Origin of the sequence: Alteromonas antoniana (assembly GCF_019249295.1) — a bacterium.
GTDB lineage: Bacteria > Pseudomonadota > Gammaproteobacteria > Enterobacterales > Alteromonadaceae > Alteromonas > Alteromonas antoniana.
Map to the genome: position 1 here is coordinate 1 of NZ_JAESDH010000032.1, position 44,408 is coordinate 44,408.

Consider the following 44,408-nt stretch of genomic DNA (forward strand, 5'->3'; position numbering starts at 1 on the left):
CAGCCTGCCGTCGTCTTCGAGCAGTTACGTAAGGCAGCTTAATTTAGCGAGTGGTGCACTTCGGAGTTGAATTCGCGATTACCAGACAGTGACTTAACTTACCTGCCTGTCTACAAAAACCTATTAGGTGCTCGGTTCAGTGCCTATCAAAATGCAAGCAATCTTGATAAAAGAAATGACTCTCTTAATTCTATCGAAGAGCTTGCGTTGATAGGCTGGTGGGAGGTCGATTTATTACGTTCGACCGTTTACTGGAGCCCGCAGACAAAAGCGATTCACGAGGTTCCTGATGATTATGTCCCTGACTTGGAAACTGCTATAGCGTTTTATAAAGAGGAAATCGACAGAGATAAGATTTCCGAGGCTGTTCAGATGGGAATTAACGAGGGTAAGACATGGAATCTTGAGGTAAGGCTAATAACGCCTGAAGGTAAAGAAAAATGGGTAGCTGCGCTAGGATGTCCTGAATTTATACAAGGCAAATGTGTGCGTCTCTTCGGCGCGTTTCAGGACATTAACCAGAAAGTCCTTTCAAAGGCGTCTTTGAAAGAAAAAACAAGCGCCTTCAGGAAAGTGTCGAAGCAAGAAATAATTTGTTATCTCGTTTAAGCCATGAATTACGAACTCCTATAAATGGAATATACGGGATGCTGCAAACATCTGATATATCTACACCCAAATCGATTCTAAAGGAAAGGTTGGATATAGCGCGTAAAAATGCCTTGCAACTTACGGCCCTGATAGATGGCATATCAGATTTTAACGCCTTGCTTGAAAACGATTTTACGCTTTTAAACGAGAACATTTCTCTTACTGAGGTATTTACTGATATCTGTCATTCATTTCAGTCATCCTTTACTGAGAAAGGATTGAAGCTGAACGTCAAATTAGACTTGTCTGCAGATAGCGTTCTCGCTGATAGAAGCAAAATAAGTCAGATAGTAGGTCATTTATTAGATAATGCGTTGAAGTTTACCCCGTCGGGTTATACAGATGTATTGATCAAAAGTAGGCAGGAAAAAGGCTTTGTTATCGTTGAAGGGCACATAAAAGACTCCGGAATTGGCATTTCACAACACGATATGACACATCTCTTTTCGCCATTCTCACAGTCAACAAGCATGATGAACCTTATTAATCCGGGTAAAGGTCTTGGACTCGCGCGAGTTAGCAAACTTTGCAGTGCAATGGATGGGCGTTGCTATGCTGAAAGTGAATATGGTCAAGGTAGTCAGTTCAACTTTTTTCTAAAATTGAAAAAAGGAAAGTGCGTTTCGCAGTATGAGCCTATCTTTCAGCCCGACTTCAGCAAGCTTAGGGTCTTAGTCGTTGATGATGTTGAAACAAATCGACTTGTCGCAGAGGTCATGTTGAACGAAATAGGCGTAGAACCAGATCATGCAGTTAATGGGTTGGCGGCCGTTGAAGCATGCCAGGCTAATCAGTATGACGTCGTTTTCATGGATTGTCATATGCCAATTATGGATGGGTTTCAATCCGCTCAGCAAATTAAGTGCGAGTTTGAAGATAATGTTACTGTCGTTGCGATGACGGCGGATACCACTCCTGACACGCGGCTGAAATGTTTTGAGTCAGGGATGTCGGACGTTGTTACAAAACCGTTTACCATCGATGCTTTGGCAAATATTTTGACATTAGCGGCAAGTAACAAAAGAATGACCGCCAGTATTTAGTTAGCGTAACTCTAATAAATTTTTCTACTGCATGTTTGTGAGTATCACAACTTTCCTGACAGTGAATCCTGACGGTGTTTTAGTCACCGGCCAGGATCTCACATGTAGCGCGGTTTTTACCCGCCCTCTTCGATAAATACATTAGCCGATCTGCTGAATTATATAGATTCTGCTCTTGCAAATCCTTTAAAGTGTCACTCACGACGATACCAATCGAGACAGTCACAAAAATTTTATTCTCACAGAACTCAACAGGCGTGTTGCTGACGTCTTCTATAAGCCTGTCTCCTACTGTTTTAGCCTGAGAATATTCTGAAACGCAAAAGGCAAAAACAAATTCTTCCCCGCCATAGCGACACAAAGAATCTTCAAGCCTGAACGTGTTGTTCATGGCTTGTGCAATACTTTTCAAGACATGGTCGCCCGCAAGGTGACCATGAAGGTCATTAACCTTTTTAAAGTCATCTATATCTAACAATCCGAATGCTATTTTTTCACTTCTTCGTGAAGCAGATTTAATTAATTTATTCAGTTGTACCGAAAAAAGTCGTCGATTTGGTAGCTGTGTTAGCGGGTCGAAATATGCCATCTTCTGAAGCTTTTCATTTGCCGCTCTCAATGAGCGAGCTCGCTCTTTTACTTTTTTTTCGAGACTGTATTTTAACGCTTTTAGATCATTGTTACGGTTTTCTAACTGTTCTTGCTGAAACTTAATCTGTGAAATATCGCGCTCAATTGCAGCGAAATGGGTAACGGTACCGTTTTTACTTTTTAGCGGAATTATATTCATCTGAATCCAATAAGGGCGGCCAGATTTATCATAGTTCAATAGCGTTTTACTTATTGATTTTCTGCATTTCAAAGCTTCCCTTATTTCTGCTTTTACATTTTTGTCAGTTAGAGATCCTTGTAAAATTCTAGGTGTTTCTCCGATAACTTCTTCTTTAGTGTACCCTGTTTGCTGTTCGAACGCTTTGTTCACATAAACAATGCGAGGCCCCTCAGGATAATCGATATCTTCTGCTTCAGTCACGATAATCATATCAGTGGCGTTTTCGAGTATATCTTCGGCTGAAAACGGTTTTATAGACTCGGTTATGTCGGAAAATGTAATAACCACAAAACGATTTGGTGTGTTCGGCCTGCCCTCCATATATCCGTTTACCATAAACCAATTCAGGCATTGTCCTTGTTTATCCAATATGCCTAAAATTTCGTTTTCTATCCTTCCCGAAGAGGAAAGGACTCTGTTCACCGGGTATTCTTCTACGTCCAAGGGTAATCCTTGTTCGTTAACAAAGGTCCAGCTTGGGTCAAACGCATCTTTTCCTATCATCTGCTCATAGCCTAGTTTCAACAATTTTAATGCTGCTGGGTTTGCATAGACTATTGATGTATCTGCCCGATGAATAACGATACCTATGTGTGCATGCTCCAGAACTTTACGTATGTCAAGCTGTTCTATTTCGACCATGGCAGCGATTCCATATTGTTATAACGGGAGTGAAGGAGCTGGATAGGCTATTATTAAATGTAGCAGGCTTTTGTTATTTCGCCTCGGCGCTAAAAATGTTCAGAGGACTAACTTGCGCCCACAAGAATGAAACTGACGCAAATCAGCCACATATTGACGGATGCGATATTGTGCGTAAGGTTAATGAAGGTATGTATTAATAGTCGTTGCCCGCTGGGCACTTTCAGGTAATTGTTGTCGGGAGCTTTATGACAGATGAAACAAACAGATCTATCACACAGAGTCTCCTGGAAGACATAGTTTCCGGAATACCCAGTCCCGCGTTTGTCAGTGATCATAAGTTTAACTTTATCTGTGTAAACAAGCGATGTGTTGATGCATTTAATGATTGTTTTGGTGCGGTCAATCAGAATCCTGTTAAAAAATACCTGATCAATAGTCATTCACGCGTAGCGGCAGAAACCGAATTTACCTTCACATTGCCCTCAAACTGCAATAAACGTGCAGTTTCTATCTCTATCAATAAAAAGGTAATACAGGGAGAAACATTTTTCCTTGGAGCAATTGTAAATATGTCAGAACTGGTGATATCCAGTATGCATGTGAACGACACTGTGAACGCATTCAGAAGCTTGCCGGAAATGCTTCATTCGATTAACGACAAGGGAAAGCTCATCTTTGTGAGTGATAAATGGTTACAGGTTCTTGGTTACACCGAAGGTGAGGTTCTCGGGCGTCCCTCTGCCGACTTTCTTACAGCGGAGTCGAAAGAAAAAGCGGCGCGTATCTTACCCGAATTCTTTCGGACCGGAGTGTGTGAAGATGTGTCATACCAAATGGTTTGTAAAAACGGGGATGCTATTGATGTTTTACTTTCAGCATCGCTAACAAAAGACATGTCTGAAAATGGCCCTTTTAGCGTAGCCATAATCAAAAACGTCACTGACAGCGTCAGAGCGAAAACATTACTAAAAGAGAGAAGTAAGAGACTTGAACATGTAATTGAGGGAACCAGCGCGGGAACATGGGAGTGGAATATTCAGACCGGAGAGACCAGGTTCAATGAAAGGTGGGCTGAAATAGTGGGGTATCAGCTTCATGAGCTTGAGCCTACAACTATAGATACATGGATGTCTCTTGCACACCCTGATGACCTCAGTGAGTCAGGAAAGCTTCTCGAAGAACATTTTAGCGGCCAGACGTCTTCCTACGAATATCAGGCGAGAATGAAACATAAAAATGGACATTGGGTGTGGGTGATAGACAGAGGAAAAGTGCTGACCTGGACTGATGCAGGTGAACCAGAATGGATGTTTGGGACGCATATGGATATAACTTGGCAAGTCGAGCAAAAGTTGGCCCTTAAGAAGAGTGAAGCTTTTCTTAGGCGAGCCGGGGAAGTCGCTGGACTGGGCAGTTGGGAATACAATGTAAAAGACAATATTCTAATTTGGTCAGAGCAAACCAGAACACTTCATGAAGTGGAGCCTGAATATCAGCCGGAAGCCACTAAAGCGATTGAATTCTATGCACCAGAAGCGCGCCCCGTAATTAAAGGGTTAGTTGAAAAAGCTGTCGAAGAGCATAAGGGATGGGACATAGAGCTGCCTTTTATTACTGCAAAAGGTAGAGCGATTTGGGTACATTCAGTAGGAGAGCCTGAGTTAGACAACGGTGAAGTTGTAAGCATTGTAGGAACATTCAGAGATGTAACGGCCTCTGTAAGAATTAAACAAGAGCTTAAGGAGAAGAGGGAAGAAGCAGAGCAGGCCTTGGCGGAGCGTAGTAAACTTTTTGCAAAAGTCAGCCACGAACTGCGAACGCCACTGAATGGTATTACAGGTATGCTGGGCGCTAGTATAGATGAGCGCGATGAACAGAGACGCAAAGATAAACTCAGACTAGCTATGCGAAGTGCTGATGTATTGCTCAGTGTAATTAACGAATCCCTGGATTATTCGAAGATCAGTCACGGAGAATTGCACTTAGAGCCAAGTGATTTTGATTTGAAACTGGTACTTGACGATGTGGCAGCGCTTTATCAGGAGTCCTGTGTAAAAAAACATCTCTGCTTTCAAAGTAATCTGAATGTTGAGCCTGATTTGTGGGTGCATTTCGATGCTACCAGGCTGAGTCAGATAATCTCTAATTTATTGAACAACGCAGTGAAATTTACACACCAAGGAAAAGTTGAGTTAGTAGCCAATGCAAAGAAGTCTGGTAACCAAGTAAGCCTCCTAATAAAAGTTGCTGATACGGGTATTGGAATGGATACTCATATGCAACAAAAGCTCTTCACCCCCTTTTCTCAGGCTGCGCCAGGAACTTCCAGTAAGTATGGCGGGACGGGGCTGGGTCTTTCCATCGTCAAGGAACTGATCAGCGCAATGCAAGGTGATATATCAGTGAATAGCGAGGAAGGTGTTGGAACGAGTTTCTGCGTAAAGCTCACCATTCCAGTCAGTCAAAAACCGGAGCAATGCAAATCAGAGCAAGCTCAGTCGATAGACTTCTCAGGTATAACGGTGCTTGTTGTTGATGATAATGAGATCAATCGCCTTGTCATGGAATCTTTGTTGGAATCGCTAAACTTAAAACCCGATTTCGCTATCGATGGGCGAGATGCTATAGAAAAATGCAAACTGAAGGACTATGACATAGTATTTATGGATTGCATTATGCCTGAAATTGATGGACTTCAGGCAACGCGCGAGATACGGAGCTCCATTACAGGCTATAGCGATATCCCCATCGTTGCTCTCACTGCTAATACCGCTGAAGATGACCAACGCGCTTGTAAGGAGGCCGGTATGAATGACTTTTTATCTAAACCAGTTCAATTAGCAAGCGTTCGAAAAGTATTCACCTCTTTTTTTCAAGCGATGGAATAAACAGATTATGCGGGCCGAGCCAGTTCTTAACGAATACAGTGGCAGAGATGTCAGCGAAAAGTAAAAAGATTGAAGTATGTCTAGAAATTTTGACCTTACTTGAGAACCAATTTCTTACCTTAAGTCAGCGCTTAGCTAGTGTCCTGAGAGACGTTGAAAGCGACCTGAGAATACTCTCTATATCACCTTACTCGGCGGATAGTGAGTTGAAAGCCAGGCTAACACGTTTGTCAAAAAACGTGCTAAACAATTATCAGGATTGCGCGAAAATCCATTCGCAAACAATCATGGACTGTAAGCTTATTTTTCAAAACGTCCAGCAAGCGGCTGCTTTTAGCGGCGATATTAAAGGTCTAGACCTGGCATCGGAAAGTCGCAGCGCAATGCACCAATTTAACGAGTTAAATATGGTGATCGACAGCGTAAAAACAAAACAAATTAAACGAAGTTCAGCTATTAATACGAAGTTGTTCTTACTGGTAAATTTTACGCCAGGCTCAAAGCACTATTTTGACGCCGTCGAGAGTTTGATTGAGATGATAGGCGAGTACAAATTGGAAGCTGCTGAAGGTTTGTTTTGTATTAAGCGTTTGACTATCACCCTTAAAACAAGCTTAACGCAACTGGATGATTAAGTCTTCTGGGTACGGGATAGGATAAATTGGATTAGTCATAATTTGAACTGGCGCCCCAATAAATAGAGTGAAATTAAATCTGTTAGTATCTTGTGTTCGTAAAGCGGAGGTTGGCTCATCAACTACTTGATGGCGTCAAAACGCTAAATTCGGACATTCCCACGACTGATTACAACCTTCAGCTTCCGGGGTTGGTAAGCCTCCAGCAATCTGGACATCCTAAAGCTACTGATAATACTGTCTTTCATTTTCAACTGGAGACAGTCTTCTCACTGATTAAAAATAAATCCAATACTAGGGCTTTTGCGCGATGTGCCACTCGCTTACGCACAAGCGTTGGTAGATAACAGCCCCGCCTGGTTGCCGCACGAAAAACCGCGTTTTCGAATGATTATGCTACACTCAACGTTCAAAAATTATGCAATAAGGATATTCCATGTACCGCCATTGTTTTACCTTGCTTGTATGTTTATTCCTGATTTCATCCTGTAGTTCACATTCTAAACCGCCCAATCCGGCAGCAGAAACCATCTCCGCAAACCAGCAACTCGATAACTTTCTTGACCAACAATGGCAACAAATGATGCAAAACTATCCCGAGTATGCCTCTTATCTGGGCATTGGGGATGATGCCATGAATAGTCGCTGGACAGACAGCAGCCTGAGCGCCATAAACCAGCATCACGAGCAGTTTAAGGCCGCATTGGCAACGCTGCACGCTATCGATCGCAGCCAGTTGTCGGATGCCCAGAAAACTAATTACGACTTAATGCAATGGCAACTTGAAATGGAAATCAATGCCTTCCAATTCAAGACTTATCTTATCCCTCTCGACCAGTCTGGTGGAGTACAAACACTCGACGATTTCGCCAATTTTGTTCCTCTTAATACACTGAAAGACTACGAAAACTGGCTGGCCAGACTCAGAGCTTTGCCCAACTTGCTTGAGCAAACGCGTACTTTAATGGAAGCCGGTATTGCAGCTGAAATCATGCCATCGTCAGATACCATGGCGCGGATCCCCGCACAACTGCAACGGCATATTGTAGAGGATCCGGTCGACAGCCTGTTTTATACAGCTTTTAAGTCGATGCCCGACTCTATTTCTACTGTGCAGCAACAAGCTTTGCAACGCCAGGCTAAACGCCTTATCGGCGAAGAGATCATTCCTGAATACCGTGAATTCACCACGTTTTTTGAGAACGAATACTTACCGGCATGCCGCGAGCATGTGGGGGTATGGTCATTACCAAACGGCAAGGAATATTATCAGCACCTTATTGGTTACTTCACTACTACCGAGATGACACCTGATGAAATTCATGAACTTGGCAAACGAGAAGTCGCGCGCAACCGTGCCGAAATGCACAAGATTATTGACGAAGTCGGGTTCGATGGCGATTTTGATGAGTTTGTAACGTTTTTGCGCACCGATCCACAGTTTTACTACGATACTCCCGAAGAACTGTTCAATGCCTATCTTGCCACCAGCAAACGGCTCGATCCTGAGCTAACCAAGCTGTTTGGCAAGTTGCCACGTGCGCCGTATGGGCTTAAACCGATTCCAGATAACGTAGCGCCGGATTCAACTACTGCTTATTACAATCCGCCGTCGGCCGATGGCCTGCGCCCGGGTTACTATTATGTGAACCTGTACAAACCAGAAACCCGCCCTAAATACGAGATTGAAGTGCTCAGTGTACATGAGGCCGTTCCCGGCCATCACTTGCAACTGGCCTTGCAAGCCGAGCTGGGTGAACTGCCCATGTTCCGCCGCTTCCTAGGCTTTACCGTTTTTATTGAGGGCTGGGGCTTGTACAGCGAGCGCTTAGGATATGACATGGACCTGTATCAGGATCCTTATTCGAAATTTGGCCAACTTACTTATGATATGTGGCGCTCGGTACGCTTAGTGGTTGATACCGGTTTACATTACAAAGGCTGGACTCGCCAACAGGCTATAGACTATTTCAAGGCAAATGCCGCTAAGTCTGAACAAGATATTATTAATGAAATCGATCGCTATATTTCCTGGCCGGGCCAGGCCCTGGCCTACAAAATTGGACAGCTGAAAATGCTCGAACTGCGCGAAAAAGCCAAAGCACAGTTAGGCGACAAGTTTGATATTCGCGCGTTTCACGACACCATGCTGGGATCGGGTTCGGTTCCCTTGAATGTGCTCGAAGCCAATATTGATACCTGGATAGCAGAGCAGATGTAGGCGAGGCTTTAGCCTTGCCGTTGGTTGGCGGAATGAATTCCGCCCTACAGACGTTGCCTGATGCTTTTGCTTTCGCTGGCAATAATGGTTAATCTTTGAGCTCTCACTCTGCAGTGTCAGCAAGGACGACCGCACTTGACCTTTTTCACCGAATTACGACGCCGTAACGTCATCAAAGTGGCCAGTGTGTATCTGGTGACCTGTTGGTTGATCATTCAGGTGGTCGCCGTCATTGCGCCCGCTTTGCATATACCCACGGTTTTCGCCACCATGGTCACCATTGTATTGATGATCGGCTTTCCCTTTGCGTGTATTTTCGCCTGGGCATTCGAGCTCACACCACAGGGACTTAAACTAACCGGTGAAGTCGATGCAAACGAGTCAATTAGCAACCAGACCGGTTCGGCCATTAATAAAGCGCTAGTTGGTGCGTTGGTACTCGCAGTTGGCTTTATTGCTGTCGATAAACTCTATCTGGAGTCAGTCGCGGATGATAAAGCCCACTCTATTGCGGTATTGCCGTTTGAAGATATGAGTCCTGACCGCTCTCAGGAGTATTTTGGAGATGGTATTGCCGAAGAAATTCTGAATTCACTGGCCCGAACCAACGCCATGACTGTAATCTCGCGTACGTCGTCTTTTCGCTATAAGGGCAGTGAGCACGACATTCGAAAAATAGGCGCAGAGCTTAACGTAAACTACGTATTGGAAGGCAGCGTCCGCAAAGACAAAGACCAATTACGCATTACCGCGCAATTAATTGAAGTGGAATCAGGCGCGCACATCTGGTCACAAACCTATGATCGCGAGCTCACCAGCATTTTCGCCGTACAAGACGAACTCACCTATGCCATCACGCAAGCGCTACAGCTCAATTTGTTACCCGATGACATGTCAACAACGGTGGGAATGACCAACAACCCTGAGGCCTACGAATTGTTTGTAGAAGCCCGCGAGCTCAGTTATCAACGCAACAGCACAACCACTCGCAAGGCCATTGCCCTGTTTGATCAGGCATTGGCATTAGATCCGGATTTTCACCTTGCCCGGGCACAACTCTATGCAACCTATATGATTGCGGCTGAATACGGTGGCATTCAAGCAGAGGAGATCGAAGAAAAAGCGACGCAACTATTCTGGCAATTACAGGCTGCGCCTGACTTTCCACTCAAGTGGCTGGTGATATCACAGCAAGCACAAATTGAAAATCAAGTTGATACTTATTTGCGCTTAATAACCAAAGCCTACGAGGCAGCGCCAAACGATCCGTTAATACAGAATGTATACTTATTGAACGTGCAGGATATTGATACCAGCATCAGTGAACGGGAACATGTACTCAAGACCAATCCCGCCAGTGAGATTAACAGGGTCAATTTGCACGAACTCTATTTAGTCAACAAACAGTTCGATAGAGCCAGCGCCCTGCGTAAAGATTCAAAGCGAGTGTTTGGCGAAACACTGAATGTATTGTGGATGGATGTGCAATACCTTTATGCGGCTAAACGCGATATTCAGGCAACCATAAATACAATCAAAGGCTTTAGCGGCGAAACATCCAGCTCAATCAGAGCGCTGGAAGTGAGTTCTCTATTGTATGGTAATCAAATTGACGCCGCACTGGCGACACTTAATGACTACTTGCAAGAATATCCAGAGGATATTGAGCTCTATTCGTACAGCTACGCAAGTCTGCTTCATTTGCAGCAAAAAGGCGTATTGAATGAGTCTCAAGCGGTCGTATTCGAGAAGTTGCCGATACCCGCAGAAACACGCGAACTGGGGGGTATTTTTTATCAGCTTCTGCTTGGCAACCCCCTACCCTATGAGCATAAATACAACCCGGCCAACTTAACCCGTGAACAACAAACGGAATTAGTCAACAGCAATATGCTGAGCCTGTATTATCTGGCCATCAAAAAGCGCCAGGGCAATGAGTCAGCCTGGATGACGGCGGTCATACCCAACATCTTATTTTTCAACGCAACCTGTAAAAACAATGTGGTTCATGCCACGGCAAGCTGGTGTGAAATATACTTTTACCTTACAGACCAAACAGATAGCAGTGAGCGTCTGGTTGATCAATCTGACGCGGTTGAATATTGGAACCTTTATGACTCGGGTAATGAAGCCTTTTTGTTAACCTCACCCGCCTATTACACAATGCATGACTCCTCCGACTCAAATGCGCAGTTGCAAGCGCTACTGAGTACCAGCATTGAGCAGACCAATCCAGAAATTATTACCCGCAAAGGATTGGACTGACCGTACCCTATAGGCGGGGCTTTAGCCTCGCTTGAGGCTGCAAACTGGAATGCACCGTTACCTTCGACATGCGTTAACAGTATTTTGGCGATCCCAATCGTGTCCTTTTGCATCATAGTTATCCATGTCTTTCCAAAACGTCGCAAAGTTATTGGAGAATGTTTCCATCTTTTTGGCATTAAATCGCTTTTTGGCTTCAGCATACATACACGTACAAAAGCGCTCATTACCCCTTGGGTTCATTTTATAAAAAAACGCTACACAAGCCTCTTTGAACGTTTTGGTATTCACTACCGCATACACAGAATCTGACTCTTGCTCTGCATTTGCAATAACAACACCGGCGTCCTGAACGGATTCATCGTTGTTAGCCGCGCGTAGGAGGTTTTCTTTCATTTGAAACATAGATGCGCTATTGCATGGCATCTGATTTATAAGTTTGATAGGTTCAAAAAGTTGCATCTCCCAGAGGGCTTCTGTCAGCGATTGATCTAAACTTTTGGTTTCTAAGTTTTTCAACAAATTCATATGTAGCTCAAAAGAGTCGAAAAACGATGTAAGCTTTAAATCGTCTTGATATTGTTGAAAAGCATCGGTGAATCTGGGGTCGATTAGTATCTCAACTTCATCCCAGATTGACGCAGACTCGATCCCATAGTCTTTCCTGACTTCTATTGTGGTATACGTTACTTTATCTACTTTACCAGGCAGCATGCTTTTGCAAGATGCAGAATACTCGCCCACAAAGTCTACATAGAACTGCTTAAAATCCACTCGCTGATTCAGCCCTGACAAGTCACCATCAAACACTTTCTGATACAAATTCGAATTCGCAAATGACTGCCAAAACTGATCAGATTTATACACTATACCTTTGCGGCGTTTTGCCAACTCGTGTTGTACCTTACGTTCGGCGTCCTGCTTGGATAACAACGCCATCGTGGCCAAATAGTCGATCGCAGGCTGGTAGTTTTTATCTGCCGCCTTTTTAATCCAGAACTTCGCTTTATTGGTGTTCTTCTCTACACCAATACCATTGGCAATCATATACCCATACCTGTACTCGATTTCTGGTTTTTGACTGATTACAGCGCCTTCCATAAAATAAGCTGCCGCTTTGGGGTTGTAGGCCAGTCGATCGCCAGCTAATAACATCTGTGCATTCTTGTATTTTTCGTCAGGGTCTCGCGGGAACATGTAGGGCTGCAAAAAACGGCGATCATCCTCTATCACCTTTCCGTCAAGCTTCCATTGCGTGGCTAGTGAACTGTTTGCCCAATAGTACCTTTTACCGTTTAAAAAACCGCTGACGACAATAGCTTTCGTTTCGGGGCACCAGGTGAGATAGTTTTTGCGAACAGCACTGAGCACTTCTGCCAGTTGCTTGTGCGGGGGTTGGAAAACCGTTTTATTATCTGCACTAACGTAAAGGTTCATGGCAGGAAAACAGTCAAAGTTTTTGTCGTAGTAAACTTGTATACCGTAGCTGTCCCACTTCCCCTCTTCAAAGGCGTGTCCTGCAATACTGGGAAAGACAATACTAAACTGAACAAAAAGCCCTACCAGGGCATTGAGAAGCAATAGAGAGGCATTACGTTTTATCATGTACTTAGTCCTTTAAGTGACGGGCTTTCCGAATTGTCTTAGTAAATTTGTCGGCGCTCAAACCGCGCTGTATATTATTTAAACACACCATTGTCACATTTTCTATTTCATAGGACTTTGGTGGCGATTTGTGAATTGAATATTCCAATCTAAGGAGTGGTGCTAGTTTGGTAATCTTGTGGGCACTTTTGCAACGCAAGGGCATCAACAGCACCAGTTGTTCATAATTTTTCTTGGCGTTTTGAAAGGAGGGGCTGCGCCCCTCAAAAGTAAATGCTTATCTTTTTTCCTGCTTTAATCCAAATGAGTTAAATGCGAAGCTAACAATGTAAGCCAAAACAATCATTGCGATCCCATTCATCGTATCCGAAGGATAGATTCGACATTCATCAAATACTGACAGTTTGTCGAGCACCAGGATGACGAATAGTACATCTCCGATGTTCATAAAAAGCTTAGCCAGGTAGAGGAATGCAACTTGTTTATCTGCTCTAATATATTTCTCCCTTTGTTGTTACCTGTTTTTAGGTAAGCTCGATGCAGGGGAAAAATCAGAGCAAAAAAAAGGGAGGCACGAAGTGCCTCCCCCTTTCACTGTCATTTCACCTGATTTTGGTCGCCGCTTGCTCAAAAACTCACGCATTCGGAGTCTTTAAGCTGCACTATCCTGTTTAGTGACTCTTCAAGACCGGCTCAGGAACAAAGACGTCTCTTCATTTCATCAAAGCCACATGGCACATGCAGGTATTGCCATAGGTGCTGCATTGCAAAGAAAGCGACTTCAGCAGAGCAAAATCAATTACTCACCTTTACATAGGTAACCACTAGGGAAACTTTTTGTCAGGGATAAGAAAAAAGCGGGCAGTGCCCGCTTTTCAATGTTATTCAAGTATAGAGAGCAAGTATCTCTCAAGTGCATCAAAGTAGTCTTTTGGCTCTATCAAAAATGCCTGGGTAAATTCATCGCTAAAACGCTGACAGAATCCAGATATTTCATTGATGTACAAAAGCAACATGAGGTTCATGTCCTCACCCTCAATATACTTTTCTACATCCAGCTCAACTTCGTCCTGAATGGCTCGTGACACAGACAGGCCGAGTGCGTTTCCAGAACGTCCTCTATGCAGATAAATGTATCTGTTATACGATAAGTTAAGCTCTCCATCCACATTGTGAACTTCTGCCAGCAACAATACCGTAGAATCATCTTCCCATATGCTCTTGCTTGCTCGCTGATATACCCGTACTAATTTGTTTTGTCCCATAGCTTATCTCCTTTTGTGGTCTGGAGATAGGTAGGCCCGTTTCCGGGAGAATTAGTCCGGTAGCAACAAAGTAAAAAGAAAATCTGGTTTTAGGCCTTTCTTCTGGTTAAGTAGAGCACGCCAACAATGAGAACAACTGTGGGGATAAGAAACCACAATGGAGAATTAGCATCCATGAGAGCACCTTCGTGTAAGCTTTCGACTCTTAAAACATTAATGATCGCGAGCCATTTGTCAAAGATAGTAGTCTGAGAGGCTTTACTTTAAGGAGCTATTTAGGCAGCATTTGGGGTCAGTTGGCGTTTTCGGGGGACGAAATAGCGGAACCTGATCCACCGCGCCAGCCTTTATCCCATATGGGACGCAGCTTGTCTAAAAGCGCTATCTCCAATCAAGCATTGGAGCGATTGAGAATCGGCGTGATTCGGACAAGTCATACTTATTCACTATAAGCCCTTGTTATAGATGGCATTTAATTTAAAACAGTCAGAAATTAACCGAAGAAAAGTTACACGACTTTCGGCGCTTTACCGACTATGGGTATATCAAGAGTGCCATTTGAGGGAATCAAAAAGGCAATTGAGAATGCGCATTATACGGTAAGCAAAAGAGAAAAGAAAAAAGGCAATAGCTACCTGGCAAGTCTCAGGAATAAGTCAAAGAGGGATTTACGTTCTACACCCAGGTCCTTTTGTGCAATAACAGTAAACAGAGAAATGAGGAAAAAGCCCAATCTGCATTGCATCACGCCCCGCTTGGTTGATTGGAGCTACGCCAAACTAGCTGAGCCCCCTTCCCACAGTTTAAAAAACACCCAATTACTGACTGTGTTTATCTCAACCTGGTGTATTATTTATACCAGTCATCGTTTCTCCCCATCAGACGTGAAACTTGTCGGCGAGAGACTACTGTAACTAAACAGTTTTTAATGAAGTAGTTTTCTGTTTACAACCATTATTTGAGACTTCAAAAGGGATTTACTGATGGTTAGCAGGTTCGCTTTACTTGTTCTAATACTACTTTTCATGATGCAGGTAAGCGGGTGCAAGTCGACCATCCCCATTTCATCAAATCCGAATAATGCCAAGAATCACTCCGGCACCGGTGAACCATTAAAAATAGCGAGAAATCAGCTGCTACTTGAGAAGGATAGCAAATTCTTTAAAACATTCAGCGGGCTCTTAGGAGGCAAAAAACAATCCGGTTATTCTGACTACCAAATTGGAACACTCCTGCTGTCCGCTAATTCAATTGAGTTAGACGAATCGGTCAAGCTTTCTCCTTACTACCTTTACTTAGTGATAACTGAAGTAGGCTCAAACCGAAAACAGATTGAAAGTGCAATCTTGTCATTCAGGGAAAACTTCGAATCGTACGATTACCTAAATGATTTCGGGTCCATACCCGATAAAACGATTCCGTTTATAGCGCCGGTAGAAAATGAAAATAAACAACTTTCAATTGAGAACTATTCTGTAACCATGGCAAGGAAGCTACAAAAACGCTATCTGACAGCGCTTCATGATGCAAAAGCCAGCTTAGCGATTTATGGCTCAAAACAGGAGTTGTTTTCAAACACTGAGGTCGAACCAAACAACGTTTTCGTTATCACTCTTGATGCTTATACGCCAGATGAGATAGCAAACGTCATAAATAAAATTCGCCATGAAATGACTATTCTCGATCAACCACCCACCATGCGTTTATTCCCTGGAGCCCGAGCTTCAGAGAAAAAGCTAGAAAGTTCAGATGATCCAACGGTAGCCTCGACAAAGATTAATCATGATGAACGATTTAAAGCCATTCGGGAAAATGAGATTTCGCTAATAGCAAGACAAGCATTTAACGCGATTAGCTATTGGTTAAGTGGAAACTGATATGGATTTTCTGGAGCGCATAATAAAACTTGTCAGTGTAAGAATGCTGCTTTCCTGCCTGATAATAACGGGAATAATCACCTGGTATTTTTCAACGACGCCAGCCGGTGCAAGCGCGCGTTTGTTTTCAGGAATTTTTATTTGCCTGATAGGTCTTCTATTACTTTTCAAGTTTTTGATGCAAAAATTGTTTCTGCCTACGCTAAAGAAATTTCGCGAACGCAATGGTAGACAGCCTTGAAAGTTTGTTCACTGCCAAAAAGTATATAATAACAATGGCTATGCACTTTGCTTCTGCACTAAAAATTGGCCACCAGCATTTTCGGCAGATGGCCACAGCACCTTATCAATAAGCGTTACCCTATAACTTCGAATTCTCTTGTCTGAACTTCAGACTCAGTAGGTAACGCCGTCATTGCGCCCATTTTCTCGCACACCGTTGCACTTACCTTTTGTGCAAACATTACAGCGTCAGTTAGCTCGCTAAATGTCATTGTCTCCACAGATTCAAATGATGCGAGTCGGTATAGCATCGCTCCGATGAACGCATCACCTGCACCGGTTGTGTCGATTGCATTAATCTTAAACGCAGAGATGACTTTGGTATTCTGTCTGGATGAAAGGTAACAGCCTTTACTTCCCATAGTTACGAATATGACACTGGCTCCCAGCTTATGTATAGCATCGCAACCAGCATCCAGACTCACCTCATCGGTCAGAAGCTGCAGTTCCTCTTCGCTTACTTTTACCACGTCAGCCAGTTTGAAAAAGGCATTGCATTTTGCCTTGAAGATTTCCAGCCTGTTTTTCCAGAGATCAACCCGATAGTTAGGGTCAAAGCATACGAGACATTGGTTGTCTCGGCAGTGTTCGGCCATTGAAAAATAAGCGTCTTGCAGGCTGCCTTCCAGAAATGCGGTCGCTGAACCAAAATGAAAAATAGCGTGTGGAAATGTCTTGCTTACATCCTGCTCGGGAAAAGCAAATTCAGCATCAGCGCCGCGGTTAAAAATGAATTCTCGCTCTCCGTCTTCTTGTAAGGTAACGAAGGCGAGCGTAGTCGGCTCATTTACTTTCTGAATGCCGCTCACACCGACATGATACGTCTTCAGCGTATCAATCAAATAGTCACCAAAAGCATCATCGCCGACGGCTCCTAAAAATTCAGCACGCCCCCCTAGCCTGCCAATACATGCTGAAACATTTGCGGGCGCCCCGCCTGGTTTTCTCAAATACACTTCTTTGTCAGCTGTATTCTCTCCCACATCAGTACAAACGAAGTCGATTAGCGCCTCACCAATACAAATCACTTTTTTGCTCATCATTTCTCGCTTTTAAACATAAAAAGCAGACCGCACTAAAGCGGCCTGCTTCTGATTAACAGTTACTGATTTTCGACAAATCTTTGTAGATCAACTACGGAAACAGATTGATCTCGCGTATAGACACCAACTGGCCGCTGCTCAAGATCATATAGACGGAAACTGAGTGCCCGGAAGTCATTGATATACGCCGTTCCAAGACCGGTTTCCGGATCTAACCACACATCAATTTTCACACCTGCAGCAACATCCATCGGCGCAGCTACCTGCGCATCCAGACTCCCAGAGCTCACTTCTTCACCGTCACTCACAGCAGGTAAATCTGAAGCTCTGAACTGGTCAGCGATTAGGTAAGGTAGTGCGGTATCGGAACCATCATCAGCATGCTGATCTATCAATCTGATAACAGCAGTCTGGCCAATAAACTCGCTGACATCCCAGGTCGCCCACTCCAGCAAGAACTTATCTTCCGCGGTCTTTTCTGCATCAACGCCTGACTGGCTGCGCACAACCTCGCCATTTACAACCAGCACGACTGCTGTCGCACTTGGACTATCAAACGGGTTAGAGCCACCGCCGATTAAGAAGTTGATATACGGTTTAGTAATCTCAAAGGATGGACTATCTGCGCTACCTGTTGCACTAAAGCCAACCCAGCCAAGCGCAGTTCCGTCTTCTTCAAACCCGTCGCCAAAACTTGAAAACACCCTTTCACCGACATTATTAGCGACGTCACCGCCCCACCAGCCCCCGTCCAGTTTCACAAAGTCGCCTGTTATGTTGGTGAATTCATGACCCGCCAGCGTATTGTATTGACCACAGCAGAATTCGAATCCGGCGATGTTTTGCTCAGGCTCTTCGGTTCGGGAAAAAAGCGGCTCACCTTCCAGCGCCGGAGTCGGAGTAACACTTGCCCCTCCCGTTGGAGGCGTATCACCAAAGTAAAACGATGCCTGATTACTGTTGGTGTCAAACTCAAGTCTGGCTACCTGCTCACCTTCTGCATCAGTTGGAAAATACAACCCGAATCTACCGCCAGATGTTTCACTTTCTACGGTCATGGATAAACGGTTCTTTTCGCTTAATGAGTCCAATGTAAAGGCAGACGATGACATCATTGATATTGGAGAAACACCGGATACCGAACCTTCCTGACTCTGGATGTCGGTGCTGACTGCCTCAGCAAACTCCGTTTTATAAGAATCCGGGATCTTCACTGCCAACTCGCCAGTGGCGGTTTGCTGAAGCTGATGAATGGCCAAATCTCCGCCGAAGGTACCTACCCCTGCATTGGTTCTGGTAATCTTGTGCGGGATCCAGCCAAACATTAATGTTGTATCTCCAGAAGAAGCAGTTCGCCCGGCATAATAGAACTTGCCATCGAGAGATTGGTAGTTCGCCAACTCCCACCCTGCACTCGTCTGATGCAGATACTTAATATCTCTTTCGCCGTCATTTTGATCTGAGAACACCATGAACTGATTGTCACCAAAATCGATCCAGTCTGGTACTTCAAGATTCAGAGGCGTATTCATCGTGAACAAGGGTTCCTGCGCAGCCCAGGTAACCAGATTGTCGGAGGTATACAGACCAATTGCAGCTTGTTCGTTGTAGCGGGTAGTAATGAGCATCCAGTAATTACCGGTATCTTCATTCCAGAATACTTTCGGATCCCGAAAGTCAAAATCGCTGTACCCGTTATTTCCTGTGAAGGTGTCCTCAGGCACTTTGGTAAAATCTGTCAACGTGTTGTCGGTAGCCACGGCATGCATTACCGCCTCAACCGGATTGAAGTCGGCGTTATGGCCGGTAAAGAAAATATGTGTCTGACCGTCAGCGTCTTCTATAACACTGCCTGAGCCTGTCCACTGGTCCTGCGTAGTGCTGTCTCCCGTGGCTTCGAGCACCCGTTGCGGAAAGCTACCATGCTGAAGGTCACTCGTTTTCGTGAGATACCAGTCATGGAATGCCGTGTCGATTAAATAGTAAATGTAGAATTCACCATCCCGAAAATACGGATTTGGATCAGCCATGACCAGAGGCAGAGTCACGTTATGGCCTTCGGGCATACTGACAAAATCATTCTTACTGGGCTCTACAGCGGCATAATCAGCCAGTCTTACTTCGTCCAGCATGATAAACGCCAGACTCCCGTCATCTTCCCCTTCATGTCGATCGATAATTTCCAGCACTGCGGTCTCACCTTGCAGCGCGCTGACGTCCCAGGAATACCAGTCAACTTGTGACTCCAGACCATTGCCAACAGCCTGGCGCACTATTTTGCCGTTTACACGCAGTACTACTGCAGTTGCATTATCACTGGTAACGTCGTTGGTACCACCGCCTACCAAAAAGTTTAAAAATTTGTGGGTAATTTCAAACGGTGGTGAGCTCAGCGTGCCAGTTGCTTCATCGCCAATCCATCCCAGGCCTGTGCCATCTGCAGAAAAACCGTCTCCCCGACTGGTGAAGATCCGCTCACCCTGATGATTAACAATGTCTGCTGCCCACCAGCCGCCATCGAGTTTATCCATGTCTCCCGTGGCCCGGAAGTCGTGATTCGCGTAGGTATTAAATTGCCCACAACAAAACTCAAACCCAGCGATGTTTTGACCAGGTTCGGAAACCCGGCTAAATGCAGACACGCCTTCAACTTCAGGCTCGACTGAAATATTCACCGGCGCCAACATTTTATTGCTCGCGTCAGGAACCGCGGCCGCCTCATCGGATATTCTGAACTCGTCCGCCAGCAAATATGGCAAAGACGTATCAGAGTTGTCATCGGCGTGATGATCGACAAAGCGGATTTTCGCAGTCATTCCATCATAATCTTTAACATCCCAAGTGACCCATTGCATACTCATAGCAGTATCGTCACCAGTTGCCTGAAGCACTATTTCATCATCAATAACCAGCGCCAACGCCGTGGTATTAGGCTCACCTACGCCGTTACTGCCACCACCCACCAGAAAGTTGATAAAGCGCTCGGTTATTTCAAAAGGGAGACTTTCCATCGTGCCGACTGCGCCAAAGCCAATCCAGCCCAGCGCATCATCATCACGACTAAATCCATCGCCAAAGCTGGAGAAAACACGCTCTCCAATAACGCCTGCTACGTCGGCTCCCCACCAGCCTCCATCTAGCTTTTCAAAGTCGCCGGTTACTGCTTCAAAGCCATGTTCGGCGTAGGTATTGAACTGCCCACAGCAAAATTCAAAGCCGGAAAGAACCTGTTCACTATCTTCAGGATTACTAAAAAGTGGTTGACCGGAAACCTCCGGATTATCTGTAAGAATGATATCTTCATCTGGCGCTTGCTCTTCAGGTGCATTTCCTCCACCGATGACGTCAGACGGGCTTTGCCCCTCCTGTAAAATGATTAAATCCGCATCAACTTTATTTTTATTCGTCTCATCATCTGAGCAAGCTGACAATGACGCACACATCAACAGCGTAATGCCCGATAGTTTCCACCCCATTTGATAGGGTTTTGATGTTTTCATGGTTTTCCTCCATAGCCTCCAGACAGGCTATGTCCGTTTACTTTTCATTGGGTATGCCAAAACACTACAACCTTTTTCGGCATGCTTTTTTGGGCGTCCCACCCAAATAAACAACGTTGTCTTTTTGTAATGCTAGTGTTCCCTGAACAGAAATTCAACAAGTTTTTTACATTTTTGTTTGTGGCGGAGAAAACTTCAGCGTTGTTATCAGCTTATGGCAAAAAGTGACAAAAGTGTGTAGCGTTAGAGGATTGATATTGAGCACTACATTCGGAAATCATCTGGCATGGTGACAATTAAGGACGTGGCAGCACATGCTGGCGTCGCATTTAAAACAGTTTCCCGGGTAGTAAATAACGATCCTACCGTTAAACCCAAGAACAGGGAAAAAGTACTTAAAGCCATTGAAGAACTGGGGTACCGCCCGAATCGTGCGGCCCAGATGACCCGACGCAAAAAATCAGGGGTTGTTGGCTTTATTGCTGATGAGTTGCTAAGGGTACCCTACACATTTGATCTTATCAGAGGTGCACAGGACCTGGCCTGGAAGCACAACAAAGAGCTCATGGTTCTTAACGTGAATGTCGATAAATACAGCGTTGAAGGTGCCGTGAACCATCTGTTTGAGCATCGTGCAGAAGGCATTATTTACGCGGCCATGTACCATCGGGAAGTGACGCTTCCCGCTCAGTTTTCAGAAGTACCAACTGTCTTAGCGAATTGTTATGACAGTAGCAATGATTACCCCTCTATCGTTCCCGATGAAAAAGAGGCGGCACGTGAAATCACAACCAGTATGCTGCGCAAGGGCTACAAACGCATTGCCTTTTTGAACCTCAATGAAAATATCATTGCAGCGAAACTACGAAAACAAGGTGTTGAACAAGCGTTTGCAGATGCCGGTGTCTCGCCGGACAACCTGATTATAGAGTCCGTTATCGTTGGTGACGAAAATGAAGAGCGCTCGGTAACGCGCAAGCGCGCAGCGGAATTAATAAAAAACTTCAAACCTGATGCCATACTTTGTGGTCAGGATCCCATGGCCGTGGAAGTCTACTTTGTTGTTCAGGCACTGGGGCTTCAGGTAGGAAAGGACATCGGCATAGGTAGCTTCGATGACTGGGATATCATTCCGTCACTCGTACAACCCGGCTTGACCACCATGGCGCTCCCTCATTACGAAATGGGCCAGTGGGCATTTAATTACCTGCTTGAGGAACGCACGGATAAGGTGAAAGAATCTGCGCGATTTACGCTAGTCAGCCGCCAGTCATTTTAGCCGCTTCCTGATTTGTTGATGAAGCTCGGTTCTCCAACAGCCAGAAAGAAATGATGAGATTCACGGTTACCACGCTTCCCAGTAACAGATATGAGTCGGCAAATCCAAGTTCATCGTAAAGCTCTCCCACCGGCGACGACAATAACGTTGTCACGACCTGAGTGAATACGTGGAAGCCGATGAGGTAAATTGTTGCCGATAGCCTTGCGTCAAAACTCATTACAATGTACTTGAATATCGCCACCAGAAGAATGGGCAATTCCAATGCATGCAGCAACTTCACCAATGAAATAGACACGGGATCTTCAACCAGACCTGAGGCCAACATACGAATAGCCATTATAGCCCCACTTAAAAGCAGCCCTTGCTTTGGCCCTATACGATTGACGATATAAGGGGCAACAAACATCATTCCGGCTTCAATAAATACCTGGAGCGAGTTCAGATAACCGTAATACCTGTTCCCCTCTTCTGGCGAAGGAAACAGCGAGGCGAAGTAAATAGGAAATTGCTGGTCGTAAATTTGATAAAGACAGGACACGCCCATGACATATACGCTTAAACGCCAGAATTTACGCTGGCGAAAAAGCGATATTACGTCCGTTAAGCCAACCTTGCCGCTTCCGCCAGAGGGCCGTTTCGTCGGTTTGGGTAGCCAGAACAAACACAGGATAAATGCCACGCCGGTTGCACTGGCAAGTGCAAAATTGAGCTTGGGATCGACGTTAAACAGCCCTCCTGCGATGAAGGTCGCGCATGCCCACCCCAGGGATCCCCATAGCCTGGCTTTACCAAACTCTACATCATGTTGCCGACCAAGCCTCTCAATGAAAGCTTCAAGCGTTCCCACTGCCGCGCCAAACGTTAAAGCACTGTAAGCTGCGCCAACAATAGCACCGAGCAGAAAGAATGATTCCAGTAAGGGTTGGTAAACATAGATAAAGAATGGGCCTACGCCAGCCATGAGGATACCCAGTATAAACAGAAGCTGTTTATTGGTACCCAGCCGGTCCTGAAGGACCCCATATATCGGCATTATTAACAGGGCAGCCATGGCATTGGTCGCGAATACAACCCCTGTCTCTTTCCCTGTCAGTCCCAGAGTTTGGTTTAACCACAAAGGAAAAAGCGAGTAACAAAACGACCAGGTCAGGAAAAACGTAAAGAACGTGATTGCTGATGACCAGTATGCTGAGTTTGACTGCCACTTCATAATAATATCCCGGGCTTACGTTACTTAATCAGCTGACCACACGGACCCCAAACGCTCAACAGATACCTGATGCAGTGGTTGGCTTTCTGGTCCTACCCGCATCGTATCGTAGACCGACTCAGGAAACACCAGTGATGTCATAACCGTCGTCCCATTATCAATAAACAGCTCAAGTGACGAACGGTCAATAACAACGATGACATTAAACGGTTCACTCGTTGTCGTGAGCACACCCTCTTGTACATCACCAAACTGCTCACTGAATGACGTTTCTCCAGATTCACTGCGGTCCAGCAGAACTACCGACTTTTGCTGATCGATTTTAATGTCAACGAACTCACCGTTTTCGTTTTCAAAGCGAACCGAAACAGGTGACGTCGTTTTGCTCTGAACCTCGAAAGAGTAGCGAAGCGCTGACTCTCTACCCGTGTTATCTGCGGCTGGTAGGCTGATTGTTTTTCCTGAAGCCAGTGTTGAAGATTCTGCAGAGGCTTCAACTAAACTATCAACCTCATCCACTAGCTTGCTTCGTACTCGAAGCCCTTCAGCGGTAGTAACAAGATGCAACGAACGAGGTAATGTCATAGCACTACGCCATTTTTCTGTTGGTACCTCATTGGCATAGAGCCAGTTGCTCATCCATCCCATGAAAACATGACGTTTTTCTTCACTATCTGGCGTGTTAAAGAAAGTCACACCGGCGTAGTTGTCAGTGCCGTGATCCAGCCATACTGCGGGCTCAACTCGATTCGTTGCCGGTGCTTTTGCAAAAACAATATCATCGATATAGGTATGTCCCCAGCTTCCTGACTCAGTATCAATAATTTTCAAAAAGGCAGATTCCCCCTGCCATTGACTGACATCCCAGCTTGCATAGTGAAGTGTTTCGCGATTAAGCCCCGTCTCTGTTTTCACCACATCGCCATCAACAACAAGCTGGACGCCAACCCGATCCGGATGATGGCCGCCGCCGATTCTGAAGTTGATATAAGGTTCTGAGATGATGAACGTTTCAGAGGTAAGTGTTCCTGTGGCGCGATCTTCGTCAGCGAAACTGTTTATGAGAAACTCACCAGAATAACCTGTCGGGGGAGGTTGCGTGGCATGCCCTCCATCAGTTGGGGCATTGGCAAAGGCATTGCCCTCTGACGTCCACTTGTCCGCACCATCTTCAAAGTCATCGAAAACCTTGCCTTCCGGAAAAGTTGCTACAGTAGGCGCGAGTTCGCTCTGCCACTCAGAGTCCAAAACAAACTCTTTACCATTGAAATCGCCCACAAAGTATTGTGTTGCCGACCCGCCGTTGGGCCCACCCGGTGAGATACTGACTAACAATACATACCGAGAGTCGTTAGTCCCTTCCACAGGCATTAACAGTAGTTCCGGGCACTCCCAGACACCGCCGTGACTTCCTATGTCTTCACCAAATGTACTTTCCAACGACCAGTCAATCAGATTGTCCGAGCTATAAAAACCTATATGATCTTTTTGTGCTAACACCATCACCCATTTTTCAGAAGGTTCGTGCCACATTACCTTCGGATCACGAAAATCCTTTATTCCCGTGTTATCGATAACGGGGTTACCTGAATACTTCTCCCAGGTTCTCCCTTTGTCCAGGCTGTAAGCAAGCGCCTGGGTTTGATAGTCAATTGCCCCTTGTTTCTCCATGTCGGCATTGTGATAGGTATACAGTGCAACAATAGGAGGACTTTCTTTAGTCCCTAAACCACTGGTGTTATTCCAGTCGACCACCGCGCTGCCAGAAAAAATGGTGCCCAACTCATCCGGGTAGAGCGCTATCGGAAGCTCCTCCCAATGCACCAGGTCTTTACTCACGGCGTGCCCCCAATGCATGGGCCCCCAGACTGAAGCGTCTGGATTATGCTGAAAGAACAAATGGTACTCACCGTCCAGATAGAACATGCCATTAGGATCATTCATCCATTTTTCATTGGGAGAGAAATGAATCTGGGGGCGAAAAGCTTCGTTGCGTGCAGCCTCGACTTGCTGAGTCGGGCTTTCGGGTAGTGGACTGGTTTGATTCATGGAACATCCAACAAGAGCTGAAGAAATAATAAGACCTAACATTGTTTTCATAACTAAAATGCCTCTATTTTGATAACGCTGCGGAAACATCTTCGAGCGTTTTCCCTTTCGTTTCTGGCATCATGAATCGAACGAAAAGAAGCTGTAACAACATCGCAAACGTGAAGAATCCAAACACCTGGGTGGCGGTGAAAGTGGCTAATACCTGAGGCATTACTAGCGTAATAATCGCAGCAAATATCCAGTGCGTACCACTGCCCAAAGACTGTCCTTTGGATCGCACGGAGTTGGGGAAAATCTCCGCAATAAAAACCCATATTACGGCTCCTTGCCCCACTGCATGTGATGCAATGAAAACAAACACTGCACCAACGACAATGGCGCCGCCAACCTGGCTGTTGAAAGCCCAGGCCACAGTTGCAAGCGACAAGATGTATCCTATTGAGCCGATATACATCAATGATTTGCGTCCAAGACGGTCTATCAGGCTCAGTCCAATCATAGTGAAAATCAGATTGACCAGGCCCACTCCCGCTGTAGATAGCAGTGCAGTGCTGCCGTCTAAACCTGCCATATCAAATACACGTGGTGCGTAGTAGATAATGAAATTGATGCCTGACAACTGATTAAACGCTGCGAGCAAAAATGCCAGTAGCACTGGAAGTCGAAATTCGCGCTTAAACAGAGACTCTTTGTCGTGCCCTGCTTTGTCATTCTTTACCGCGCTGATAGTTTGCTCGATATCCTCACTCTGTAACTCCAGAAATACCCGCCGGGCCTCAGCTTCATCATTACGATGAAGCAATAACCAGCGCGGGCTTTCTGGCGCTTTAAGTACCATCAAAAAGTAGACAAGTGCGGGAATGGCCTCAACACCCAGCATTACACGCCAGTCTTCAACAATAACGCCGGAGAGCAGGTAGTTCGAAAGAAACGCCACGAGGATCCCGAATACGATTTGAAACTGGTAGGTCGCTACCAGCCGTCCCCTTACCTTCGCCGGGGCAATTTCAGATATGTATGCCGGCACTGCGATTGACGACACCCCAACCCCTAAACCTCCAATAAACCTGAGAATGGCAAAGGTGTAAGGATCCTGAGCAAGCGCTGAGCCTACTGCAGAAAGTAAATAAAGCACGCCGATAAGAACCAATGTCTTTTTGCGTCCAAGCCGGTCGCAAGGCCAGTTCCCCATTAACGCACCAATTACGGTTCCCCACAGCGCTGAAGACATAACAAACAATCCGTGGAAAAGCGGGGTTGTCTGCCACAGTACCTGTATTGATTGGTCCGCACCGGATATCACCGCTGTATCAAAGCCGAATAAGAACCCGGCTATTGCAACGGTGAGTGACCAATAAACTATTTTATTCATGGTGATATTCTTACCTCTTAATCACTAGAGAAACGCCGGGCTTAATAGCCCGGGTTCTGCACATAAATGCCACCACTCAAATTAATCTGTTGATTAGGGATTGGGAGGTATTCATGTTTGTTTTTGGTGAACGCAGCATCTTCCAGATAAGGCTTTCTGCCGCGCTCTGTGGTGAGGTATTCATCAATAGTCTCTTTAGCGACACCCCAGCGGACCAGATCGAAAAAGCGATGTCCTTCCAGACCTAACTCTACTCGTCTCTCCCATCGCAAAGCCTGACGTGCTTCCGCTTTGCTGGTAAACGTGTCATAGGTGCCAATGCGATATAAACTCGCACCATTTAATCTGTCTGTACTTGCAGCAGCACGTTCTCTGAGGCGATTAATAATTGGGGTAGCTTCTTCCCAGCGATCCAACTCAATGAGCGCCTCTGCTTTCCACAGCAGTACATCTGCATAGCGGATTAATACAGTATTTAAAGAGAATATTGGGAACGGACCATTCTCGCCGCGGCAATCACATTCAGGGTGCTCCAGGTCCTTCATGCCAGTATAGTTGCCGTAAATTCCAGGCGCACGAGCCCAGCTATCGCCGCCATGAATAAGGTCTGGGTCATACTTAAATGGTTTACCTTCCATCGCCACCGTGTGGTCAAGACGTGGGTCGACGTAGTCATTGTCGGTGTTGTACACACTGTCATTAAACGTAGTAAAGCGTGGAAGTCCCGAGTTATCAGTTTTAAACGCATTAACGAAGTTTTCAGTCGGAACATGGAAGCCACAGCAACCGAAACCACCTGACATTGGCGCATTCAAAGTACTTGACCATGAGCCTCTTCCGTCAGGAGTGCCATCGTTTAATGAGCGCTGAATCGCGAAAACCGATTCCTTACCATTTTCAAATTCGAACAAGAAGTTTTCCGCGTAATCATCATATAGACCGTATTGTCCACTGGCTTCAATGTCATTAACCAAGCTGACGACTTCTTCCAACTTCTGCTGATTGATATTCACTACATTGTGCAGTTCGTCCTGCTCATACGCCTGATACAACAGCGTTTTAGCTAAATAGGCTTTTGCAGAAAGCGCCGACGCCCGGCCCACATCCTGCTGAACTTCCGGCAGGTTATTCGCGGCAAAGCGGAAGTCCGCGGCAATGTTGTCCCACAACTGCTGATCAGTGAGATCCCGGTTCGTAGTAGCTAATATTTCCTCCTGCGTCATTGATTCATCAATCCAGGGGATATGTTTGTGATGAATTTTCAGGTCAAAATAAAAGATTGCTCTCAGGAAGCGTAACTCTGCCGCTTTCTCATCTGCAGTTGGCAGCTCACCTGAAGGCGTTTCTGCAATAACCTGAAGTGCCGAGTTAGCGCGGGATATACCAGTGTAATTGCGCGTCCACTTCTTATTATTGAGGTCAATTAGGTCCGGTGGAAAAGATTCCATATCCGGCACCAATGGCTCATACATTGAAAGTGCATGATAGGCAAAGATATCAGAGGGACCATTTCCTCCCTTGTGCGCATCACCTGCGCGCAGATTACCTGTCGGCCAGAGGAAATTGGGCGCAGTGTAATGATCATTACCCAGGTAGGAATAGGTGGCGATAACCAAAGCATCAATGTTCTCGGTTGTTGCTACCTGCTCTTCCGTCAACACCGCTTGCGGTTCACTGTCTAATTCACCACTGCCCCCGCACGATGCGACGGACAGCGCTATCAGACTTGTTGTCAAAAATTTGCTTATACGTTTCATAATTCTTAATCCATTATCCTGTTCGTTTAAAAAGAAACTTCCAGCCCGAGAGTGATTCGGCGGGGTACAGGAAAGACTTCGTTAGGGGTTTCCGGATCTTCGCTTAATGTGCCGTCTGGCGTGATAGTCAGAAGGTTCTGTGCCTGCAGATAAACACGTGCGTCCGAGAGACCGAAGCGTTCAATGAAGTCCAGTGTGGGTGTGTAGCCAACACTGATATTGCGTAGTTTGAGGTAGGTTCCTTCTTCCCAGAAGAAACTGGACTGACGTCCCTCACCATTGTTGTCAATCAGGGTAAGTGCAGGTACTTCGCTGTCGGTATTCTGAGGTGTCCAGGCATCTAGCGTACGTGCGCCGTAATTTGAACCGATATTCAAAGAAGTGAAATCAGTAAACAAGCGCCAGTTATTGCGTATTTGACCGCCTTTCACGCCTTGCCAGAACATATTGAAGTCCCAGTCTCTGTATTTAAACGTGAAATTCATACCGTAGATAAAGTCCGGATCGGTGTCGGCAAAGAAGTCCTGGTCGTTCTCATCGATAACGCCATTTCCATCCAGATCCTGCCAACGGATCCGCCCTGGCGCGGCGCCCGATTGCGTAGCATGCGCCTCAACCTCTTCCTGACTCTGGAATATACCCTCAGCGACATAACCATAGACTGAGTTAATTGAGCGGCCCAGAATCGTCTTATCCTGGCCATTACCACCAAAAGAGTTCACTACATCTTCTGGCAACGCTGTAACGGTATTTTCGGCAGAAGACACATTGAAGTTAATGTCTACCAGCAACTCATCTTCCAAAAAGCCAGTCTCTATCCACTTCTCATATCCAAGCACCAGCTCAATACCGGCATTTTCGATAGTGCCGCCATTGACCCATTTCTGCGCTCCCTCACCAAGCGTCGCAATAGGCTGAGTTAGAGTAAGAATGTCGCGCGTTTCTTTTTCGAACCAGTCAAAACTTCCATAAACCGTGTTATCAAAGAGTTCAAAGTCGACACCCACGTTTACCTGGGTCGAGGTCTCCCACTTAAGATCAGGGTTACCCGTTTGCGCTCTTACAAAACCTGACGGTAGTGTACCGCCGTTAGCACCGGTAATGTCGTATGCGGTCCCCTCATCCTGCTGGTTTGTGAAAAGTGACTGCGTCGCATAGCGCGGAATGTAAGTGGTGACAGTGGCGTTGGTTGGGATCTCCTGATTCCCGGTTTCCCCCCAACTCCCTCTAAGCTTTAACGTATTGATGAAGTCAATATCAAAAAAGTCTTCGTTACTAACAACCCAGCCTACAGAGGCTGCCGGAAAGTTACCGTACTCATTAGCATCACCAAATCTTGAAGAACCATCACGACGGATCGTGAATGATGACAGGTAACGGTTATCGTAGTTGTAATCTACGCGCGCGAACTGAGAGTCCAGGGACCAGGTTTCCCCCTCACCTTCAACTCTTACATCCGATGTAGCCTGCGACAGATAGGCAAATGAACGATCATCGGACGCGAAACCTGAACCGATACCTCGAGATAATTCACGCTCATAGTGAATTTGCTCTACACCGGCTAAGAAATTGAACTTATGCAGGTCATCAAGCACCAGTTTGTAAGTGGCTGTCGCGCCAGTGATGATGCTTTGATTCCAGTTATCTTCTACTGTTAAACGATCTCCGCCACTTAAAGAACCTGCAGTAAATGCGCGAGTAAAGTTACGGAAATAAAACTGACTGTAGTCAACGCCTACATTCCCTCTAAGCGTTAAGTTTTCAATTGGCGTGTACTCGACAAAAAAGTTCGCCATCACCTTGTTATAGGTATGGTCGTTATCACGGTTTTGCTCGATGATTCGAACCGGGTTGTCCCTATCGGTGATACCCGGCACCGGTCCCCCCCAGCCGCCTACATCATTGTAAACAGGGACAATAGACTGTTGCTCAATTGATAACCCAAGGATCTGCCCGGCAAGGTCATTAATAAGATTGGCTTGTTGGTCGGTGATCAGAAATGTCTGACCTACTTTGACTTTGTCCTCCACAACCTCGTGTTCAGAGTTAAACCTGAACGCTAACCGCTCGAACTTGGAACCATCAACAATCCCCTCGGCTTCGAAATAACCCAGGGAAGTATAGAATGTAGAAACGTCATTCCCACCTGCAACAGAAAAGTTCATATCCGATACTTTTGACGTTCTGGTTACTTCGTCAAACCATCTTGTATCAGCCGGGCGCTGCACACCTTCGGGATCTGTAAAAGCAGGCAATATGACGGAATACAACTCCGGGTTTTCAAAGTCCTGATTCCAGTCGAAGGTGTAAAGCGGGCTTGCGGAATTTGGATTTGAACCATCGTTGACAGCCGCTTGCCATACTACAGCGCCGCGCTCAAGCGTATTCAGAGGCTTAAGGTCATAGTCATACTCTTCAATACTCTGGTTGTAACGGAAATTGAAATCCAATCCGTCGTGACCTTTCTTTGTGGTAACAACAATGACACCATTTCCTGAGCGGGCCCCGTAAATACTTGCCGCTGCCGCGTCACGCAACACCTGTACATCGGCGATATCGTTGCTGTTAATTTCGTGTAAACCAGATTTAGTTGGGATGCCGTCAATGATATAAAGCGGATCATTATTTCCGAGAGGGCCCAATCCCTGCCCCCGGATTCTTACCGTCGCCGTCGAGCTTGGATTACCGGTAGTGGTAATTTGAAGACCTGGCACCCTGCCCTGAAGGTTTTGCATGATATTGCCAGCGGGCAAATCGATAACATCTTCAATGTCGACCGTAGCGATTGCCCCGGTCAAATCGGTTTTTTCAACAGCACTGTAACCGTAAGAAATTTCTATTACTTCTACTTCTTTTGGCGTTTCCACCTGTTCTGCGTCTGACTCAGTTTCCTGCGCCTGTAACGACGTTGCCATCAGCATCAGTGCCAGTGGAGCCGGCTTTATTACCGCCCGTAACTGACGTGCTAATGGATGCAATTTGTAGTCTTTCATATCGCGTCCCGATAGTTGAAGTGGTGTAATCTTTTCAAATAAACAACGTTGTCTTTTTACGTTATACTCGTTCATGAAAGATTGATCAACAAAAAATTAACAACAAAGACTACATACCATCTTAAAGTCTGTTACATCAGAGAGACTTATCAAAGGTTCGGGGAAGGCTCGCTAGGATTGTCGGGTCAGACAAAGAAAAACGCTTATAAACAACAAGTTACATTCCAGGACGGAGAAGAGAGTTCAGGAATAAAGAAATAATAAGTGTGTAAGTCGATAAATTGAGGTGTAAAACTCTGTTTATCTGGTTATCCCCTTAACCAGAGGCTTCGGCCAGTTCATGTTTCTTTAAATACTTCCATGATGTCAGAAAATTCAGTCCATCATGGGCACTCCTACCTGTAATCGGATATTCAGCTATCTGTCAGCTCACGCATTTCATTTTAGGCTCTACATCGCCTGCCGTATTGCAGGCTGTCATACATAAATCCCATAGCCCAGCAATACACCGTAAGTCAGGATAGAAATGAAATCCCTCAGTTGAAAACCTGTACTACACCGTAGTAAAAACCGCGGCCCAGGTTATGGCATTACCTGCACCATGCACAAGTCCTGGTAACAGTGCGCTCTGGCTGACATCTCTCAGCCACTGAAAGGCATAACTAACGCCTATATAAATGCTAATCAGTATCAGCACTATGGTAAATTCTCCTTGCAAGCTATAGTCCCACAAGCGCACGGAGTGCAATGGTGCCAGCACAAATATCAGTGTCGTGACGGCACTTGCCCAGCCAGATGACATGCGCGCTCGCAAGCTCGTGAACAACCAGCCTCGGTATAGCAGCTCCTGCCCCATTCCAATAGCAAAACCACTCAGCAACCACATCAAAAACAAATAAACGGGGGCATCGAGTCTGGCATTTAGCTGTCGCCATTCAAGCACTGCAAATAGCGGGATACAAATCAGCATTCCGATAACCAGGTGTGGATAGCAGTGTCTGGGGACTTTAAGTAAAGATGGGACGAATCTGAACGTTATCAGCAGCATGGATATCAGCAGAGCATACTCTGTAATCAGTCGCAGAGGCTGAGAGAAATACCAGTGCCCGGGCTCCAGCAACCAGGGATCGGGTTGCAACAAAAGCCTTACTGGTAGCTCGTAAATCAAAAATAAGACCAGCAACAGTGAACCGGTGGATACAGACTTCGTTTGGGACGGGCTTAATTCAGTCATGGCTTCAATACTCACTAATCATATGAAACCATCATATCGACAATGCCAGGCTTAAGAATGTGCCAAAGGTCATGAAATGATCAGAGATTTCATCTGGTGTTGTTTTCTCCAGGCGCTTCGTACAATCCCAATTCCATAGCCCTTTCTTTTTACTCTGTTTTTTCGATAGCAGAAGACAAGCCAGCTTTTCGCTTCGTTATCGATGAATTCCCACTGTGGACAATATTTGATGAAAAGGGCAAGGTTAAGAGCAGCATAGATATAATAGGGTTCTACCCCGTTTTAGCTACGCATTTGCCGAAGCTATCCATCTTCCCGGTTTAAGATAACGAACAATAAGGCAATCCATGAAAAAACATATCCTTGGTATATCGCTGTTGATAAGCGCATTTTCATCGTCGGTAAATGCCCACGACTTCTGGCTTCAACCAAATACATTCAACGCTTCTCAACAAACAGCCCTGACTGTGGCATTTAAAGTGGGACACCATTACGACAGTGAAAACTGGGATCTGCAGCCTTTTCGGGTTGTATCGCTCTTTCATCATGCCGGCGACAAAAAACAAGATGTATCCAGTCAGATTATTTCCCGAACTGCAGTCACACCGGGGTTAGTAAAGCTCAACGTCTCCAGTGAAGGTACTCACCTTGTCAGTTTTGAAAGTACAGAGAGTATCAGTCGCCTGAGCGCAGAGAAGTTTAATGACTATGCAGAGGAAGAAGGGTTGACGGCGATTATTGCGAACCGCAATGCACTTAACAATGCTGATAAGGAGGGCGTAGAACGCTATTCCAGAAGAGCCAAAGCCATTATTCAAGTCGGCGACACGACGACTGAAAATGCCCTGATGCCAGTGGGGCATTCATTAGAAATTGTTCCTGTTGATCACCCCTACCAAGCTTTGGAAAATGAAAAGCTGCGCGTTAAGGTGCTATTTATGGGACATGCACTGTCTGGTGCCAGTATAGATCTAACACGTCTGGATAGTGAAACACATAACCGTCAAGCCACAAAAACCGATGAAAACGGCATAGCGGAATTCCCCCTAACTCAATCCGGCAAGTGGATGTTAAATACGATATGGGGAACGCCTGCGGATGACAAAACCGGAGACGAATTTGTGACCTATTTTTCCAGCCTGACGTTTGGTTACGAATAAGCTATCCGGGAATAGCAACATTAAGCACGTGTGAATACGCTAGCAACCTGGGAAGGTGCGACCATAGACGGTATAGCCAAGACCTGTTCGCCTCTTCCCCAAGCTAAAACCTTACTGTCTACTCAGCTAATTCGGGATCGCGAATAAACAGAATATCCATGATAATGGACGGATCCCACTCTTTCATTTCACTTTCACATTTCTTGCGAATATCGTCTAACTCAGAAATGGTGGCCACCGAAAACGACTCATCCACGATGATATGAACAAGTAGGTACTTGTCTCGGCCGACTTTGCTGATCCTGACTTCCACATGCTCATAAGGCACATCAACCAAGGTTTTTTTAAGCCGTTTTTCTATTATGGCCGATACCGCTTCTGGCGGGGCTTTGTTGATAACTTCATTTAAGCTTTCCAGCATTATTTTAAAAGGGATGGGCAGCATCGCGATACCAAGCACAATTAACAATAGCGGATCGACATAAGGGGCGAAATGCGCAAACTCACTCTGCTGTAAACCATAAGCGAGCGCGAAGCCGACAAGGATAGAGGCACTTAATACACCATCAACAAACCAGGTATGTGCGTCGACCGCCACTAAATCGGAGCGAAGTGCTTTGCTGTTGATGCGCAAATAAAATGTCGCGGCAAAACATCCTATAGTCGCAACGATGCCGTACACTATTGCAAAGCCATAATCCGACACGTTCCCTCCGGAAAACAGGCTTTGTACAGAACTAATCACTGCATACAGGCATGTCGATACAATGATTAATGATTTAAATAAGTTCAGGGTTGGCTCAATGGCGGTGTAACCGAAGTGAAACCGGTCGTCATCCGGCAGTTGCACAAGGTTTGCAACCTTGAGAGTCAGTAGCGCCATAAAAAAGGCTATCAGTGAGTAAACACCATCAAATAAGATCGCAGCCGAAGAGGTTATGAATGCAAAACCTAAGGCAACAAACACAAAAAGCCCAGCGACATAAAACGACATTTTTAACAATCGTTTCTCTTGTTGCTGATAAAAGCCAATGACCATTTTTTAATCAATAAAGTTGAGCGCGCGCGGATTTTACGCCGTTTTCTTAATTAGTCTAGCCCCAATTCATTTTAGGTGCGCAAACAAAACTGACATGCCAGACCAGAAAAGCAAATGGAGTTTATGCAGCCGACCTCGGTATTTGGAAAATTATACGCCTACCTTGATTTAGCGAGTGGTGCACTTCAGGGTTGAATTTGCGCATTGGTATTCAGAAAGAAAAAAAATCCGGAGTATCAGACATAAGAAAAAGGATGCGTGCCGTAAGTGATGATTCATTACACCGAATTGTTCTTAGATCCAAAACGTCGTCATGTTGTCAACTGACGAACGTTACCAACAGACTCTGACAGACAGTGTGAAGGATAGAGTACGTTTTCAGGAAGCCCGGCCTTACCGATAGTGTCAGAGAGCTTTCGCTTACCAGGCCATGTTTTTTTACGTAAGCCAGCTTCCACCGGTAATCACACTTCTTTACACTTCAAATACATAACCACATATTTCTGCATTACATTTTTGCTACGTTTTAGCAACTAAAACCAAAAAAAAACGAGTGCTGACATGCGGAAAAAATTACTGTTATCTATCCTGGTGCTATTTGCTGTCACCGGGTGCAGTGTGGTTAATCAAATACGTATGCGTTTTGCGAATGACCATTTAGCCGCTCAGTGGCCTGATAAAAAAAATGACATCGTTCTGTCAGCTCGTTACATCAGTAACAAACCTCACGTTTATGTCGAGATAAATGATCAAGAAGGGTTTCTGTTTCTTATCGACAGCGGTGCATCAATTACGTATTTGATGGACAGTCCAAACGTCGCGAAGCTGAATCTGGATAAGGGGTTTGATCTTATCGCCACAGGTTGGGGAGATGAGGAAGATTCAACTGCTTATCAGGTAAAAGTTAATCAACTCGGTCTTTCCGGAGTAAGCTTTTCCGATGTAAGCATGGCTTACCTCCCGGTCGCTAAATCCCCCTATTTCGCGAGGCCGGATGAGGTAGTCATTGATGGAGTACTCGGGCACGATGTGTTGAAGCACTTTGTGTGGCGCTTTGATAAAAAACAAAATCATATCGAAATCAGCCAATCTGCCTACCAACCAGGAATCAGTGACACTGCGGTCGATTTCAACGTGTCGATGAGTAAGTTATCGATCCCCGTAGAAATAGATTTAGGACAAGGGCACATCATCAATCGCGATGTGCTAATCGATACCGGAAGCCGTCATTTTTTCAAGCTCAGCCAAACCTTCCTTGATGAAGAATCTATTGTGCTTGATTTGCCTTCGGTAGTAGGAGCGGATTTTGGCCTTAGTGGAAAAGCGGTTCATCAACGCGTCACGCTACCCGGTATTAAAATAGGTCAGCTATACCTTGAAAACATCAAAACCAACCTGATAGAAACGGAAGATCCGGACGACTTGTGGATAATCGGTAGCGCAGCCCTCAATCAATACATCAGTGTATTAGATTATAAGCAGAATACACTCTTCCTGAGCCAGTACGAAGATGTGCAGTTCAGAAGTCAATACAATCTGTTAGGGTTAGAGCTCAGAAAGATAATTTCAGGCGAGTTTGTAGTCCGGTACGTGATGCCAGAAATGGCCACCGCCAGTTTGGACTTCAAAGCCGGAGACCTTATCACGGCAATTAATGGTGTTAAATCTGAAGACATGTCAGAAGATGAATGGCTGGAAATCAGCAACCAGCCTGGAGAGTATGAAATCTGCAGAATTCGATCATCTGAGCAGGACCCCACGTGTGTGCAGGCTACCAGCAAACATATCGAGGGATATTCCAAATTCAATATCTGATATCTTGCGGAGATTAGGATCAACATACTAAACAAAGCAGTCGCTAGAACAGCGACTGTGCTTGGAAAACAGTGACTATGTTGACGTTGTTAAAAGTTATTGGATCGGTATTACTACTGGTCGTTGTTGCGCTGTTTGTGTATGTCCAATCGCAGAAGGTTGATGACAAACCGGTTTCTGAATTAACGACACGCTGGGCGCAACCTCCCTCTACCTTTATTGATATCGATGGTATGCAGGTGCATATCCGGGATGAAGGTCCGACAAATGCAGAACAGACCATTGTGCTTATTCACGGCACGGGGGCGTCACTGCATACCTGGGATGGATGGGTTCCCCCCCTGAGTGAGCACTACAGAGTCATAAGCTTTGATCTGCCCGCGTTCGGCTTAACGGGTCCGGAGCCGGAAAATAACTATACCATTGAGCGCTACGTTGACGTGGTAATAAAAGTGCTTGATGCGCGTAACGTCGAACGTGCCACACTCGCAGGTAACTCACTGGGCGGCTATATTGCCTGGGCAACGGCAGTATTGCACAAAGAACGGGTCTCAAAACTGGTACTCATAGACGCCAGCGGCTACCCCTACGAAGCAGAATCGGTTCCCCTGGCATTTAAGGTATCGCAAAGCAAAGTGGCAAAAACGCTATTGCACAACTTTTTGCCCAAATGGCTGGTCGAGCGAAGCGTTAAAAATGTTTACGGTAACCCGGAATCAGTCACAGAGGACACTATTCAGCGTTATTACGAGCTGACCCAGCGAGAAGGAAACCGTGCGGCTTTGGCGCAGCGTTTTGTACAAACCCAGCCTGGACCGCTCGCAAGCGACATACCTGATATCGACATTCCGGTATTAATTTTATGGGGCGCGAAAGACAAACTAATCCCGGTAAAATTTGCCCATCGTTTTCATCGTGAACTTGCTGACAGTGAGTTGATTATTTTTGCGTCGCTGGGCCATGTACCTCACGAAGAAGCCCCTCAGCAAACGATCGAGCCGGTCATTGATTTTCTGCGGGGTGGATGAGCATTACCGGTTCATCAGTATCACTTGCATACGATATCCGGCACGTTTAATACCTCCACGAGCAGGACGTGCATTAAGCCAGCGCAGTAAAAGAATTCCCGGGCGGCTCGTGTATCTAGCCGTCGCACATGCGGAAGGTGAGCAATAACAACATATCATTCGACCTGCAGTGGTCATCTTCTGTAACATGGGCAAAATATAAGAGACTATAAATCAGAATCAGGTGCTCAGTCCGATGTCGCAAGAAAATAACAATCAGCCCGCCTTCAAATACGAGAAGCCTTTCGAGCGTTTTCTTTGGGCCAGTCGGCTGCTGGTACTTGTTGCGGTTATACCCAGTTTGCTTGGAGCCTTTGTACTGTTCATGATTGGCACTGCGGATATTTTTAACGTAGTGATTTCCGCTGTGAAATATTACTTCCTGGGCAGTGGTGATGATATTCATGATTCGGTCGTACCCGGCATCATTATGGCTGTCGATATTTATCTCATTGCCGTGGTGTTGCTGATTTTCGGCACAGGGATATACCGGCTTTTCGTTTCTCCTATCGACGAAGCTGAACAACACACGCCAGCGCACCCTTTTAACGTAGCGTCTTTTGACCAGTTGAAAGACAAGATTGCTCGCGTGGTGATCCTTGCGGTAATCATTGAGTTTTTTCGTGCTGTTGTGGATATCCGGTTTCAAACGCCACTTGATGCGATTTATCTCGCAGCCTCTATTCTTGCACTCGCCGGAGGCCTTTACTTAATGAGTCGTGCACAAAAGCACGAAAATAACGCGCATTAACCCGCTCTTACGGTAAATTATTTAGTAAAGCGTTGTGAGCCGAAAGGGAATATCAGCGCGACTCTATGGGGCAGTTGTCTTGTTAGGTAAAGATAGTCCGCGTTATTCTGGGGTGCAGCGCAAATGGAAGCGAGACATATATCGTAAACTGTTATTTTACCAATGCCTCAAGCGGCTCTTTTACTTTTTATTACGTTGCGCGCCTTCTATCTTCTCCCACAATGCCTCAGCTTCTGCAGTAAGAGTGGAATAGGTTTTAATATCGCCATTGCGCTGCGCATGCATCGCTTTTACCAGCAAAGCGTCATACTGCTTACGCGTTTTCTTGGTGGGATCAGAGTTAAACAGACCAAACATAGTTGCGCCTTTTTGATTTCATAAATTACCGATATCCACAGTGTGCAGGCAGCATCCACAAAACCCTACTTAATGTTTTGTCATGTTGATGACAACAAAGATAAATTCAATGTGAAACGCGGGTGCAGTGAATACAGGGCACTAAAAAAATATGCCACCGTACGACTGACGGTGGCATAGTGTCCGGTGATATCAGCCCAGATGGCCGGTCCGGTTATATCAAGCCCAGATGGCCAGCATGAAACTGCAGATGTTCATCAATAAACGAAGCGATGAAGAAGTAACTGTGATCGTAGCCTTCATGCATATTCAGTGTCAGCTGGGTATCTGTCTTCTGGGCAGCATTGAGTAAGGCTTCAGGTTTCAGCTGCTCAGTCAGAAACTGATCTGCCCGCCCCTGCTCCACCAGCAACGGCACGTAATGGGTTTTTTCTGCCAGTAGCACCGACGCATCATATTGCTGCCATGCAGATTGATCGTCACCTAAATAGCCACCCAGCGCTTTGTGACCCCACGGGCAATTGGTAGGATTGGCAATGGGGCTAAACGCCGATACCGAAACATAACGCTCAGGATTTCGAAGCCCGATGACCAGCGCGCCGTGACCTCCCATTGAATGGCCACTAATAGCGCGTTCACGGGTTACCGGTAAATTCGCTTCAATCAGGTCGGGCAGTTCCTGAGTGATGTAATCGTACATCTGATAGTTGGCTTTCCATGGCGCCTGCGTGGCGTTCACGTAAAAGCCAGCTCCCAATCCCATGTCATAGGCCCCTTCTGCATCATCGGCAACGTCATCACCACGTGGGCTGGTATCCGGTGCAACAATCGCCATACCCAGTTCAGCGGCCATCTTCATTGCGCCGGCTTTTTGCATGAAGTTCTCATCAGTACACGTGAGTCCGGACAGCCAGTAAAGCACAGGCACCGGATTCTCTTCAGTAGCAAATGGCGGCATATACACCGCGAAGGTCATTTTGCAGTTATTCACCGCAGACTGGTGCGTATAACGGCAATGTCTGCCCCCAAACGCTCTGTTTTCGCTAATCAGTTCCATTATGCATCGGCCTCATCAAACAACACTACGCTTCGAATGCTTTTCCCTTCATGCATCAGCTCAAACGCCTCATTGATGTCGCCCAGCGGCATTTTGTGCGTGATAAACGTTTTCAGTGGAATGTCACCATTGAGATACTGTTCAACAATGCCTGGTAACTCTGAGCGGCCTTTAACGCCACCAAAGGCGGTACCACGCCATACGCGTCCGGTCACAAGCTGGAACGGTCGGGTAGAAATTTCCTGTCCGGCACCGGCAACACCGATAATCACTGACTCGCCCCAGCCTTTATGACAACATTCCAGTGCGCTGCGCATGACATTGACATTGCCAATACATTCAAAGGAATAATCCACACCACCGTCTGTCATCTCGACAATGACTTCCTGAATAGGCTTGTCATAGTCTTTAGGGTTAACCACATCCGTGGCACCCAACTGCTTCGCCAGCTCAAATTTATCCGGATTGATATCTATCGCAATGATGCGTCCGGCTTTTGCCATGACCGCACCGATAATCGCAGATAAGCCAATACCGCCAAGGCCAAATACGGCTACCGTATCGCCTTCTTCAACCTTTGCCGTATTCAGTACCGCGCCCATACCGGTGGTCACGCCACACCCAAGCAGGCAGACTTCCTCCAGTGGCGCATCAGGGTTCACTTTGGCCAGGGAGATTTCGGGAAGCACCGTGTATTCAGAAAATGTGGACGTTCCCATGTAGTGATAAATGGGTTCACCATCTTTGCTGAATCGGGTAGTGCCATCAGGCATGAGCCCCTTGCCCTGGGTTTCACGGATTTTTCCACACAGATTGGTTTTCCCCGACTTACAGAATTTGCATTCACCACATTCAGGGGTATACAGCGGAATAACGTGATCGCCAACACTGACACTGGTGACGCCTTCGCCTACCGACTCAACGATACCGCCGCCCTCATGGCCCAGTATGCTGGGAAAAATCCCCTCAGGATCTTCTCCTGATAAAGTAAACGCATCGGTATGGCATACCCCACTGGCAATCACTTTAATTCTGACTTCACCGGCTTTAGGCGGTGCTACATCGACTTTTTCAATTTTTAAAGGTTCACCTGCACCCCATGCGACTGCGGCATTGCAGGTTATCGTTTGTCCTTCCATCATTGTTCTCCCGGCTTTCGCGTAATGCGTTCAGTAAAGGGTCTATCGGCTTTTGGATCAAGTTCGTTTACACTAACGCACAAATTTTCAAGGTAAGCGATAACATGTTGAGAAGTTTGGGCCACCTTTTTGTTGGCATACTGTCCGTTCTTGTTTATTTCTTTAATACGGTTTTCTGGGCAACACTAATCTTTATTTTGTCCATATTTAAACTGATCCCGCTTAAACCCTGGCGCAAGTTCATCTCGTATTTGCTCGATGCGTGTGCCACTGCGTGGATAAGCGTCAACAATCTAAATCAGCGATTAACCAGTGGCACGACCTGGCACGTTCAGGGACTGTCTGAGCTGTCTCCTAAAGACTGGTATCTGATTATCGCCAATCACCAGTCCTGGGTAGATATTCTGGTTTTACAGCGGGTTTTCAACCGCAGAATTCCGTTTCTAAAGTTCTTTTTGAAAAAAGAGCTTATCTGGGTACCTGTTCTCGGGCTGGCCTGGTGGGCGCTGGACTTTCCCTTCATGCGTCGTTACACCAAATCTTTCCTGGCGAAAAACCCGCATCTGAAAGGCAAAGATATGGAGACTACCCGTGCCGCCTGTGAAAAGTTCAAGCACAAGCCGGTAAGTATTATGAATTTTGTTGAGGGCACCCGTTTTACTCAGGTTAAGCATGACCGCCAGAATTCGCCGTTTACGCACTTATTGAAGCCGAGAGCCGGTGGTGTTGCCTTTGTGCTCACCGCAATGGGAAACCAACTGCATAAACTTATCGACGTGACCATTGACTATCCCGCTGGCGTCCCTTCGTTCTGGGACTTCGTAAGCGGTAAGGTAAAAGACATCCGCGTAAATATATCAGTCACGCCTATCAAAGATATTGTGCAGGACGGTTTTTTCAGCACGGATTACTTCGACAATCCAGACCAACGCATTCGCTTTCAGCAGTGGCTTAATGCGCGCTGGGAACACAAAGACCAATTACTGGAATCCATGAATTCAACGCAGTCACCATTATGAAAGTTGTACTAATACCAATAATATTTATTCTGCATATCACACTACAAATTGCGAACCTGGCGCTATGGGGTGGCCTTATCATTCTGCTTGGACTGGTGAAGCTTCTCATTCCTTCCGCCGCATTTCATCGTGCTCTTATGACAATGATGCACGGCATGATGTTTTGCTTTGGGAAAATGAGTGTTGGCTTTATCCGGTTTTTCAATAACGTAGATATGGACTACCGTATCCATGGTGAACTTAGCAAAGAAAACTGGTATTTAATTGTTGCCAATCATCTGAGCTACCTCGACATTATCCTGCTGATTGAATTTGCCGCCAAGCGAATCCCCGCGCCCAAATTTTTTCTTAAACAAGAGCTGATTTGGCTACCTTTCGTCGGACTTGGCGCCTGGGCACTGGATATGCCTTTTATGCGCAGATACAGCAAAGCCTATCTGGCAAAGCATCCCGAAAAGAAAGGCAAAGATATTGAAACCACGAAAGCGTATTGCCAGAAGTTCAAATCTACGCCAACTACGGTCATTAACTTCGTTGAAGGTACACGTTACACGCAGAAAAAACATGCGCTTAAATCAAGTCAGTATCAAAATCTGTTGCCACCCAAAGCTGGCGGTGTAGCCTTTACCTTAACGGCAATGGGAGACTTGTTTACTAACGTTCTGGATGTGTCTTTGCTATACCCGGAGAACGCAAAGCATCCGATGATGTCTATGCTATGCGGACAAATGACCAAAATCATTATTGATGTAAACGTGTTAGAAGTTCCTGAGCCAGCCAGTGATATTCCTGCAGATCCTCAGGATTTTCGTACACGTTTTCAGGGATGGCTGAATACATTGTGGGCCATGAAAGACAATCGAATTTCTCAAATACTGGGGCACTAATTAGTGAAAGTAGCGTCATCAATAAGAGATACTTTTATCCATACTGTGAAAGATATTTTCCCGGGCCTGACCACAGAAGATCCTCTTTATAACGCGCTGGCGCTGGGTTTTATTATCACTGTCGCGCTCGTGATCTGGCTGGCGGCCCGGGTGCTGCTGCGTGCGCAGATAGCGCTGTGGGTAAGAAAGTCGAAAACGCAATGGGACAACTCGCTGTTGGACCACGGCTTCTTTAAACGCCTGATGCACCTGATACCTGCACTATGGATTTTCCTGGTCACGCCTGTGCTGATAAACGATGAAAACGTTTTGCAGGGTTTGCTGATTAAAACCTCTCAGCTTTATATGTTGTTTTCCGCGCTGCTGGCAATGTTTGCCCTGCTTAATACCCTGGAAGATGTATATAACCAGTCGTCAATGTCACGGCGTGCCTCTATTACCGGATTTATTCAGGTCGCCAAACTTGCCTTTGCTATCCTGGTGCTGCTGTTAAGCATTTCGCTTATTATTAATCGTAGTCCGCTCATTATTGTATCGGGGCTCACCGCGCTCGCAGCTGTGCTGCTGCTGATTTTCCGCGATACCATTATGGGATTCGTGTCGGGTATTCAGATTGCGGCAAACCGCATGTTTACCACCGGTGACTGGATCACCATGCCAAAGTACGATGTTGACGGCGAAATCATGGAAATAGGGCTGACAAACGTCAAAGTGCAAAACTGGGATAAAACCATCTCAACGTTGCCTTCCTACAGTCTCACCAATGAAGCAGTGAAAAACTGGCGCGGCATGCAGGAGTCCGGCGGACGGCGCATCAAGCGTGCTATCTACGTTGATATAAATTCCATCAGGCTGTGCAGTCAGGAAATGCTGGAGCGCTTCTCAAAAATTCGTTACATCTCAGAATACGTTGACGCCAAGGTCAATGAACTGCGTGCTTACCATCGCGATTATTCCATCGATGAGTCTGATCTTCTTAATAAGCGCAAACTCACCAATATCGGCACGTTCAGAGCCTATCTCGAAGCCTATCTGAACAAACACCCAAAAGTGAATCAGTCGCTGACGATGATGGTGCGTCAGTTACCGCCGAACGAACTCGGATTGCCGCTGGAAGTCTATTGCTTTTGTACTGATAAAGAATGGGTCAAATACGAAAAAGTACAGGCAGATATTTTCGACCATATTCTGGCTATGATGCCGCTGTTTGATTTGCGGGTGTATCAGCGCGATAACTACTTTGCAATGCCGGTAACACAGCCGGAAGACATGATCTCCTCTGAGCGACAGCGTGACGCTGGCGAGTCAGCGTCGGCCAACCGGCGCAGTGAAGGCGAGGCAGATTAGGTAATTAATGCCAGAGCGGCGAAGACGTTCCTGGTATCAACATAGACTCCCCCGGGCATGCCCGGGGTTCTATCTGTTACAGCTCCATTTGGAGCTGATCTGAATCCTTCCGACCTTG

The 44,408-nt window shown here is 45.9% G+C and carries 31 protein-coding genes; 16 read left to right on the plus strand and 15 right to left on the minus strand.

Annotated elements, in window-relative coordinates:
* The first annotated feature begins 66 nt into the window (after positions 1–66).
* Both JKP77_RS19495 and JKP77_RS19500 read left to right on the plus strand, forming a co-directional pair.
* Positions 67–609, plus strand: a complete 543-nt coding sequence (locus tag JKP77_RS19495; protein ID WP_218312848.1) for a PAS domain-containing protein — start codon at positions 67–69, stop codon at positions 607–609.
* On the plus strand, positions 594–1,694 hold the full coding sequence (locus tag JKP77_RS19500) for a hybrid sensor histidine kinase/response regulator (RefSeq protein ID WP_246601303.1): 1,101 nt from the start codon (positions 594–596) through the stop codon (positions 1,692–1,694). The genes JKP77_RS19495 and JKP77_RS19500 overlap by 16 nt, the downstream gene beginning before the upstream one ends.
* Positions 1,695–1,773: 79 nt before the next feature.
* Here JKP77_RS19500 and JKP77_RS19505 read toward each other — a convergent pair whose 3' ends face one another.
* Complete coding sequence (locus JKP77_RS19505; protein WP_218312850.1) at positions 1,774–3,168, minus strand: sensor domain-containing diguanylate cyclase; 1,395 nt, start codon at positions 3,166–3,168, stop codon at positions 1,774–1,776.
* A 248-nt stretch (positions 3,169–3,416) separates the two neighbouring features.
* On the opposite strand from JKP77_RS19505, the gene JKP77_RS19510 reads away from it, so the two are divergent.
* From JKP77_RS19510 to JKP77_RS19525, 4 genes are all read left to right on the plus strand, one after another.
* A complete protein-coding gene (locus JKP77_RS19510; RefSeq protein ID WP_218312851.1) occupies positions 3,417–6,059 on the plus strand; it encodes a PAS domain-containing hybrid sensor histidine kinase/response regulator in 2,643 nt (880 codons plus the stop codon).
* Between the two features lie 47 nt (positions 6,060–6,106).
* Positions 6,107–6,694 (plus strand): hypothetical protein, encoded by a 588-nt coding sequence (locus JKP77_RS19515; RefSeq protein ID WP_218312852.1) that lies wholly within the window; start codon positions 6,107–6,109, stop codon positions 6,692–6,694.
* Positions 6,695–7,130: 436 nt separating this feature from the next.
* Positions 7,131–8,915, plus strand: a complete 1,785-nt coding sequence (locus tag JKP77_RS19520) for a DUF885 domain-containing protein (RefSeq protein ID WP_218312853.1) — start codon at positions 7,131–7,133, stop codon at positions 8,913–8,915.
* 135 nt (positions 8,916–9,050) lie between these two features.
* Positions 9,051–11,180 (plus strand): hypothetical protein, encoded by a 2,130-nt coding sequence (locus tag JKP77_RS19525; protein ID WP_218312854.1) that lies wholly within the window; start codon positions 9,051–9,053, stop codon positions 11,178–11,180.
* 57 nt (positions 11,181–11,237) lie between these two features.
* Here the strand turns inward: JKP77_RS19525 and JKP77_RS19530 are convergent, their stop codons facing one another.
* Positions 11,238–12,785: a tetratricopeptide repeat protein gene (locus tag JKP77_RS19530; RefSeq protein ID WP_218312855.1), complete on the minus strand. Its 1,548-nt coding sequence runs from the start codon at positions 12,783–12,785 to the stop codon at positions 11,238–11,240.
* Positions 12,786–13,666: 881 nt separating this feature from the next.
* Positions 13,667–14,050, minus strand: coding sequence for a hypothetical protein (locus JKP77_RS19535; protein ID WP_218312856.1), 384 nt, complete (start codon positions 14,048–14,050; stop codon positions 13,667–13,669).
* 983 nt (positions 14,051–15,033) lie between these two features.
* On the opposite strand from JKP77_RS19535, the gene JKP77_RS19540 reads away from it, so the two are divergent.
* Both JKP77_RS19540 and JKP77_RS19545 read left to right on the plus strand, forming a co-directional pair.
* Positions 15,034–15,927, plus strand: coding sequence for a hypothetical protein (locus JKP77_RS19540; RefSeq protein WP_218312857.1), 894 nt, complete (start codon positions 15,034–15,036; stop codon positions 15,925–15,927).
* A 1-nt stretch (position 15,928) separates the two neighbouring features.
* Positions 15,929–16,168 carry a hypothetical protein gene (locus tag JKP77_RS19545; protein ID WP_218312858.1) on the plus strand — a complete coding sequence of 80 codons (240 nt, stop codon included), beginning with the start codon at positions 15,929–15,931 and terminating at the stop codon, positions 16,166–16,168.
* A 115-nt stretch (positions 16,169–16,283) separates the two neighbouring features.
* Here JKP77_RS19545 and JKP77_RS19550 read toward each other — a convergent pair whose 3' ends face one another.
* Both JKP77_RS19550 and JKP77_RS19555 read right to left on the minus strand, forming a co-directional pair.
* Positions 16,284–17,252 carry a carbohydrate kinase family protein gene (locus JKP77_RS19550; RefSeq protein ID WP_246601304.1) on the minus strand — a complete coding sequence of 323 codons (969 nt, stop codon included), beginning with the start codon at positions 17,250–17,252 and terminating at the stop codon, positions 16,284–16,286.
* 59 nt (positions 17,253–17,311) lie between these two features.
* Positions 17,312–20,752 carry a glycoside hydrolase family protein gene (locus JKP77_RS19555; RefSeq protein WP_218312859.1) on the minus strand — a complete coding sequence of 1,147 codons (3,441 nt, stop codon included), beginning with the start codon at positions 20,750–20,752 and terminating at the stop codon, positions 17,312–17,314.
* Positions 20,753–21,038: 286 nt separating this feature from the next.
* Between JKP77_RS19555 and JKP77_RS19560 the strand changes: the two genes are divergently transcribed.
* Positions 21,039–22,031, plus strand: a complete 993-nt coding sequence (locus JKP77_RS19560) for a LacI family DNA-binding transcriptional regulator (protein ID WP_218312860.1) — start codon at positions 21,039–21,041, stop codon at positions 22,029–22,031.
* On the opposite strand, the gene JKP77_RS19565 is transcribed toward JKP77_RS19560, so the two are convergent.
* From JKP77_RS19565 to JKP77_RS19590, 6 genes are all read right to left on the minus strand, one after another.
* Positions 22,012–23,244, minus strand: a complete 1,233-nt coding sequence (locus JKP77_RS19565; RefSeq protein ID WP_218312861.1) for an MFS transporter — start codon at positions 23,242–23,244, stop codon at positions 22,012–22,014. The two genes, JKP77_RS19560 and JKP77_RS19565, sit on opposite strands and share 20 nt — an antisense overlap.
* A gap of 24 nt (positions 23,245–23,268) precedes the next feature.
* On the minus strand, positions 23,269–25,293 hold the full coding sequence (locus tag JKP77_RS22625; protein WP_218312862.1) for a glycoside hydrolase family 32 protein: 2,025 nt from the start codon (positions 25,291–25,293) through the stop codon (positions 23,269–23,271).
* A 64-nt stretch (positions 25,294–25,357) separates the two neighbouring features.
* Positions 25,358–26,668 carry a sugar porter family MFS transporter gene (locus tag JKP77_RS19575; protein ID WP_218312863.1) on the minus strand — a complete coding sequence of 437 codons (1,311 nt, stop codon included), beginning with the start codon at positions 26,666–26,668 and terminating at the stop codon, positions 25,358–25,360.
* 41 nt (positions 26,669–26,709) lie between these two features.
* Positions 26,710–28,425: a RagB/SusD family nutrient uptake outer membrane protein gene (locus JKP77_RS19580; protein ID WP_218312864.1), complete on the minus strand. Its 1,716-nt coding sequence runs from the start codon at positions 28,423–28,425 to the stop codon at positions 26,710–26,712.
* A gap of 26 nt (positions 28,426–28,451) precedes the next feature.
* On the minus strand, positions 28,452–31,418 hold the full coding sequence (locus tag JKP77_RS19585) for a SusC/RagA family TonB-linked outer membrane protein (protein ID WP_218312865.1): 2,967 nt from the start codon (positions 31,416–31,418) through the stop codon (positions 28,452–28,454).
* Between the two features lie 553 nt (positions 31,419–31,971).
* Entirely contained in the window at positions 31,972–32,652 is a 681-nt protein-coding gene (locus tag JKP77_RS19590; protein WP_218312866.1) for a CPBP family intramembrane glutamic endopeptidase, read from the minus strand.
* Positions 32,653–32,999: 347 nt separating this feature from the next.
* Between JKP77_RS19590 and JKP77_RS19595 the strand changes: the two genes are divergently transcribed.
* The gene (locus JKP77_RS19595; protein ID WP_218312867.1) at positions 33,000–33,812 is read left to right on the plus strand and encodes a DUF4198 domain-containing protein; all 813 of its coding nucleotides are present in this window, start codon (positions 33,000–33,002) and stop codon (positions 33,810–33,812) included.
* 118 nt (positions 33,813–33,930) lie between these two features.
* On the opposite strand, the gene JKP77_RS19600 is transcribed toward JKP77_RS19595, so the two are convergent.
* On the minus strand, positions 33,931–34,851 hold the full coding sequence (locus JKP77_RS19600; protein WP_218312868.1) for a cation diffusion facilitator family transporter: 921 nt from the start codon (positions 34,849–34,851) through the stop codon (positions 33,931–33,933).
* A gap of 561 nt (positions 34,852–35,412) precedes the next feature.
* Between JKP77_RS19600 and JKP77_RS19605 the strand changes: the two genes are divergently transcribed.
* The 3 genes from JKP77_RS19605 to JKP77_RS19615 all read left to right on the plus strand — a co-directional run bounded on the left by JKP77_RS19605 (position 35,413) and on the right by JKP77_RS19615 (position 38,484).
* On the plus strand, positions 35,413–36,666 hold the full coding sequence (locus tag JKP77_RS19605; protein WP_218312869.1) for an aspartyl protease family protein: 1,254 nt from the start codon (positions 35,413–35,415) through the stop codon (positions 36,664–36,666).
* 77 nt (positions 36,667–36,743) lie between these two features.
* Positions 36,744–37,694, plus strand: coding sequence for an alpha/beta fold hydrolase (locus JKP77_RS19610; RefSeq protein WP_218312870.1), 951 nt, complete (start codon positions 36,744–36,746; stop codon positions 37,692–37,694).
* Between the two features lie 235 nt (positions 37,695–37,929).
* A complete protein-coding gene (locus JKP77_RS19615; RefSeq protein WP_218312871.1) occupies positions 37,930–38,484 on the plus strand; it encodes a YqhA family protein in 555 nt (184 codons plus the stop codon).
* A 180-nt stretch (positions 38,485–38,664) separates the two neighbouring features.
* Here JKP77_RS19615 and JKP77_RS19620 read toward each other — a convergent pair whose 3' ends face one another.
* From JKP77_RS19620 to JKP77_RS19630, 3 genes are all read right to left on the minus strand, one after another.
* Complete coding sequence (locus tag JKP77_RS19620; RefSeq protein WP_218312872.1) at positions 38,665–38,841, minus strand: DUF6435 family protein; 177 nt, start codon at positions 38,839–38,841, stop codon at positions 38,665–38,667.
* A gap of 214 nt (positions 38,842–39,055) precedes the next feature.
* Positions 39,056–39,898, minus strand: coding sequence for an S-formylglutathione hydrolase (gene fghA, locus JKP77_RS19625; protein ID WP_218312873.1), 843 nt, complete (start codon positions 39,896–39,898; stop codon positions 39,056–39,058).
* Positions 39,898–41,040, minus strand: a complete 1,143-nt coding sequence (locus JKP77_RS19630; protein ID WP_420840080.1) for an S-(hydroxymethyl)glutathione dehydrogenase/class III alcohol dehydrogenase — start codon at positions 41,038–41,040, stop codon at positions 39,898–39,900. Before JKP77_RS19630 ends, fghA begins: the two co-directional genes overlap by 1 nt.
* Positions 41,041–41,141: 101 nt before the next feature.
* Here JKP77_RS19630 and JKP77_RS19635 point away from each other — a divergent pair, with 101 nt between their 5' ends.
* The 3 genes from JKP77_RS19635 to JKP77_RS19645 are packed head-to-tail and all read left to right on the plus strand — an operon-like array spanning position 41,142 to position 44,290.
* Entirely contained in the window at positions 41,142–42,056 is a 915-nt protein-coding gene (locus JKP77_RS19635) for an acyltransferase (protein ID WP_218312874.1), read from the plus strand.
* Positions 42,050–42,943: an acyltransferase gene (locus JKP77_RS19640; protein ID WP_218312878.1), complete on the plus strand. Its 894-nt coding sequence runs from the start codon at positions 42,050–42,052 to the stop codon at positions 42,941–42,943. Before JKP77_RS19635 ends, JKP77_RS19640 begins: the two co-directional genes overlap by 7 nt.
* Positions 42,944–42,946: 3 nt before the next feature.
* Complete coding sequence (locus tag JKP77_RS19645) at positions 42,947–44,290, plus strand: mechanosensitive ion channel family protein (protein ID WP_218312875.1); 1,344 nt, start codon at positions 42,947–42,949, stop codon at positions 44,288–44,290.
* Positions 44,291–44,408: the final 118 nt, after the last annotated feature.

Excerpts from the sequence above, each read along its gene's own strand:
- JKP77_RS19615 (WP_218312871.1), top strand. The coding sequence starts at position 37,930 with ATGTCGCAAGAAAATAACAATCAGCCCGCCTTCAAATACGAGAAGCCT.
- JKP77_RS19610 (WP_218312870.1), top strand. The coding sequence starts at position 36,744 with ATGTTGACGTTGTTAAAAGTTATTGGATCGGTATTACTACTGGTCGTT.
- JKP77_RS19530 (WP_218312855.1), bottom strand. The coding sequence starts at position 12,785 with ATGATAAAACGTAATGCCTCTCTATTGCTTCTCAATGCCCTGGTAGGG.
- JKP77_RS19580 (WP_218312864.1), bottom strand. The coding sequence starts at position 28,425 with ATGAAACGTATAAGCAAATTTTTGACAACAAGTCTGATAGCGCTGTCC.
- fghA (WP_218312873.1), bottom strand. The coding sequence starts at position 39,898 with ATGGAACTGATTAGCGAAAACAGAGCGTTTGGGGGCAGACATTGCCGT.
- JKP77_RS19510 (WP_218312851.1), top strand. The coding sequence starts at position 3,417 with ATGACAGATGAAACAAACAGATCTATCACACAGAGTCTCCTGGAAGAC.
- JKP77_RS19590 (WP_218312866.1), bottom strand. The coding sequence starts at position 32,652 with ATGACTGAATTAAGCCCGTCCCAAACGAAGTCTGTATCCACCGGTTCA.
- JKP77_RS19585 (WP_218312865.1), bottom strand. The coding sequence starts at position 31,418 with ATGAAAGACTACAAATTGCATCCATTAGCACGTCAGTTACGGGCGGTA.
- JKP77_RS19560 (WP_218312860.1), top strand. The coding sequence starts at position 21,039 with ATGGTGACAATTAAGGACGTGGCAGCACATGCTGGCGTCGCATTTAAA.
- JKP77_RS19540 (WP_218312857.1), top strand. The coding sequence starts at position 15,034 with ATGGTTAGCAGGTTCGCTTTACTTGTTCTAATACTACTTTTCATGATG.
- JKP77_RS19565 (WP_218312861.1), bottom strand. The coding sequence starts at position 23,244 with ATGAAGTGGCAGTCAAACTCAGCATACTGGTCATCAGCAATCACGTTC.
- JKP77_RS19505 (WP_218312850.1), bottom strand. The coding sequence starts at position 3,168 with ATGGTCGAAATAGAACAGCTTGACATACGTAAAGTTCTGGAGCATGCA.
- JKP77_RS19555 (WP_218312859.1), bottom strand. The coding sequence starts at position 20,752 with ATGAAAACATCAAAACCCTATCAAATGGGGTGGAAACTATCGGGCATT.
- JKP77_RS19600 (WP_218312868.1), bottom strand. The coding sequence starts at position 34,851 with ATGGTCATTGGCTTTTATCAGCAACAAGAGAAACGATTGTTAAAAATG.
- JKP77_RS19520 (WP_218312853.1), top strand. The coding sequence starts at position 7,131 with ATGTACCGCCATTGTTTTACCTTGCTTGTATGTTTATTCCTGATTTCA.
- JKP77_RS19620 (WP_218312872.1), bottom strand. The coding sequence starts at position 38,841 with ATGTTTGGTCTGTTTAACTCTGATCCCACCAAGAAAACGCGTAAGCAG.
- JKP77_RS22625 (WP_218312862.1), bottom strand. The coding sequence starts at position 25,293 with ATGAATCAAACCAGTCCACTACCCGAAAGCCCGACTCAGCAAGTCGAG.
- JKP77_RS19535 (WP_218312856.1), bottom strand. The coding sequence starts at position 14,050 with ATGGGACAAAACAAATTAGTACGGGTATATCAGCGAGCAAGCAAGAGC.
- JKP77_RS19550 (WP_246601304.1), bottom strand. The coding sequence starts at position 17,252 with ATGATGAGCAAAAAAGTGATTTGTATTGGTGAGGCGCTAATCGACTTC.
- JKP77_RS19595 (WP_218312867.1), top strand. The coding sequence starts at position 33,000 with ATGAAAAAACATATCCTTGGTATATCGCTGTTGATAAGCGCATTTTCA.
- JKP77_RS19630 (WP_420840080.1), bottom strand. The coding sequence starts at position 41,040 with ATGATGGAAGGACAAACGATAACCTGCAATGCCGCAGTCGCATGGGGT.
- JKP77_RS19605 (WP_218312869.1), top strand. The coding sequence starts at position 35,413 with ATGCGGAAAAAATTACTGTTATCTATCCTGGTGCTATTTGCTGTCACC.
- JKP77_RS19575 (WP_218312863.1), bottom strand. The coding sequence starts at position 26,668 with ATGAATAAAATAGTTTATTGGTCACTCACCGTTGCAATAGCCGGGTTC.
- JKP77_RS19515 (WP_218312852.1), top strand. The coding sequence starts at position 6,107 with ATGTCAGCGAAAAGTAAAAAGATTGAAGTATGTCTAGAAATTTTGACC.
- JKP77_RS19545 (WP_218312858.1), top strand. The coding sequence starts at position 15,929 with ATGGATTTTCTGGAGCGCATAATAAAACTTGTCAGTGTAAGAATGCTG.
- JKP77_RS19635 (WP_218312874.1), top strand. The coding sequence starts at position 41,142 with ATGTTGAGAAGTTTGGGCCACCTTTTTGTTGGCATACTGTCCGTTCTT.